41 protein-coding genes, 6 tRNA genes and 1 riboswitch are annotated in these 45810 nt (G+C 55.4%); of the genes, 6 read left to right on the forward strand and 41 right to left on the reverse strand.

Annotation, left to right across the window (positions count from 1 at the left end):
- Position 1: 1 nt before the first annotated feature.
- The 4 genes from E5C26_RS06005 to E5C26_RS06020 form a co-directional block, all read right to left on the reverse strand.
- Complete coding sequence (locus E5C26_RS06005) at positions 2 to 1195, reverse strand: multidrug effflux MFS transporter (RefSeq protein ID WP_135315490.1); 1194 nt, start codon at positions 1193 to 1195, stop codon at positions 2 to 4.
- A gap of 5 nt (positions 1196 to 1200) precedes the next feature.
- Positions 1201 to 1797 carry a TetR/AcrR family transcriptional regulator gene (locus E5C26_RS06010; protein WP_135315491.1) on the reverse strand — a complete coding sequence of 199 codons (597 nt, stop codon included), beginning with the start codon at positions 1795 to 1797 and terminating at the stop codon, positions 1201 to 1203.
- Positions 1798 to 2095: 298 nt separating this feature from the next.
- A complete protein-coding gene (gene crcB, locus E5C26_RS06015; protein ID WP_135315492.1) occupies positions 2096 to 2479 on the reverse strand; it encodes a fluoride efflux transporter CrcB in 384 nt (127 codons plus the stop codon).
- A 75-nt stretch (positions 2480 to 2554) separates the two neighbouring features.
- Positions 2555 to 2617: riboswitch (Fluoride riboswitch) on the reverse strand.
- A 96-nt stretch (positions 2618 to 2713) separates the two neighbouring features.
- A complete protein-coding gene (locus tag E5C26_RS06020; protein ID WP_135315493.1) occupies positions 2714 to 3775 on the reverse strand; it encodes a diguanylate cyclase in 1062 nt (353 codons plus the stop codon).
- Between the two features lie 219 nt (positions 3776 to 3994).
- Here E5C26_RS06020 and tatA point away from each other — a divergent pair, with 219 nt between their 5' ends.
- Positions 3995 to 4204 (forward strand): Sec-independent protein translocase subunit TatA, encoded by a 210-nt coding sequence (gene tatA / locus E5C26_RS06025; RefSeq protein ID WP_135315494.1) that lies wholly within the window; start codon positions 3995 to 3997, stop codon positions 4202 to 4204.
- A gap of 86 nt (positions 4205 to 4290) precedes the next feature.
- On the opposite strand, the gene lipA is transcribed toward tatA, so the two are convergent.
- From lipA to leuS, 13 genes are all read right to left on the reverse strand, one after another.
- Positions 4291 to 5256 carry a lipoyl synthase gene (gene lipA / locus E5C26_RS06030; RefSeq protein ID WP_012005634.1) on the reverse strand — a complete coding sequence of 322 codons (966 nt, stop codon included), beginning with the start codon at positions 5254 to 5256 and terminating at the stop codon, positions 4291 to 4293.
- The gene (lipB, locus tag E5C26_RS06035; RefSeq protein WP_167796620.1) at positions 5249 to 5917 is read right to left on the reverse strand and encodes a lipoyl(octanoyl) transferase LipB; all 669 of its coding nucleotides are present in this window, start codon (positions 5915 to 5917) and stop codon (positions 5249 to 5251) included. Before lipB ends, lipA begins: the two co-directional genes overlap by 8 nt.
- A gap of 134 nt (positions 5918 to 6051) precedes the next feature.
- Positions 6052 to 6315, reverse strand: coding sequence for a DUF493 family protein YbeD (gene ybeD, locus E5C26_RS06040; protein WP_009636895.1), 264 nt, complete (start codon positions 6313 to 6315; stop codon positions 6052 to 6054).
- 111 nt (positions 6316 to 6426) lie between these two features.
- Entirely contained in the window at positions 6427 to 7638 is a 1212-nt protein-coding gene (gene dacA / locus E5C26_RS06045) for a D-alanyl-D-alanine carboxypeptidase DacA (RefSeq protein ID WP_085115567.1), read from the reverse strand.
- 178 nt (positions 7639 to 7816) lie between these two features.
- Complete coding sequence (gene rlpA, locus E5C26_RS06050; protein ID WP_135315495.1) at positions 7817 to 8896, reverse strand: endolytic peptidoglycan transglycosylase RlpA; 1080 nt, start codon at positions 8894 to 8896, stop codon at positions 7817 to 7819.
- A 10-nt stretch (positions 8897 to 8906) separates the two neighbouring features.
- A complete protein-coding gene (gene mrdB, locus E5C26_RS06055) occupies positions 8907 to 10019 on the reverse strand; it encodes a peptidoglycan glycosyltransferase MrdB (protein ID WP_135315496.1) in 1113 nt (370 codons plus the stop codon).
- Positions 10020 to 10027: 8 nt separating this feature from the next.
- The gene (mrdA, locus tag E5C26_RS06060; RefSeq protein ID WP_135315497.1) at positions 10028 to 11923 is read right to left on the reverse strand and encodes a peptidoglycan DD-transpeptidase MrdA; all 1896 of its coding nucleotides are present in this window, start codon (positions 11921 to 11923) and stop codon (positions 10028 to 10030) included.
- Positions 11924 to 11961: 38 nt separating this feature from the next.
- On the reverse strand, positions 11962 to 12432 hold the full coding sequence (rlmH, locus tag E5C26_RS06065; RefSeq protein ID WP_004949595.1) for a 23S rRNA (pseudouridine(1915)-N(3))-methyltransferase RlmH: 471 nt from the start codon (positions 12430 to 12432) through the stop codon (positions 11962 to 11964).
- Positions 12433 to 12435: 3 nt separating this feature from the next.
- Positions 12436 to 12753, reverse strand: a complete 318-nt coding sequence (rsfS, locus tag E5C26_RS06070) for a ribosome silencing factor (RefSeq protein WP_012005640.1) — start codon at positions 12751 to 12753, stop codon at positions 12436 to 12438.
- A gap of 188 nt (positions 12754 to 12941) precedes the next feature.
- The gene (nadD, locus tag E5C26_RS06075; RefSeq protein ID WP_135315498.1) at positions 12942 to 13604 is read right to left on the reverse strand and encodes a nicotinate-nucleotide adenylyltransferase; all 663 of its coding nucleotides are present in this window, start codon (positions 13602 to 13604) and stop codon (positions 12942 to 12944) included.
- Entirely contained in the window at positions 13594 to 14628 is a 1035-nt protein-coding gene (holA, locus tag E5C26_RS06080; protein ID WP_012005642.1) for a DNA polymerase III subunit delta, read from the reverse strand. Before holA ends, nadD begins: the two co-directional genes overlap by 11 nt.
- Entirely contained in the window at positions 14625 to 15185 is a 561-nt protein-coding gene (gene lptE, locus E5C26_RS06085) for an LPS assembly lipoprotein LptE (protein ID WP_135315499.1), read from the reverse strand. Before lptE ends, holA begins: the two co-directional genes overlap by 4 nt.
- 14 nt (positions 15186 to 15199) lie before the next feature.
- Positions 15200 to 17782, reverse strand: a complete 2583-nt coding sequence (gene leuS / locus E5C26_RS06090) for a leucine--tRNA ligase (RefSeq protein WP_135315500.1) — start codon at positions 17780 to 17782, stop codon at positions 15200 to 15202.
- A gap of 266 nt (positions 17783 to 18048) precedes the next feature.
- On the opposite strand from leuS, the gene E5C26_RS06095 reads away from it, so the two are divergent.
- Positions 18049 to 18531: a zinc ribbon-containing protein gene (locus tag E5C26_RS06095; RefSeq protein WP_017891914.1), complete on the forward strand. Its 483-nt coding sequence runs from the start codon at positions 18049 to 18051 to the stop codon at positions 18529 to 18531.
- 58 nt (positions 18532 to 18589) lie between these two features.
- On the opposite strand, the gene E5C26_RS06100 is transcribed toward E5C26_RS06095, so the two are convergent.
- The 12 genes from E5C26_RS06100 to miaB form a co-directional block, all read right to left on the reverse strand.
- Positions 18590 to 19288, reverse strand: a complete 699-nt coding sequence (locus E5C26_RS06100; RefSeq protein WP_135315501.1) for an FMN-dependent NADH-azoreductase — start codon at positions 19286 to 19288, stop codon at positions 18590 to 18592.
- 147 nt (positions 19289 to 19435) lie between these two features.
- Positions 19436 to 20368, reverse strand: coding sequence for a pyrimidine-specific ribonucleoside hydrolase RihA (gene rihA / locus E5C26_RS06105; RefSeq protein ID WP_135315502.1), 933 nt, complete (start codon positions 20366 to 20368; stop codon positions 19436 to 19438).
- A gap of 255 nt (positions 20369 to 20623) precedes the next feature.
- On the reverse strand, positions 20624 to 21349 hold the full coding sequence (locus tag E5C26_RS06110) for an amino acid ABC transporter ATP-binding protein (protein WP_012005648.1): 726 nt from the start codon (positions 21347 to 21349) through the stop codon (positions 20624 to 20626).
- On the reverse strand, positions 21349 to 22023 hold the full coding sequence (gltK, locus tag E5C26_RS06115; RefSeq protein WP_135315503.1) for a glutamate/aspartate ABC transporter permease GltK: 675 nt from the start codon (positions 22021 to 22023) through the stop codon (positions 21349 to 21351). The genes E5C26_RS06110 and gltK overlap by 1 nt, the downstream gene beginning before the upstream one ends.
- Entirely contained in the window at positions 22023 to 22763 is a 741-nt protein-coding gene (locus tag E5C26_RS06120; RefSeq protein ID WP_135315504.1) for an amino acid ABC transporter permease, read from the reverse strand. Before E5C26_RS06120 ends, gltK begins: the two co-directional genes overlap by 1 nt.
- Before the next feature lie 197 nt (positions 22764 to 22960).
- Complete coding sequence (locus E5C26_RS06125; protein WP_135315505.1) at positions 22961 to 23857, reverse strand: amino acid ABC transporter substrate-binding protein; 897 nt, start codon at positions 23855 to 23857, stop codon at positions 22961 to 22963.
- A 383-nt stretch (positions 23858 to 24240) separates the two neighbouring features.
- Positions 24241 to 25770, reverse strand: coding sequence for an apolipoprotein N-acyltransferase (lnt, locus tag E5C26_RS06130; protein WP_135315506.1), 1530 nt, complete (start codon positions 25768 to 25770; stop codon positions 24241 to 24243).
- A gap of 7 nt (positions 25771 to 25777) precedes the next feature.
- A complete protein-coding gene (corC, locus tag E5C26_RS06135; protein WP_135315507.1) occupies positions 25778 to 26656 on the reverse strand; it encodes a CNNM family magnesium/cobalt transport protein CorC in 879 nt (292 codons plus the stop codon).
- 84 nt (positions 26657 to 26740) lie between these two features.
- Positions 26741 to 27214: an rRNA maturation RNase YbeY gene (ybeY, locus tag E5C26_RS06140; protein WP_135315508.1), complete on the reverse strand. Its 474-nt coding sequence runs from the start codon at positions 27212 to 27214 to the stop codon at positions 26741 to 26743.
- Positions 27211 to 28266: a PhoH family protein gene (locus E5C26_RS06145; RefSeq protein WP_012005655.1), complete on the reverse strand. Its 1056-nt coding sequence runs from the start codon at positions 28264 to 28266 to the stop codon at positions 27211 to 27213. The genes ybeY and E5C26_RS06145 overlap by 4 nt, the downstream gene beginning before the upstream one ends.
- Positions 28267 to 28480: 214 nt before the next feature.
- The gene (locus tag E5C26_RS06150) at positions 28481 to 28816 is read right to left on the reverse strand and encodes a zinc ribbon domain-containing protein YjdM (RefSeq protein WP_085115587.1); all 336 of its coding nucleotides are present in this window, start codon (positions 28814 to 28816) and stop codon (positions 28481 to 28483) included.
- A gap of 143 nt (positions 28817 to 28959) precedes the next feature.
- A complete protein-coding gene (miaB, locus tag E5C26_RS06155; RefSeq protein WP_135315509.1) occupies positions 28960 to 30384 on the reverse strand; it encodes a tRNA (N6-isopentenyl adenosine(37)-C2)-methylthiotransferase MiaB in 1425 nt (474 codons plus the stop codon).
- 107 nt (positions 30385 to 30491) lie between these two features.
- On the opposite strand from miaB, the gene E5C26_RS06160 reads away from it, so the two are divergent.
- Entirely contained in the window at positions 30492 to 31610 is a 1119-nt protein-coding gene (locus E5C26_RS06160) for an RNA-guided endonuclease InsQ/TnpB family protein (protein WP_206194242.1), read from the forward strand.
- A 260-nt stretch (positions 31611 to 31870) separates the two neighbouring features.
- Positions 31871 to 33052, forward strand: coding sequence for a 3-demethoxyubiquinol 3-hydroxylase (ubiF, locus tag E5C26_RS06165; RefSeq protein WP_135315511.1), 1182 nt, complete (start codon positions 31871 to 31873; stop codon positions 33050 to 33052).
- Positions 33053 to 33136: 84 nt separating this feature from the next.
- On the opposite strand, the gene E5C26_RS06170 is transcribed toward ubiF, so the two are convergent.
- From E5C26_RS06170 to nagB, 12 genes are all read right to left on the reverse strand, one after another.
- A tRNA-Gln gene (locus tag E5C26_RS06170) sits at positions 33137 to 33211 on the reverse strand.
- Between the two features lie 19 nt (positions 33212 to 33230).
- A tRNA-Met gene (locus E5C26_RS06175) sits at positions 33231 to 33307 on the reverse strand.
- Positions 33308 to 33344: 37 nt separating this feature from the next.
- A tRNA-Gln gene (locus E5C26_RS06180) sits at positions 33345 to 33419 on the reverse strand.
- 47 nt (positions 33420 to 33466) lie between these two features.
- Positions 33467 to 33541: transfer RNA gene (locus tag E5C26_RS06185), tRNA-Gln, on the reverse strand.
- 30 nt (positions 33542 to 33571) lie between these two features.
- Positions 33572 to 33656: transfer RNA gene (locus E5C26_RS06190), tRNA-Leu, on the reverse strand.
- Between the two features lie 10 nt (positions 33657 to 33666).
- A tRNA-Met gene (locus E5C26_RS06195) sits at positions 33667 to 33743 on the reverse strand.
- A 220-nt stretch (positions 33744 to 33963) separates the two neighbouring features.
- Positions 33964 to 35628, reverse strand: coding sequence for an asparagine synthase B (gene asnB, locus E5C26_RS06200; RefSeq protein WP_135315512.1), 1665 nt, complete (start codon positions 35626 to 35628; stop codon positions 33964 to 33966).
- A 289-nt stretch (positions 35629 to 35917) separates the two neighbouring features.
- Positions 35918 to 37372, reverse strand: a complete 1455-nt coding sequence (locus E5C26_RS06205; RefSeq protein ID WP_135315513.1) for a carbohydrate-binding protein — start codon at positions 37370 to 37372, stop codon at positions 35918 to 35920.
- Positions 37373 to 37550: 178 nt separating this feature from the next.
- A complete protein-coding gene (locus tag E5C26_RS06210; protein WP_012005661.1) occupies positions 37551 to 38303 on the reverse strand; it encodes an HAD-IIA family hydrolase in 753 nt (250 codons plus the stop codon).
- Between the two features lie 67 nt (positions 38304 to 38370).
- Positions 38371 to 39591 (reverse strand): DNA-binding transcriptional regulator NagC, encoded by a 1221-nt coding sequence (gene nagC / locus E5C26_RS06215; protein WP_135315514.1) that lies wholly within the window; start codon positions 39589 to 39591, stop codon positions 38371 to 38373.
- Positions 39592 to 39618: 27 nt separating this feature from the next.
- Complete coding sequence (nagA, locus tag E5C26_RS06220) at positions 39619 to 40758, reverse strand: N-acetylglucosamine-6-phosphate deacetylase (protein WP_135315515.1); 1140 nt, start codon at positions 40756 to 40758, stop codon at positions 39619 to 39621.
- An 18-nt stretch (positions 40759 to 40776) separates the two neighbouring features.
- Entirely contained in the window at positions 40777 to 41577 is an 801-nt protein-coding gene (gene nagB / locus E5C26_RS06225) for a glucosamine-6-phosphate deaminase (protein WP_012005664.1), read from the reverse strand.
- A gap of 334 nt (positions 41578 to 41911) precedes the next feature.
- Between nagB and nagE the strand changes: the two genes are divergently transcribed.
- Together nagE and glnS are read left to right on the forward strand one after the other, a co-directional pair.
- Positions 41912 to 43858: a PTS N-acetyl glucosamine transporter subunit IIABC gene (nagE, locus tag E5C26_RS06230; protein WP_135315516.1), complete on the forward strand. Its 1947-nt coding sequence runs from the start codon at positions 41912 to 41914 to the stop codon at positions 43856 to 43858.
- A 241-nt stretch (positions 43859 to 44099) separates the two neighbouring features.
- Positions 44100 to 45764 (forward strand): glutamine--tRNA ligase, encoded by a 1665-nt coding sequence (glnS, locus tag E5C26_RS06235; protein WP_135315517.1) that lies wholly within the window; start codon positions 44100 to 44102, stop codon positions 45762 to 45764.
- Positions 45765 to 45810: the final 46 nt, after the last annotated feature.

Raw genomic sequence — 45810 nt, forward strand, 5'->3', positions numbered from 1 at the left:
TTCAATCCTGCTGCTGCGCCAGCACCGCCAGTTTAAACAGCGTGATGGCGACGGCGTAACAGCCAACAATGGTCAGTGCCATTGATACGCTGGAAGTACCGCCCAGCCCCGTCAAGGGCACGCTGCAGGCACCGAGTGCGAACATGCTCACGCCAATCAGCGCAGAGGCGCTACCCGCTTTATCGCCCTGGCTTTGCATCGCCAATGAAGACGCAGTAGGGCCGACAATACCGATCACCGCCACCGAGAAGAACAGCGGTACCATCAGCAGTGCCAACGGCGCGTGCAGGCTGGCTGCCAACAGCAACAGCAGCGAAGAAATCGCCGCCAGGGTTAGTCCTCCTTTCAATACCTTCCTTTCACCAAAATGTATGCTCAGGCGGCTGGCGATTTGCGCGGAAATAATCAGCCCGACGCCGTTGATGGCGAAGCACAGGCTGAACATCTGCGGGCTGAGGCCATAAATCTGTTGCAGCACGAAAGGCGAGGCACCGATATAGGCGAACATGCCGGCCATTACAAAACCTTGCGTCAGGCACAGGCCCATAAACTGACGTTGGGTCAGCAATCCACCCAAGGATCGCAACATGGCAAAAATACCGCCCTGGCTGCGGCGTTCGGCAGGCAATGACTCATCTAACTTCAGGCTGGCGAGCGTGAACAACAGCACGGCAATGGCCGCCAGTACGCCAAAAATCCCGCGCCAGTCCATAAACTGCAGCATGGCACCGCCCAACACCGGCGCAATGATCGGTGCCAGGCCGTTGACCAACATCAGCAGGGCGAAGAACCGCGTCAGCTCATGCCCGGAATAGAGGTCACGGGCGATAGCGCGAGAAATGACGGCACCGCCGGCACCGGCCAGCCCTTGCAACAGACGGGCAATCAGCAACTGATCGATATTGGGGGCCAGTGCGCACCACAGCGAAGCAACCAGCAGTATCGTCAGCGACACCAGCAGCGGGCGCATACGGCCGAGCTTGTCGCTGTAGGGGCCGAAAATCAGCTGGCCGACACCCAAACCGAGCAGGCCGGCGGTCAGGCTGAGCTGCGCGGTAGCGGTAGAGGTGTTCAGGTCGCCGGCCAGTTCCGGCAGGGCGGGCAGGTAGAGGTCGATGCACAGCGGGCCCAGTGAGGCGAGCAGGCCAAGCACGAGCGCGTACACCAGACGTTGTCTGGCAAGTTGTCTGGTCATGGGGATTAAGGTTTCCTGAACAGGTGAGAGATAGCTTGTTGGTATAGGCCGTTCAGCAGGCTGATATCGGCTTTCTGTGTGGTCAGCATGCGGTAACCGGTGCCTTCGCTTAATACGGCGACAAACTCCACTCTGGCGGCGATCTCCTGCTCGCTGAAGTGCGGGTAAATTCGTTGCAGGTTTTGGCAAACATGGTGGAACAACCGCGTTTCGGCATCGCTGAGCATTTTGGCCACTATCGGGTTACGGGTAGCCTCGGCGGTGACTTCCAGCATCAGCATATGGTCGGTTTCGCTCTCACCCGGCTGTTGAAACAGGGTGCGCGCCGCCAGGGTACCGGCGATCAGGTTGATATGATCGCCAAGATCTTCCAGCCGCTGCATTTTACTGGCGATGATGCGGTTAACGATCTCTTCGATGATCGCATCTTTATTACTGAAGTAACGGTAGATCTGGCCGACGCTAAGCTGGGAGCTCTGTGCGATTTCCGCCATGCTGGCGGCGTGAAAACCGTGCTGACGAAAACAGAGTTTTGCGGCGTCGACAATCTGATCGCGGCGGGCCTGTGCTTTAGCCTGCCTACTGTCGCTGGTGGATATCATGTCCCGATCCTTTGCCAAGTGAAATGCGGTTCGCCTTCTGGGTGCGAACGTTCATTCTCAATTGTAATACAACAATGGCAATAGGCAAGAGCACAATGGTAAAGGGGGCAGGGTTAGCTTCAGGCGAACAGATAAACCTTGATGAAGGCAACCACAATCAGCAGGCATAACAGGGTGGCGGTCACTTCAGTGGGCGTTTTTGGCAGGCTAAACATCTGAGTTCTCATCCAGTGGGGGGGATACTGGATGAGATTATGCTCAGCGCAGATTAAGGAAACATTAAGACGCCGAAATTAAATTATTGCCCGTTAATCCAGACCACCAGCATAAACGCCAGCAGGGTCATCGCCAGTGAGCCCGCCAGATTAAGCAGCATATTGGCCAGCGCCCAGGCGAAACGGCCATCCTGCAGCAAATACACCACTTCCAGAGAGAAAGTGGAAAAGGTGGTCAAGCCACCGCAAAAACCGGTGGTGATCAGCAACTTCCAGGTGGGATCCAGGTGCGTCAGACGGGTGAAGATGGCGATAGCCAAACCGATAATAAAGCCGCCCAGCAGATTGACTGCCAGCGTCCCCAGCGGAATGTGCGCGTTAAGCGGGTTCATCTTCATACTTATGGCCCAGCGCAGAACGCTACCCATACCGCCGCCAATAAAAACTGCCAGTAAAGAACTCAACATGGTCGAAACTGCCTTTCATTAAATGGGGGACAAGCTCAGAAAGGTTCAGGCGCAATGCTACGCACCTCTCCGAGAGGTTACGTAGACATCATCAGCCCGTGAAGGCGGTTAAGGAGGAATGTCATCTCCGTCGTTTGGCGCCGCTGTTTGCCGTGCTGGCGGGATCTTACACCCGATGATGCCTGGTTTGTAGTATCAAAAGTGACGGGAAAGAGAAAATTGTCAGCCTTGGTATCAGTGGCCGTGTACGGCCAGCTCCAGGCGGTTGCGCCCCTTGTTCTTCGCCCGGTACAGCGCGTTGTCGGCGGCTTTTAACCAGTCCAGATAGCCTTTCATATCGCCGTGATAATCCGCAATACCGGCACTGATGTTCAGTCTTAACTGCGGTGCTTCGCGGAACACAATCTCGTTCAACCGTTCCTGAATACGCAACAGCGCTATGCTGGCCTGTTCGGCGCTGGTGTTTGGCAACACCGCCCCAAACTCGTCGCCACCGTAACGTCCGACAATATCCACGGCGCGCAGACCGATTAGCAACTCTTCCGCCAGTACCGCCAGTGCCTCGTCCCCCAGCGCATGGCCGAAGCTGTCGTTGATGGTTTTAAAACGATCGATATCCATCAGGATCAGGGTCGCGCTATGCTGATAGCGGCGGCAGCTGTCAAATTGGTGATGCAGTAAATGTTCCCAATGGCGGCGATTGTACAGCCCGGTCAGGCCGTCACGCATGCTGATGCGCAGCAACTCCTGCTTTTTCTCCGCCAGTCGTTTGGCGGTGCGGTAGGTCACTAGCCCCAGTAGCGTCGGGTAAAGGTAGATCATCGGCAGGCACAGATAGATTTGCAGCGCTGTACTTTGTGGCTGAAAAGGGAAACCGAGCAAGGCGCCGATCGCCAGTGCGCTGAGCACTTGCACCGCGAGGCCTTTAAAAAACAGAGATTTGCCGGCAGAAGCCATGTTGTTCATACCCATCATCGACAGGATGACTACCGACGGCAATGCATTGAAGGCCATTACCGCCACCCACAGCCCTCCGAAAAACGAATCGATCAGCAGGTTGCGGATTTCGGCTTTGAAGGGCATGACGGAGCGGCGTGCCCATTGGTAAGCCAGGTGTGGCCAGATAAAACCGTGGAAAACCAGCAGACCCCAGACCCAGAGGGAAGTCTGCTGGGTATAAAGCACAGAGAACACGCAGATAAAACCGACCCCCAGGCCGACGATGCGTGGCAGGTAGGTGCGTCTGGCGAAGCTGAGGCCGGAACGTCGGGTATCAATCACTGATGGCGTATACATCCGGCAACTCCATGATGAGCAAGAGGACAGCGTACCATGCGGCTTATAAACTCAGAATAGTCTGAAACACGGCTAACCTATTTAAAGTTGCATATTGGCGCGGGATCTCACTCTGTTACATGTTGCTGTTGTTTTGGCTTACAGAAAGTAGGTAAATATCCTCAGGCAAGCTTTGTTTTCTCGCTGCGGCCGCAGCGCTATATGAATAAGAAGGTGAGTATGGAAGGGATCAGTATTACCAAACTTCTGGTGATTGCGGTGTTGATCATCTTGCTGTTCGGTACCAGCAAACTGCGTACTTTGGGCGCGGATTTGGGCGCTGCGCTGAAGGGTTTCAAAAAGGCGGTGGGCGATGATACGACTCCGCCACCGGCAAATACGGTAGAAAGTCAGTCCAACCCGCAGAGCGTAGAAAAGAAAGACGTTTAATGGTGCTTTCTGCCGGGCAATAAAAAACGGATGCCGCAGGGACATCCGTTTTTTGCCGTTTCCGCCGTTGGAAAGGTAACAAATAATTACTTCACTTCCATCCCTTTTGCCTGCAAATCGGCATGGTAGGACGAACGGACAAACGGACCGCAAGCGGCATGGGTAAAGCCCATCGCCATCGCTTCTTCTTTCATTTCATCGAACTCGGCCGGGCTGACGTAACGCTGAACCGGCAGGTGATGACGGCTTGGCTGCAGGTACTGGCCCAGAGTCAGCATGGTCACGCCATGGCGACGCAGGTCACGCATCACTTCAACGATTTCCGCATTGGTTTCACCCAGGCCGACCATCAGGCCAGACTTGGTCGGGATGTGCGGATGCGCTTCTTTAAACCGCTCCAGCAGCTTCAATGACCACTCGTAGTTAGCGCCTGGACGCACCTGACGGTAGACGCGCGGTACGTTTTCCAGGTTGTGGTTGAACACGTCCGGTGGCGTTTCGGTCAGGATTTCCAATGCGCGATCCATACGGCCGCGGAAGTCCGGCACCAGCGTTTCAATCTTGATGGTCGGGTTCTTGGCGCGGATAGCGGCGATGCAGTCGGCAAAGTGCTGGGCACCCCCGTCACGCAAGTCGTCGCGGTCAACCGAAGTGATTACTACGTAACGCAGACCCATATCGGCGATGGTCTGAGCCAGTTTTTCCGGCTCGTTGGCATCGGGTGCTACCGGGCGACCGTGCGCCACGTCGCAGAACGGGCAGCGACGGGTACAGATGGCACCGAGGATCATAAAGGTGGCGGTACCGTGGTTGAAGCACTCAGACAGGTTCGGACAGGAAGCTTCTTCGCACACCGAATGCAGACCGTTTTTACGCATTGCGGCTTTAATACCCTGGATGCGCGTAGAGTCGGCAGGAAGTTTGATTTTCATCCACTCGGGTTTACGTAACAGCTCCTGCCGTTCAGTGACCACCGTTTTTACCGGGATCAACGCCATTTTGTCTGCATCACGGTATTTGACGCCGCGTTCCATCTGAATTGGTTTACTCATAATCGTGCAGGTTCCAGTTACGAAGCTCGACCTTCGGGTAGCCGAGTAAATGAACAAATTCCTGTACCAGGACTGGGTGTACGTCTTCTATGCCAACGCCGGGTGCCAGCGCGCTGACCTGCGCCATCTGCATACCGGCGTAACCGCAAGGGTTGATACGCTGGAAGGGGCTGAGATCCATGGCCACATTCAGGGCCAGGCCGTGGAATGAACTGCCTTTACGGATCCGCAAACCCAACGAACAGATTTTTTGCTCCCCCACGTAAACACCGGGCGCATCCGGACGGGCGCGCGATTCAATGTGAAAGTGGGCGAGGGTATTAATAACGGTATCTTCGATAGCCGTGACCAGTTGGCGAACGCCAACCTTGTTGCGTTTCAGATCGATCATCACGTACATCACCTGCTGCCCCGGCCCATGATAGGTTACCTGGCCGCCGCGATCGCTCTGGACAACCGGAATGTCACCCGGCATTAACAGATGCTCCGCTTTACCGGCCTGGCCCTGGGTAAATACGGGCTGATGCTGAACCAGCCACAGCTCATCGGGCGTGGTTTCGGTTCGGCTGTCGGTGAAGTTGTGCATGGCTTGGGATACAGGCTCATAGGGCTGCAACCCCAGCTGACGCAAAATGATCTTGTCTGGTTGCAAAAGAGTCATCGTCAGGTTACAGAAGTGGTGTCGCCATTATACCGGGCGCTCTGGCCCGCGACCAGCATTTAGCTGACCAAAAATGCGCAACCCGGGCAGAGGATGCTCTGGCCCGGGCTGAAATGCAGGGGTTTGTGCTGGAATTACAGCACCATGCGGACAATTTCAATGTTGCCCAGCTCATCATACAAGGTTTCCACCTGGTCGATATGGGTGGCGGTGATGGTGATGGACACGGAGTGGTAATTGCCTTTGCTGCTAGGTTTAACCTGTGGGTTGTAATCCCCGGGAGCATGGCGCTGCACCACTTCAACCACCTGGTCCACCAGCTCGGGTTGTGCCAGGCCCATTACTTTGTAGGTAAATGAGCAAGGGAATTCGAGCAGTTCGTTCAGTTTAGTTTTCATGTGCGCTCCAGAGTGCGGCTATCGGTATAGCGATTCTATAAATTATAACTCCCGCCGGAGCGGGAGTTAATGTTAATCAGTATATGGGGGCGATTTCGCCCATTTCAACTGTTAACCGAACCAGTGGTGGAACATCAGTTTGATGTAATCCACGATACGGCTGAAGAAACCGCCTTCTTTCACTTCGTTCATCACCACCAGTGGACGCTGATCGATGGTTTTGCCATCGAGCTGGAAGTTGATGCTGCCGACAACCTGGTTTTTCGCCAGTGGCGCATGAATTTCCGGGGTGTTCAGCACGTAGCTGGCTTTGAGATCTTTCATCCGGCCGCGTGGGATGGTCAGGTAAACGTCTTTGTCTACGCCCAACTCAACGCGATCCGCATCGCCGAACCAGACGGGTTCAGACGCAAACTCTTTGCCCACTTTCAGTGGCGCAACGGTTTCGAAGAAGCGGAAGCCCCAGGTCAGCAGTTTCTTGCTCTCGGTTTCACGGCCTTTATAAGTCCGACCGCCCAGCACCGCAGAGATCAGACGCATCTGACCTTCGGTTGCAGAAGCGACCAGGTTGTAACCTGCCGCATCGGTATGACCGGTTTTGATGCCGTCCACGTTCAGGCTGGTATCCCACAGCAGACCGTTACGGTTCATCTGGCGGATATTGTTGAAGGTGAACTCTTTTTCTTTATAAATCGCGTATTCGTCCGGCACGTCGCGGATCAGCGCCTGGCCGATCAACGCCATATCGCGCGCCGAACTGTACTGACCCTGTGCATCCAGGCCGTGTACCGTCTGGAAGTGGGTGTTTTGCAGGCCCAGCTTGCTGACGTAGGTGTTCATCAGGTTAACGAACGCGTCCTGGCTGCCGGCTACGTAGTCGGCCATCGCCACGCAGGCGTCGTTACCGGACTGCAGGTTGATGCCGCGGGTCAGCTTGGAGACCGGTACGCGGTCGCCAGGTTTCAGGAACATCAGCGAAGAACCCTTGAATACCGGGTTGCCGGTAGCCCAGGCGTCTTGCCCTACGGTAACCATATCTTCCTGGCCGATTTTACCCGCTTTCAGCGCCTGGCCGATGACGTAACTGGTCATCATTTTGGTCAGACTGGCAGGGTCACGACGGGCATCGGCGTTCATTTCCGCCAAAACTTTACCGGAGTTGTAATCAATCAGGACGTAGGCTTCCGCATCGATCTGCGGTACTCCTGGGATCATGGTCTTGATATTAACGTCATCGGCATGCGCAACGGAGGTTGCACTCATCGCGATAACGGTGCCGAGCGCTATGCTCTTGATTAAGCGAAAAGAAGTTACTTGTTTCATGATCGAGACTACAACATCCATGAGGGTAAAATTAAAAACGAGCCACACTATAACAGATGAGATCCCGGCAGGCATTAGCCAATCCTCTGACTAAACGCGCTTTACAGGCTTTAGCTGAAAGAAAATGTTTCAGCTAAAGAAACGCTAATCAGTCGCGTTCGCCTGCCGGACAGTTGTTTTAAGGTGCGGCAGTGACAAAAGATTGTTGCTGCGCTTCGCTGGCCAGACGCTGCTGCAGTTCGACCGCTTGCTGACGGCTGCTGAACGGACCGAGCTGTACGCGATAGACGCTGCCGTTGGCGGCCACTTTGCCCGGTACGCCAAACTTTTGGCTCAGGCTTTGTTGCCAGCTCTGCGCACGTTCGGCACTGCTCAGCGCGCCGACCTGCACCACATAGCTACCACCAGCAGAAGCATTGGCGGCAACGGCGGCGGTGGCCGCGACCGGTGCGGCAATGGCACTGACGGCAGGTTCAGGCTCTGAGCTTTCCAGTACGCCGGCCGGTACGGCGCTAGGCGCACCCAGGAAACCGCTGCGGCTATTGCCGGTGGTGGTTACCGGGGCGTTGTCGCCGGTGTTCAGGCTGCTGTTGTCAATCGGACGTACTGCGGCGCCGTTAGGAACCGGGACATCCTGTTGCATTGGGGTTCCCATGCTGCTGGAGCCGAGTTCCGGGCGAGCGGGCAGGGCATAGCTTTGTTTGGCAACGGTAGTACCGATGGTGCCTGGGCCGCTCAGAGTGCCGTCCGGGGCCACGTTGATGAAATCAACCTTGACCTTGGTGTTGTTGGACAGGTTCAGGCGGTCGGCGACGGCTTTCGACAAATCGATAATGCGGCCCTGGGTGTAAGGCCCGCGATCGTTAACCCGCACCACCAGTTGGCGGCCATTGGCCAGGTTGGTCACGCGTACGTAACTTGGGATCGGCAGCGTTGGGTGTGCGGCGGTTAATCCATTAGGATCGAACTGTTCCCCCAGCGCGGTGGTATTGCCCCGGGCTTCTTCACCGTAGGAGCTGGCCAGACCGGTCTGTGAGAAGTTCTGCGGATCCTTGACGATGCGGTAAGTGTCGCCATTAACCTTATAATCCTGCATGTTATTAGGGTTATAGGGTTCATATTGAGGCTCAACGCCACCGATCTCCACCACCGGGCCGTTATACGGCTGCTGCGGTGGTGCTTGCTGTTCCGTGGTCGGGGCGGTACAGGCGGAAAGTAATACCGCGACAACGCCGACCCAAAGCCATTCCTTACGCATTACTCACCCCTTATAAACTCTTGGACATCATTTTTCGATGCGTGTGGATCGACATGATAATGCCGAACCCAGCCATAAGCACAATCAGCGCCGAACCCCCGTAACTGACCAGAGGCAAAGGTACGCCAACTACCGGCAAAATGCCACTGACCATACCAATGTTAACAAACACATAAACGAACAAAATCAGCATCAGGCCACCGACCATTACCCGGCCGAAGGTGGTTTGCGCCTTGGCGGCGATCATCAAGCCACGAATGATGACCAGCAGGTATAACGCCAGCAACACCAACACCCCAACCAGCCCCAGTTCTTCGGCCAGGACCGCGAAGATAAAGTCCGTATGGCGTTCCGGCAGGAATTCCAGCTGTGACTGGGTGCCGTGCAGCCAGCCCTTGCCGGACAGGCCGCCTGAGCCGATGGCGATTTTCGACTGAATAATATGGTAACCAGCGCCGAGTGGGTCGGTTTCCGGATCCAGCAGCATCATCACGCGGTCGCGCTGATAGCCGTGCATCAGGAAGAACCACAGCACCGGGATAAAGGCCGCCAGCAGCACGGCGGCGACGGCGATCAGCTTCCAGCTCATGCCGGACAGGAACAGCACGAACAGGCCGGAGGCTGCAATCAGAATTGAAGTTCCCAAATCGGGCTGCGCGGCGACCAGCAGGGTCGGCAGGAAAATCAGCACCAGTGCAATCGCGGTATTCTTTAGCGAAGGTGGGCAGACGTCACGGTTCATAAAGCGCGCCACCATCAGCGGCACGGCGATTTTAGCGATCTCGGACGGCTGGAAACGCACAAAGCCAAGATCCAGCCAGCGTTGCGCCCCTTTACTGATCTGGCCGAAAGCGTCTACCAGTATCAGCAGGATCACGCAGAAAATGTATAAATACGGCGCCCAGCTTTCATAGACCCGCGGCGGGATTTGCGCCATGACGGCCATCACTATCAGCCCCATGACAATCTGGCCGATCTTGCGCTCCATCATGCCCATATCCTGGCCGCTGGCGCTCCACATCACGAACGCGCTGTAGACCAGCAGGGCCAGAATTAATAGCAGGAATGTGGGGTCGATATGGATTTTGGTCCAGATCGAGCCCTTTTGTTGGCTTTCAGTCATGTTCTACCTTAATCACCCTCTACGCCTGGTGGCAGTGGGGCTTCAGATGGTAATTGCGTATTGTTGTCGCCCAGCAAAATATGGTCGAGGATCTGACGGGTGATTGTCCCGACCGCCGGACCGGAGCCGCCGTTTTCCAGAATGATGGCCACCGATACCGTTGGATTGTTGTACGGTGCAAAGGCGGTCATCAACTTATGGTCACGCAGGTGTTCCGCCAGTTTGTGGGCGTTGTAGGTTTCGTAGCCGAATACCTGTGCGGTACCCGATTTCGCCGCGGCTTTGTAAGGTGCATCCGAGAAGTACTTACGCGCCGTCCCGTTCGGACGGTTGGCTACACCATACATGCCGTCTTTGGCAATTTCCCAGAAGCCTGAATGAATATCGCCGATCTGCTTGCTCTCTTCCTGGGTGAAGGGCACCAGCGCACCATTGATTCGGGTGCTTTGCAGCAGGTGCGGCGTTTTGACGTTGCCGTCGTTAATCAGCGTGGTCAGCGCCTTGGCCATCTGGATCGGCGTTGCCGTCCAGTAGCCCTGGCCGATACCTACCGGAATGGTGTCACCCTGATACCAGGGTTTTTTGTAGCGTTTGAATTTCCAGTCGCGGGTCGGCATCAGGCCGGAACGTTCTTCGGACAGATCGATGCCGGTATAATCGCCGTAACCGAACCGGGTCAGCCAGGTCGACAGGCGATCGATACCCATGTCGTAGGCGACCTGATAGAAGAAGGTATCCGCTGATTCTTCCAGCGCTTTGGTAACGTTCAGGCGGCCGTGGCCCCACTTTTTCCAGTCGCGGAAGCGTTTTTCCGAGCCGGGCAATTGCCACCAGCCAGGATCGAACAGACTGGTGTTTTTGGTGATCACCCCGGCACTGAGCGCCGAGACGGCAATGTACGGTTTAACCGTAGAAGCCGGTGGATATAGCCCCTGCGTGGCGCGGTTAATCAACGGCCGGTTCGGATCGTTGAGCAGCCCCTGATAGTCTTTACTGGAGATGCCATCAACGAACAGGTTCGGATCATAGCTGGGGTTTGAGACCATCGCCAGAATGCCGCCGGTGCGCGGATCGCTTACCACCACTGCCGCGCGGCTGCCGACCAGCAACTGCTCGATATAGCGTTGCAGGTTGAGATCCAGCGTCAGGTAAACGTCTTGACCGGCGGAAGGGGGTTGTTCATGCAGTTGGCGGATCACCCGGCCGCGGTTGTTGACTTCAACCTCTTCGTAGCCGGTTTTGCCATGCAGGGTTTCTTCGTAATAGCGTTCGATACCCAGCTTGCCGATATCGTGGGTGGCGGCGTAGTTGGCCAGTTTGCCGTCTTTATCCAGCCGTTCGACATCGCGGTCGTTGATTTTCGATACGTAGCCGATGACATGGGTCAGAGCGGAGCCATAAGGATAGTAGCGACGCTGGTAGCCTTTGACCTCGACGCCGGGGAAGCGGAACTGGTTAACCGCAAAACGCGCTACCTGGACTTCGTTCAGGGCGGTTTTCACCGGAATGGAGACGAAGCGGCGTGAGCGTTTACGCTCTTTCTCGAAGTTGGTGATGTCGTCATCGGTCAGATCGACCACCGGACGCAGTGCCTGTAGCGTGGCCTTCAGGTCATCGACCTTTTCCGGCATCAGCTCCAGTTGATAAATGGTGCGATTGAGCGCCAGCGGGGTGCCGTTGCGATCATAGATAATGCCGCGACTGGGCGCGATCGGCACCAGTTTGATGCGGTTTTCGTTGGAACGGGTACGGTAATCCTCAAAGCGGACGATTTGCAGATTATACAGATTGGCGATAAGGGTGCCGGTCAGCACCAGGATGACCAGGAACGCCACCAGGGCGCGGCGTACAAACAGGGCGGATTCAGCCGTATAGTCGCGAAAAGGGTTACGTTCTATTTTCATCCCGCTGCTTTATTTCACTCTGTCACGGTTACCACCGGTTATTCCCGGTGGTAAGGATGATTTGTTGTAATACTCCAGGCGCGATAGAGGCTTTCAGCCACCAGGACGCGCACTAAAGGATGCGGCAATGTCAACGGTGAGAGCGACCAACTTTGTTCGGCTGCGGCCTTGCACGCCGGGGCCAGCCCTTCCGGGCCGCCAATCAGCAGGCTGACGTTGCGGCCGTCCTGCTTCCAGCGTTCGAGCTGCTGCGCCAACTGCGGCGTTTCCCACGGCGTACCGGGGATATCCAGCGTGACAATGCGATTGCCTTTGCCTACCGCCGCCAGCATCTGTTCGCCTTCCTTTTCCAGAATGCGTTTGATATCGGCATTCTTGCCGCGCTTGCCCGCCGGGATTTCGGTCAGCTCAAACGGCATGTCTTTCGGAAAGCGGTGCAGATAATCCATAAAGCCGGTCTGCACCCAGTCTGGCATTTTAGTGCCGACAGCGACCAGTTGCAGTTTCACCGCTTAGCTCCAGAGTTTTTCCAGCTCATACAAACGACGGCTTTCTTCTTGCATCACGTGGACGATCACTTCGCCCAAATCAACCACTATCCAGTCGGAAGCTTCCTGGCCTTTCATGCCATAGAGTTCCATGCCCGCAGAACGGGATTCTTGCACCACGTGGTTGGCGATCGACATCACGTGACGGGTAGAGGTACCGGTGCAGATGATCATGCAATCGGTGATGCTGGATTTACCCTGGACATCCAGAGCGATAATGTCTTGGCCTTTCAGGTCATCAATTTTATCGATGACGAAATCTTGGAGCGCTTTACCTTGCAAAGGTTCCCCCTCGGGAGTGTTCTGTTCATTCGACTGCGGCGGGCAAGTGCCCGTTTTGCGGCCTGAATCAATGATAAGTCGGCAGGATGCCACCGTGCGCCTTCTGGCGACTGCCCGGCCAGCTAAGGTTTCCGGGGTTTTCAGCGAATACCTGAAAAATAGCGGCGCAGTATATCATGCGGCTCTCGCTAGCGATATAAACCCTGTAACTCGATATAGCGCTGTACCGAACGCGGCAACAGGTCGTCACAGTTGAGGCCCTGATGGCGACGCTGGCGGATTTCCGTCGCTGAAATTTCCAGCTGTGGCGTATCGGCCAGGTAGATATAGCCCTGTGGCTGCCGGCTGAGCAGCGCGGCATCGGTCACCTGATGCTGTTCCAGCCACTGTTGCAGTTCCGGCGTGTCCATTCGGTCATTGTAGCCCGGACGGGCCAGCACCAGCAGGTGGCAGGTATCCAGCAGCGCCTGCCAGCGGTGCCACTTGTGCAGCGTGAGCAGCGAGTCCTGGCCAATGATAAACGCCAGCGGCAATGCAGCGCCACGTTCTTTACGAATGGCTTCCAGCGTCTCTATGGTATAGGAGGGCGTGGTGCGGTGCAGTTCGCGATCGTCAACCGCAAACAGCGGATTGCCGGCGATCGCCAGCTCAACCATCTTCAACCGTTGCTGAGCGTTGGCCTCGGGCTGAGGGCGGTGTGGCGGCACATGATTCGGCAACAGCGTCACCCGATTCAACCCCACTTCTGCTGCCAGCGCTTCCACCGGGCGCAGATGGCCGTAATGGATGGGGTCAAAGGTGCCGCCAAACAGGGCGTGCAGTACGGGGGTGTCTTGCGAATTAGTGGGCATCGGAAAAACTCGTGGCCAGAGGTTTGCCGCACAGCAGCATCGACAGGGTTTCCAGTTCCGACCAGACCGACTGGCCATAATCCTGCTTAAGGGTGATTTCAATCTGCGTCAGCAGATGAACCGCTTGTCGCAACTGGGCACCGGATAACCGCTGCAATGCCTGGGTGACCAGGTTACGGCGGTTTTGCCAGACCTTGTACTGGTCGAACAGCGTACGCAGCGGTACTGACGCCATGCGCCGTTGCAGGTTCAGCAATTGCAGCAATTCGCGCTGTAAGGTGCGCAGCAGGATCACCGGCTCGACATCTTCCTGCTGCATCTGTTGCAGGATATGCCAGGCCCGTTTGCTTTTACCCGCCAGCAGGGCGTCCAGCCAATGGAATGGCGTGAAGTGTGCGGCGTCATTGACCGCCAGCTCAACGCGCGGCAGCGTGAGCTTGCCATCCGGATGCAGCAACGACAGTCGTTCCAGCGCCTGCGACAGCGCCAGCAGATTGCCTTCGTAGCAGTAACACAGCAACTGATTGGCCGCGTCGTCCAGTTCCAGCTTCATGGTTTTGGCGCGTTGGGCTACCCAGCGGGGTAACTGTGCCTGTTCCGGTGTCTGGCAACTGACGTAAGCGCCATGCGGGCTGAGCGCCTTGAACCAGGCGCTGTTTTCCTGCGCTTTGGTCAGACGTGGCCCACGCAGCATCAGCAAAATATCGTCATGCAGCAGCGCAGCCAGCTTGATCAGCTGTTCGCCTATCGGGGCGGTCGGCCCATTTTCAGGGAAGATCAGTAACAGCGTCTGACGGCTGGCGAACAGACTCATCGCCTGACAGATGCTGAAAATGGCGTCCCAGTCGGTATGGGCATCCAGCGAGATGCTGTAGTGCTCGGTGAACTGGTGCTGCTGTGCCGTTTGGCGGATCAGATCCTGGCTTTCCTGCAGCAGCAGCGGCTCATTGCCACTCAATAAATAACAAGCGCGCAGCCCCTCTCGGAGCTGCGCGGCAAGTTGTTCAGGGTAAATACGGATCATTGATCTACGCGACTGGCCGCTTTTTCACCGGCCGCAGCGGCTTTCTGCTGCGTTTCTTCTTCCGCCGCGTGCACCGTCAGCAGTTTACGCACCAGTTGCTGGGCGGCCTGATCACGCATTTCCTGGCGAATAATGTCCTGTTCGGAATCTTTTGCCAGCGCGGTCAGTGGGTTATCGAAGAACGAACGGAAGACTTTCACGTTCAGCGGATACAGATCGTGACCCGGGATCAACACCTGTGCCTGGACCGTCAGCACCATTTGGTACTCAGCGGTTTTACCGTCCTGGAAGATAGAGGCGGTATCCTGGCTTTCAGTGGCGCCAATGATGCGCAGGGAAGGGAGATCCTTACGTTTTGCATCTTTGACAATGGTCACGTCGCTCAGACGTAATTGCTCACGCACCGAACGGGTCAGCGGACCATAAGGGTCGGAGCTGTCCAGAATCAGCGTTTTCATTTCCGGGGGTACCTGCGTGGTGCCACGCAGGTGAAAACCGCAGCCGGCGGTGACCAGCACCGCCAACCCCAGCAACAGCGTCAGAATACGTTGTCGCACAATTCCTCCTTGTGTTAACCCACAACCAGGTTAAGCAATTTGCCCGGAACATAGATCACTTTACGAACCGTAACCCCGTCCAGATATTTAGCGACCAGATGTTCCTCAGCGGCGCGCGCACGCACCTGTTCTTCGGTTGCATCGGCTGCCACAGTAATTTTAGCGCGGACCTTGCCGTTGACCTGGACTACCACCAGCTTGGAGTCTTCGACCATCGCCTGCTCGTCGGCTTGCGGCCAGGCTGCGGTGTCCACATCGCCTTCACCGCCCAACGCCTGCCACAGTGAGAAGCACACGTGCGGGGTGAACGGATACAGCATGCGGACCACAGCCAGCAGCGCTTCCTGCAGCAGAGCGCGATCCTGCTCGCTTTCCTGCGGAGCACGGGCCAGCTTGTTCATCAGCTCCATCACGGCGGCAATGGCGGTGTTGAAGGTCTGACGACGGCCGATATCATCGGTCACTTTGGCGATGGTTTTGTGCAGATCGCGACGCAGCGCTTTCTGGTCTTCCGTCAGCGTTGCTACGTTCAGCGGCTGTACGGCCCCTTTTTCCAGGTGTTCGTAGGCCAGTTTCCAGACGCGTTTCAGGAAGCGGTTTGCTCCTTCCACGCCGGATTCTTGCCATTCCAGCGTCATTTCTGCCGGTGAGGCGAACATCATGAACAGACGCACGGTATCAGCACCGTATTTCTCAACCATTACCTGTGGGTCGATGCCGTTGTTTTTCGACTTCGACATTTTGCTCATGCCAGCATAGACCAGTTCACGACCTTGTGGATCGGTGGCTTTAATAATGCGGCCTTTGTCATCGCGCTCTACGGTGGCGTCGACTGGGGAAACCCAGACGCGTTCGCCGCTGTTGCCGCTGTAGTAGAAGGCGTCTGCCAATACCATGCCCTGACACAGCAGGCGTTTTGCCGGCTCGTCGGAATCGACCAGGCCTGCGTCACGCAGCAGCTTGTGGAAGAAACGGAAGTACATCAGGTGCATGATGGCGTGTTCGATACCACCGACATACTGATCCACCGGCAGCCAGTAGTTGGCGGCGGCCGGATCCAGCATGCCCTGGTCGTACTGCGGGCAGGTGTAGCGCGCGTAGTACCAGGAGGACTCCATAAAGGTGTCGAAGGTGTCGGTTTCACGCAGCGCCGGCTGGCCGTTAACGGTGGTTTTCGCCCACTCGGGATCGGCCTTGATCGGGCTGGTGATGCCGTCCATCACTACGTCTTCCGGCAGGATCACCGGCAGTTGGTCTTCCGGGGTCGGCATTACGGTGCCGTCTTCCAGAGTGACCATTGGGATTGGTGCGCCCCAGTAACGTTGACGGGAAACCCCCCAGTCGCGCAGACGGTAGTTAACCTTGCGCTGGCCGACGCCTTTGGCGACCAGTTTGTCGGCAATGGCGTTGAAACCGTCCTGGTGGTCCAGACCGTCAAACTCGCCGGAGTTGAACAGCGTGCCTTTCTCGGTCATCGCTTCTGCCTGGACATTCGGTTGGCTGCCATCGAGCGCCAGCACGACCGGTTTGATCGGCAAACCGTATTTGGTGGCGAATTCCCAGTCACGTTGGTCGTGAGCCGGAACGGCCATCACCGCGCCGGTGCCGTATTCCATCAGTACGAAGTTGGCGACCCAAACCGGCACTTGCTCGCCGGACAGCGGATGGATGGCGAACAGGCCGGTCGGCATGCCTTTCTTCTCCATCGTTGCCATTTCGGCTTCGGCCACTTTGGTGTTGCGGCATTCTTCGATAAATTCAGCCAACGCCGGGTTGTTCACCGCGCCAAGCTGGGCCAATGGGTGACCCGCCGCAACGGCGACGTAGGTGGCACCCATAAAGGTGTCCGGACGGGTGGTGTAAACGGTCAGTTTCTCGTCGCTGCCCGCCACGTCAAAGGTGATATCCACCCCTTCGGAACGGCCAATCCAGTTACGCTGCATGGTTTTCACCTGCTCTGGCCAGCTTTCCAGCGTATCGAGATCGTTAAGCAGTTGGTCGGCGTAGTCGGTGATTTTGATAAACCACTGTGGGATCTCTTTACGCTCCACCTTGGTGTCACAGCGCCAGCAGCAGCCGTCGATAACCTGTTCGTTGGCCAGCACGGTCAGATCGTGTGGGCACCAGTTGACCGCAGAGGTCTTCTTGTAGACCAGGCCTTTTTCGTACAGCTTGGTGAAGAACCACTGTTCCCAACGGTAGTAATCCGGATCGCAGGTGGCGATCTCGCGATCCCAGTCGTAGCCGAAGCCCAGCAGTTTTAGCTGGTTCTTCATGTATTCGATGTTGTCGTAGGTCCACGGGGCCGGCGCGGTGTTGTTTTTAACCGCGGCGCCTTCCGCCGGCAGGCCGAACGCATCCCAGCCGATCGGCTGCAGTACGTTCTTGCCTAGCATGCGCTGATAGCGCGAGATCACGTCGCCGATAGTGTAGTTACGAACGTGCCCCATGTGCAGACGGCCTGATGGGTATGGCAGCATGGATAGGCAGTAATACTTTTCCTTGCTCGCGTCTTCGGTAACCTTGAAAGTCTGCTTCTCTTGCCAGTGAAGCTGTACGTTCGATTCTATGTCTTCTGGACGGTATTGCTCTTGCATGGCGGCTGGTGGTCCTGTAGGTGTAAAACAGCTACATCCGTAGCATTCTGTTGAGTACTTATAGATCCGCATAGCATAGCTGATAAGACCTCTCGGCAACAACACCAAGCGCCCGACTCGGCGTATTTAAAAAATCGCCGCCATGATATGACTCACATCTTGAGGATCCCGTGCCTTGCCAAGTGACATCAGCAATTTACCGCTAAAATGATAAGAGCTACTTTGAAGAGGTAAGCCCTGTCACGTAAGTTCATCGAGGAGAGATTATGAACAAGGTTGCTCAGTACTACCGCGAATTGGTGGCATCTCTGACCGAACGCCTGAAAAATGGCGAACGTGATATTGATTCACTGGTGGCGAGCGCTGAAAAACGGCTGAACGAAGCCGGTGAGCTGACGCGCGATGAAGTGGAGCAGGTGACTCTGGCGGTACGGCGCGATCTGGAAGAGTTCGCACGCAGTTACCAGGAAAGCCGGGAAGAATTTACCGACAGCGTTTTTATGCGGGTGATTAAAGAGAGCCTGTGGCAGGAGCTGGCGGACATTACCGACAAAACCCAGTTGGAATGGCGCGAAGTTTTCAAGGACGTCAGCCACCATGGCGTTTACCACAGCGGTGAGGTGGTCGGGTTGGGCAATCTGGTGTGCGAGCAGTGTCACCATCATTTGGCGTTTTACACGCCGGAAGTGTTGCCGCTATGCCCGAAATGCGGCCATGACCAGTTTCAGCGTCGGCCTTTCGAACCCTGAGTTTTTCCGCACCCTGGCCTTCTCCCGAGTGGAAAGGGCCGGGGCAGGGAGCTAGCCATTAACCGAACAGTTTTTTCATCAGGTTACTGAGAAAACCGCCGCCAGCCGGGGCTGTGGCCAGTTCAGGCTGGCTTGCGAGGGCGGTGTAGACTGTTGCAGGCACTTTCTGCGCTACCGCGATGCGGCTGTCCTGCGTTGCTTTTTCTGCCGCTTCCGGCCCGTAAGCAAAACCTTCCGCCAACACGAATTCCACGTCAGTAATACCGATAAACCCTAAGAACAGCTTCAGGTAAGGCGTGATCAGGTCGGTTGGTGTATCGGCATGGATACCGCCGCGGCTGGAGATCACAATCGCTTTTTTACCGGTGACCAGGCCTTCGGAACCCTCAGAGGTGTAACGGAAGGTTTGGCCGGCACGCGCGACCAGGTCGAAATAGATTTTCAACTGGGTCGGGATATTGAAGTTGTACATCGGGGCGCTGATGATAATGGTGTCGTGCGATTTCAGCTCGGCAATCAGCTCATCGGACAGCGCCAGCGTTTTTTGTTGATGTGGCGTTAAGGGCTTATCGCCGGCGCTAAAGCCGCCAATCACTTCACCATCGAGCTCCGGCAGGGTCGGGTTGGCCAGATCGCGGAAGGTAAAGCTGTCGCTTGGGTGTGCTTCTTGCCACTGTTGAACAAAAAAATCGACTAATTTTCCAGACTGGGAGTAATCGCCCAGGATACTTGATTTCAGGACCAGTATACGACTCATGCGGATATCTCCAGGCTTGCTCTAAGGTTGTCAGCGTTTGCTGTGCGTTTAAAGCATCTTAGAGGCAAGCCTGGGCCAGTGATAGCGTAAAAATTCGCTGAGTTAAATCAAAAAAACTGAACGTTTGCTGTGTTCGCGTGCTGGCTGTCAGTAGCGCGCGATGCGTTCGGCCAGCAGATTGATAAACCCTTCACGATCGATATCGGTCAACACTTCCACGTTGGGCGCTTTGCCGTTTTGCCCGAAGATATCCACCACCGTCATCCCCTGGGTGTATTCTCCTTGGGTTTCTACACCGACCCAGCGTTCGATACTGCCAAACAGCTGTGGTGCCAGCAGCCAGGCGATGGTGCAGGGGTCATGCATTGCGGCACCGGGCAACCCGCGCGGGTGGCTGAGATACAGCGGCAGGTAGAAGTCGAGCATTTCGGCCACCGCCTGCGCCACCGGGTTGGCGATTTGGCGGATCCGTTCGATATCCTGCGGCAGCACCAGCGCCTGATGGGTGACGTTCAGACCTGCCATGGTCAGTGGCACGCCGGATTTGAGCACCATCTCGGCGGCTTCCGGGTCGACGAAAATATTAAATTCCGCCACCGGGGTGGTGTTGCCGGCGTTCATGCCGCCGCCCATAAAGACGATACGCTCGATGTTGCCTTTCAGCTCAGGGTGTTGAGCCAGCAGCAGGGCGATATTGGTCATCGGGCCGGTAACCACCAGGGTAATCGGTTCCGGGCTGCTGCGCAGCAGGCTGGCGATCAGTTCGACGGCGGTTTGTTTGACCGGCTTGAGGGTGGGCGTTGGCAGATGGGTATTGCCCATGCCGGTTTTGCCATGCACATAGTCGGCAATCACCAGCTCACGCATTAGCGGGCCCGCAGCACCGGCGGCGACCGGAATATCTTCGCGTTTCATCAGCGTCAGCAGGCCGAGCGCATTATGCAGGGTTTTCTCCGGTGTCTGGTTACCGGCAGAGGTGGTGATGGCTTTCACTTCAAGTTCCGGTGAACTCAGTGCCATGGCAAGGGCAATGGCGTCGTCGAGGCCGGGGTCGCAATCGATAATGATAGGGCGAGGCATAGAGATCTCCTTTTTACCCGTCGTCTTTCAAGCTGCAGCGTTGTTACCTGCACTGATATTGTAGGGGGCGAATACATTCGCCCCGATTAAAGTGGGCGCAGCATGCAGCGCCCCTACCCTACCTGGGGATGAGCAGCAACTTGAAAGCCATAGGGTAGAGTTGTGTTCCGAGCATCGGATCAAAACCAGGGAGAAACAAGCGCTTTTAGTGCCGGGATAGGGGAGATGCGCCCCGAATGGAGCGCATCAGTTAAATCAGTGCAGGATTTTTGCCAGGAAGTCTTTGGCACGTTCAGATTCTGGGTTGTTGAAGAAGTCGTCTTTATTGCGGTCTTCGACAATTTTGCCTTCGTCCATAAAGATCACCCGGTTGGCCACTTTGCGGGCAAAGCCCATTTCGTGGGTCACCACCATCATGGTCATGCCTTCATTCGCCAGTTCGACCATCACGTCGAGCACTTCGTTGATCATTTCCGGATCGAGCGCAGAGGTGGGTTCATCGAACAGCATGGCGATAGGATCCATGCACAGCGCACGGGCGATAGCCACACGCTGCTGCTGGCCACCGGAAAGCTGCCCGGGGAATTTGTTGGCGTGGGCGGTCAGGCCGACGCGCTCCAGCAACTTCAGGCCTTTCTCGCGGGAGGCGGCTTTATCGCGCTTGAGCACTTTTACCTGTGCCAGCGTCAGGTTGTCGATGATCGACAGATGCGGGAACAGCTCAAAGTGCTGGAACACCATGCCGACCTTGGAACGCAGCTGCGCCAGGTTGGTTTTCTTGTTGTTAACCGGGGTACCGTTCACCAGGATATCGCCCTGCTGGATCGGCTCCAGGCCGTTGACGGTTTTGATCAGGGTAGATTTGCCCGAGCCTGAAGGACCGCAGACCACCACCACCTCACCTTTTTTGACTTCGGTGGTGCAATCGGTCAGAACCTGAAAGTGACCGTACCACTTAGAAACATTTTTCAGGGATATCATCAAACAGTCCTTTTCTTCAAATAGCTTACCAGCGCCGAGGCGGCGAGACTGATAACAAAGTAGACAAAGCCGGCGAACAGGATCATTTCAACCTGGGTGCCGTCGCGCTCGCCGATGGTTGAGGCGGTACGGAAGAAGTCAGCCAGGCTCAGTACGTACACCAGAGAGGTATCCTGGAACAGTACGATGCCCTGAGTCAGCAGCAGTGGCACCATGGCGCGGAACGCCTGCGGCAAAATAACCAGCTTCATTGACTGCCAGTGGCTCATGCCCAGCGCCAGCGCAGCGGAAGACTGGCCGCGCGAGATGCTGATAATACCGGCGCGGATGATTTCCGAGTAATAGGCCGCTTCAAACAGGGAAAAGGCTACCATAGCCGAGATCAGGCGAATATCGGTTTTCGGCGACAGTCCCAGAACCTTTTGCAATAAGCTTGGAACCACCAGGTAGAACCACAGCAGGACCATTACCAGCGGCACCGAACGGAACAGGTTGACGTACAGCGCGGCAAACCAACTGATGGGCTTGAACGGCGACAGACGCATGACGGCCAGAATGGTGCCCCACAGGATACCGAAAACAATGGCGGTCACGGTGATCTTCAGCGTGATCAACATGCCCTGTAGCAGATAAGGGAAGCTTGGGACAATCGATGCCCAGTCAAATTCGTACATTATTTACTCCCCATATTGCCGGGCAACTGCACTTTTCGCTCTACCAGTCGCATAAACAACATGATCACGGCGTTGATGGCGATATAGGCCAGCGTAATCGCGGTAAAGGATTCATAGGCGTGCGCCGAGTAATCCAGCAGTTTGCCGGCCTGCGCAGCCATGTCGACCAGCCCGATGGTGGAAGCGATGGCGGAGTTTTTAACCAGGTTAAGCATTTCCGAGGTCATCGGCGGCACAATCACCCGGTAGGCATTTGGCAACAGCACATAGCGATAGGTTTGCGGCAGTGTCAGGCCCATCGCCAGTCCGGCGGCTCTCTGACCACGTGGCAGTGACTGAATGGCAGCGCGCACCTGTTCGCATACGCGAGCGGCGGTAAACAGCCCGAGGCACAGCATGGAGGAAACGAAGAACTGCACGTTGGGATCGAGTTCGGTTTTGAACCACATGCCGATATTGGCCGGCAGCAGTTCCGGGATCACCAGATACCAGGTAAAGAATTGTACGATCAGCGGCACGTTACGGAACAGTTCGACGTAGCAGGTGCCGAGGGTGGAAAGAAAGCGGTTGGGTACGGTACGCAAAATACCGAATAGCGAACCGACAAAGAAAGCGATAATCCATGCACAGACGGAGAGGGCGACCGTGACCTGAAAGCCGGACCAAATCCAGCCGAGGTAGGTGGTATTCCCAAACGGGGCCTGCTGCAGGAAGATACCCCAGTTCCAATCTATTGACATAACAAACTCCGTTAAGCGGGCGCAGAGCGCCTAAAGATTGATGACTATTCACGCCGAAAGTACCGCGGCCAGTCGGGCTGACCTATTTGTGCGGCATCGGTGGTGCGTTAAGGGGAAAATGCGGGAGGGGAACGGCCTCCCGCATTCCTGTCTGTCCCAGCCATCAACAGAGCCAGGTTGGCCTGGCTCTTATTCTATTAGTTCAGTGCTTTGTCGTTAGGCTCTTTGAACAGTTGCTTCATGTCGTCTGACAGTTCGAAGTTCATGTTGAGGTTCTTCGGTGGGATGGGCTGTTTGAACCACTTATCAAACCATTTTGCCGCTTCACCTGAAGTCTGGGCCTGAGCGATGGTGTCATCGACCAGTTTTTTGAACTCAGGATCCTCTTTACGCAGCATACAGCCGTAGGCTTCTTTCGACTGCGGTGTGCCGAGGATTTCCCATTGGTCCGGCTTCTTGGCTTTCGCGCGTTCACCGGCCAGCAGGGCGTCATCCATCATAAAGGCCACTGCGCGGCCACTTTCCAGGGTGCGGAATGAATCACCGTGGTCTTTGGCGCTGATGATGCGCATGTTCATTTTGCCGCTGTCATTGAGTTTATTGAGCAGCACTTCCGAAGTGGTGCCGGAGGTGACTACCACCGGTTTACCGGCCAGATCTTTGAAATCTTTAACGTCAGAGCCTTTTTTCACCAGCAGACGGGTGCCGACCACGAAGATGGTGTCGGAGAAGGCGGCCTGTTTCTGGCGCTCAAGGTTGTTGGTGGTCGAGCCGCACTCGAAGTCAAAGGTGCCGTTTTGCAGCAGTGGAATACGGTTCTGCGAGGTGATCGGCAGCATTTTAACCTGCAGATCCGGGGCGTTCAGTTTTTTCTTAACCGCGTCAACGATTTGGTTGGAGTAGTCCTGGGAGTAACCCACCACTTTCTGCTGATTGTCGTAGTAGGAGAACGGCACTGACGATTCGCGGTGGCCGACAACGATCACGCCGTTGTCTTTGATTTTCTTCAGCGTACCGGTCAGTTCTTCCGCATGGGCTACGTTAGCCGCCGTCCCGATCAGCAGTAACGATAACGCCAATTTACGCATTTGCATGGTCCAACTCCTTTGCTGTTGTGGTGGCTCAAATACAAAGAGCATCAGATTCTAAATGGAGATTTATTGCTCAAGTATAAAGATAGTCTTAGAACGGATAACCGTTAGAAAATAGCCGATTGTGAACAGATTGAAACTAAAATGTTTCTTTTTTTGAGACGCCGCGCGCACCAAATTAATGCAAAAAAACCCCAGCGCACCCTTATGGTGCCAGTGATGCTCTCGAGTTGTGCACAGATACGACGAAACGTCAGCAAAAGTAAATCGGTTCTAAATCACGGAGTAACTAAAGCAAGGAGTGTGCCAGAAACATTGATTTTCTAACGATTTATGGCAGGAGGGGAATAATACGGGGCGCACCGCGATGGCAGCGCCCCGGGGGATTATTTGCGACGCAGGCCGAGAACCAGCGCCAGACCGCCGAGCAGTAAAGTGATTATCCACAATGGCGTGGCGCCAAAGCGGGCATAAGGCGTAATACCGGTGGTGGGGGTCATTTTCACCTCCAGCACCTTGCGAGTGAACTGCGGGATCTCTGCAATCACTTCACCGTTGGCGTCCACTGCGGCCGTCACGCCGTTGTTGGTGCTGCGCAACAGGGGTCTGCCCAACTCCAGTGCACGCATGCGCGCCATCTGGAAGTGCTGCCACGGGCCGATGGAATGACCGAACCAGGCATCGTTGGAGATGGTCAGCAGGAAGTTGGTGTCCGGGCGGAAGTTATCGCGTACCTGCTGGCCGAGGACAATTTCATAACAAATCGCCGCCGTCAGGTTATAGCCCTTCACGCTGAGCTGTGGCTGGACGTAATCGCCGCGGCTGAATGAGGACATCGGCAGGTCGAAGAACGGGGCCAGGGGGCGCAGCAAGGTTTCCAACGGTACAAACTCGCCGAACGGCACCAGATGGTGCTTGTTGTAGCGGTCTTTGGCCGGATAAACATACGGCGTCTCTTCACCCAACACGATGGCGCTGTTGTAGATTTGCTGGCCCTGCGGGGTGGCACGGACGTCAACAATACCGGTGATCAGGCTGCTGTTTTTGGCGCGCATCAGGTCGTCCATCATGGTCAGGAAACCGTTCTGGCTGGCTTCATAATCCGGGATGGCGGACTCCGGCCAAATGATGATCGGCGCTTTGCCCATATAAGGACGGGTTTCATCCAGATAGGTTTGCAGCGTACTGACCAGCGCTTTCGGATCCCACTTCATCGACTGAGCGATGTTGCCCTGCACCATAGCGACGTTGACCGCCTTGTCCGGCTGCGGGGTATACCAGTGCAACTGGCGCAGTGGCCACGGCAACAGCAGCAGCGCGACTGCCACCACCGCCGGCGTGATGCGGCGTTGATTGACGGCGTACACCAGCAACCCGGCAATCGCCATCAGCATAAAGGTGATGGTATCCACCCCCAGCAGCGGCGCCACGCCTTTCAGCGGGCCGTTGATTTGGCTGTAGCCAAACTGCAGCCAGGGGAAGCCGGTCAGCACCCAGCCGCGTAAAAACTCGGTGACCTGCCACAGTACCGGTGCGGCAATGGCCAGGCGATACCAGCTGGTGGTTGGCCAAAGGCGTGCCAGCAAGCCGGCGAACAGCCCGGTATACAGCGACAGATAGGCGGCGAGCAGTGCCACCAGGAAGATATTGACGGAGAACGGCATGCCACCGAAGTCGGCGATACTGACGTAAACCCAGTTGATCCCGGTACCAAACAGGCCAAAGCCCCAGCAGAAGCCGAGCAGGGCAGATTGCCTGGTGGTGCGGTTCAGGGTAACGGCCAGCAGGCCAAACAGGGAGACAATGGCCGCCGGCCAGATGTCGTAAGGGGAAAATGCCAGCGTGCCACTGGCACCCGTCAACAGCGCCAGCAGGGCGCGAACCCACTGGCAGTCAAGGTAAGAGGCTTTAGCCATGTTCGATTTATTCTTCCAGTTTCGGTTGCGGAGAATCGTCCGGAATTTTTACATGAACCTGGATGATACGTCGACTGTCGGCCATCGCAACTTTAAATAGGTAACCTTCGATTTCAATGGTTTCCCCACGTGCAGGCAGGTGGCCGAAGGCTTGCATCACCAGGCCACCGATGGTGTCGACCTCGTCGTCGCTGAAGTGGGTGCCGAAGGCTTCGTTGAAGTCTTCAATCGGCGCCAGTGCGCGCACGGTATACATATGACGGCTGAGCTGGCGGATGTCCAGGTCGTCCTCGTCGTCATACTCGTCTTCAATTTCGCCGACAATCAGTTCCAGAATGTCTTCGATAGTCACCAGGCCGGACACGCCGCCGAATTCGTCAATGACAATCGCCATGTGATAACGCTGGGAGCGGAACTCCTTCAGCATCCGGTCGACCCGCTTGCTTTCCGGCACCACCACCGCGGTGCGCAGCACCTTGTCGATGCTGAATTCCTCGGACTCTGCGCGCATAAACGGCAGCAGATCCTTGGCCATCAGAATGCCTTCGATGTGATCTTTATCTTCGCTGATCACCGGGAAGCGCGAGTGGGCGGATTCGATAATCACGTCCAGGCACTCTTCAAGCCGTTGGTTACGCTTGAGCGTCACCATCTGGGAGCGCGGGATCATGATGTCGCGCACGCGCTGCTCGGCGATATCCATCACGCCTTCCAGCATGTCTCGGGTATCGGGATCGATCAGGTCGTTTTGCTCGGAATCACGGATCAGCTCTACCAGATCGCCACGGTTTTTAGGTTCGCCGTGGAACAGCTGGTTAAGGATAAGAGTAAAGAACCCCTTCTTGGGACTGGGGCTGTCATTGCTTTGTGAATGGTCGTCGCTCATGGCGTTTTAGTTAATATCACTCATGTCAGAGTTAGGGGAGTCAGCGACAGCCCCATACAGGGGCTGTGGGGAAATCAGCTGACGTCAGAGGGGGTCTTTTTCCGCCAGGTACGGGTCCGGGTAACCCAGTCCGTGCATGATTTCGGTTTCCAAAGACTCCATTTCTTCGGCTTCATCGTCTTCGATGTGGTCATACCCTAGCAGATGAAGGCTGCCATGAACAACCATATGCGCCCAGTGGGCCTCCAGCGCCTTGTCTTGCTCAGCGGCTTCCCGTTCAACCACCTGACGACAGATGATCAGATCGCCCAGCAGCGGCAGCTCGATACCCGGGGGAGCTTCGAACGGGAATGACAACACGTTGGTCGGTTTGTCCATGCCACGATAGGTCAGGTTCAGTTCATTGCTTTCGGCTTCATCCACCAGGCGAATGGTGACCTCCGCTTCTTCCTGAAACTGCGGCAGCACACCTTCCAGCCAGCGCTGGAAGGTGGCTTCGTCCGGCAGGCCACTGTTGTCTGCACAGGCCTGCTGCAGATCCAAAATCACCTGACTCATGGTGTCTCCTGCTCGGAGGCGAGGGTCGCCTCGCGTTTACGTTGTTCGGCAATGGCGTCTTTGCGCTTTTGTTCGGCGGCTTCCCATGCTTCATAGGCGATGACCACGCGGGCCACCACCGGATGGCGTACCACGTCTTCGCTATGGAAGAAGTTGAAGCTCAGTTCTTCGACGTCCGACAGCACCTCCACGGCATGGCGCAGGCCGGATTTCTGGTTGCGCGGCAGGTCTATCTGCGTCACGTCACCGGTAATCACCGCCTTTGAATTGAAGCCAATGCGCGTCAGGAACATCTTCATCTGTTCGATGGTGGTGTTCTGGCTCTCATCAAGAATGATAAACGCATCGTTCAGGGTGCGACCGCGCATATAAGCCAGTGGCGCCACTTCAATCACGTTACGTTCAATCAGTTTCTCCACGCGCTCGAAGCCCAGCATTTCGAACAGGGCGTCGTACAGCGGGCGCAGGTAAGGATCGACCTTTTGGCTCAGATCCCCCGGCAGGAAGCCCAGTTTCTCACCGGCCTCGACCGCAGGGCGGGTCAGCATAATGCGACGAATTTCCTGGCGCTCCAGCGCGTCTACCGCAGCGGCAACCGCCAGATAGGTTTTACCGGTACCGGCCGGGCCAATACCGAAGGTAATATCATGGTCGAGAATATTGGCGATGTACTGCGCCTGGTTCGGCGTGCGGGGTTTCACCATGCCGCGTTTGGTTTTGATGGTGACCGCTTTGCCGTAATCCGGCACGCTGTCGGCAACCTGTTCCAACACCCGGCTTTCTTTGATCGCCAGATGGATCTGTTCCGGATCGATATCCGGGATCACACCGCGGATCGGCGAGGTGTCCACATACAGGTGGCGCAGGATATCGGCGGCGGCAACCACGCACAGGTTTTTGCCAACCAGCTTGAAACGGTTATCACGGCGGTTGATTTCAATGCCCAACCGGCGTTCGAGTTGTTTGATATTGTCATCAAACGGGCCGCACAGGCTGAGCAATCGCTGATTGTCTGCCGGCTCTAACAAAATTTCTTGTGTTGCGACGTTCAAACTATTCCTCAAGGCTCATATCGGGCCTGGTTGATTTTCGGTACGCGCATTCAGGGCAAACCCTGAGGTTCTCTACCCTGAATTATTCATGGTGCAACGCATGGGCGCAAGTTTACCCATGATCTATCTGTGCGTCGGCGGTGAATTTCAAGGGCAGGCGGAGGAAAAACGCGGCCAAAACAGCCGCGTAATGACTTGAGAATGGAAGCTGGGATCAGTTCTTTTTCACGAACTCGGACTTCAGTTTCATTTGACCAAAGCCATCAATTTTGCAGTCGATGTTGTGATCGCCTTCCACCAGGCGAATGTTCTTCACCTTGGTACCAATTTTCAGCATCGAAGAGCTGCCTTTGACCTTCAGATCTTTTACCACGGTCACCGCGTCGCCGTCGGCCAGCAGGTTGCCGTTGGCATCTTTGACAATCAGCGCATCGTTGTCTTCCGCCGGGGCACTGTCGCTCCACTCATGGGCGCACTCAGGGCAGATAAACAGATTGTTGTCCTGATAGGTGTATTCGGAATTGCACTTCGGGCAGTGTGGGAGTTGCATGCTATGTCGCCTCTTTAAACAATCAAAAAAATAAAAAAAAGAAAATTGCCGGGCGCATGGCCCGACAGAGAAATAATAAGGATAACCGTTATCGTGGCGGCGGGAAGCACGGCCGCCACGTTTAGCGCCAGGCGGAAACAGCGTCAGGGTTGGTAAATGCCGACACCCAGCGCGTTTTCTTTGCGGGTACGGGCGATCACCGACTGCGGGGATTCATGTACGCGCAGATCCATCTGCTGTTCGGTACGCACCACTGCGCCACGCAGTGAGTTGGTCAGGACTTCGGTGATTTCCACATCCACGAACTGGCCAATCATATCCGGCGTGCCTTCAAAGTTTACCATGCGGTTGCAGGCGGTACGGCCCGCCAGCTCCATCACGCTTTTACGTGAGGTGCCTTCCACCAGAATGCGCTGCACGGTGCCGAGCATCCGGCGGCTGAACTGCAGCACCTGCTGGTTGATGCGATCCTGCAGGATATACAGGCGCTGTTTCTTTTCGTCTTCGCTGACGTCGTCCACCATATCGGCCGCCGGGGTGCCTGGGCGTGACGAGTAGATAAAGCTGAAACTGGTGTCGAAGTTAATCTCGGCAATCAGGTTCATGGTCTGTTCGAAGTCAGCCTGGGTCTCCCCCGGGAAGCCGATAATAAAATCGGAACTGAGCTGGATGTCCGGCCGCGCTTTGCGCAGTTTGCGAATGATCGCTTTGTATTCCAGAGCAGTGTGCGCGCGCTTCATCATGGTCAGTATGCGGTCTGAGCCGCTCTGTACCGGCAAATGCAGGAAGCTGACCAACTCCGGCGTGTCTTCATACACCGCGACAATATCGTCGGTGAATTCAATCGGATGGCTGGTGGTGAAACGAATGCGGTCGATACCGTCGATGGCCGCCACCAGGCGCAGCAGTTCGGCAAAGGAGCAGATGCCGCCGTCGTAAGTAGCACCGCGATAGGCATTGACGTTCTGGCCGAGCAGGTTGACTTCACGCACGCCTTGCGCCGCCAGTTGGGCGACTTCAAACAGCACGTCGTCGCTTGGGCGGCTGACTTCTTCTCCGCGGGTGTAAGGCACCACGCAGAAGGTACAGTATTTGTTGCAGCCTTCCATGATGGAGACAAAGGCGGTCGGGCCTTCGGCACGGGGTTCCGGCAGGCGGTCGAACTTTTCGATCTCCGGGAAGCTGATGTCGACGATTGGGCTGCGGGTGCCCTGCACGTGATTGAGCATTTCCGGCAGGCGGTGCAGGGTTTGCGGCCCAAATACTACGTCGACGCAGGGCGCACGGCTGCGGATGTGTTCACCTTCCTGCGAGGCCACACAGCCACCCACGCCGATGATCAGCGCCGGGTTCTTTTCTTTCAGCAGCTTCCAGCGGCCCAACATGGCGAAAACTTTTTCCTGCGCTTTCTCGCGGATTGAGCAGGTATTGAGCAGCAGCACGTCCGCTTCTTCAGCGTTGTCGGTCCATTGATAACCGTGCGTGCTTCCCAGTAAGTCCGCCATTTTTGATGAATCATATTCATTCATCTGGCAGCCCCAGGTTTTGATATGTAGTTTTTTGGTCATCAGAATGCCTCCGGGAAACCTCGGCCTTCAGGCCGGAGAGGAAAGGAGACGTTTTTCGCGCTGATTCCTTTTTGTACTTTCACGATGACTCCTGTAAATATCTAATGATGAAACGTGCCTATAAATACCGGTTCTATCCCACTCCCGAGCAGGTTGAGCTTTTGGCTCAAACATTCGGTTGTGTCCGTTTTGTCTACAATGCCGTGCTGCACTGGCGCGGTGAAGCTTTTCGGCAGAGTCTGGAAAAAATCGGCTATTCCGCTGCTTCGGCTCACTTAACTGAACTGAAGAAAAATGCGGAGTATGCCTGGCTAAACGACGTGTCCTGCGTCCCTTTGCAGCAGGCGCTGCGCCATCAACAGACGGCATTTAAAAACTTCTTCGCAGGCCGCGCCAGTTATCCAGCATTTAAATCCAAACGTCACAAACAGGCTGCAGAGTTTACTAAAAGCGCCTTTAAATATGTTGATAACCAACTCTATATCGCCAAAAGCAAAATACCTCTGGCGTTACGCTGGTCACGTTTACTGCCGTCAGCGCCATCGACGATAACTATCACCAGAGATGCGGCTGGCCGGTACTTTGTTTCCTGCCTGTGCGAATTTGAGCCTGAATCACTGCCTGTCAGTCCGAAAATGGTTGGCATTGATGTAGGTTTAAACGATTTGTTCGTCACTGACAGCGGTTTTAAAACCGGCAATCTGCGCCATACTGCGAAATACGCGGCACGGTTGGCGCTACTCCAGCGCCGATTAAGCAAAAAGCGCAAGGGTTCGAAAAATCGCACTAAAGCTCGCTTAAAGGTCGCCCGTCTGCATACGAAAATCGCCGATTGCCGTCTGGATAACTTGCATAAACTGTCCCGCGCACTAATAAACGAAAACCAAGTGGTGTGCGTTGAATCGCTGAAAGTGAAGAACATGCTCCGCAATCCTCAGTTGGCTAAACATATTGCTGATGCAAGCTGGTCCGAGTTTGTCAGGCAGCTTCGGTACAAAGGAGAGTGGGCTTGCCGCAGCGTGGTGGCTATTGACCCCTACTTTCCCTCTTCCAAACGTTGCTCGTGTTGTGGTTTTACCCTGAAACATCTTCCGCTTAATGTCCGTAGCTGGGTTTGTCCTGAGTGCAACATCAGCCATGACCGCGACATTAATGCTGCCCGTAATATCAAAGCTGCCGGGCTGGCAGTGTTAGCCCACGGAGAGTTTGTAAAACCCGCAGCGTAAATTGCGCTGAAGGTAGAACTCGATGAAGTGGGAATCCTCGCGCTTTAGGGCGAGGAGCAGTCAATGACTTGCCATTACTCAGTGCGGCGCGAAAGTTGCGATACGCGACATGCAGGGCGCTATTGTAAACATTTGACGCCGTTGTGACCAGCGCGGGGAAAACGGCATGCGACCTGAAGCCAAATTAAAAATCCGTTACACTGATGCCAAACGCCATGCCGGTGGGGATGGCGATAATTAACCAAGAAAATTTAGCCAATATGAACACTTCTCAAAAACGGTATGACGCGGTGGTGGTAGGCGGTGGCATGGTTGGCGCGGCCGCCGCGCTGGGGCTGGCGCAGGCCGGTTGGTCGGTGGCATTGCTGGAACATCAGGCGCCGCAAGCGTTCGATGCGCAAAGCCCGCCGGACTTGCGTATTTCCGCGATTGGCTGCACCTCGGTAGGGTTGCTCAAACAGCTCGGCGCCTGGCCGGCGGTGCAAGCGATGCGCACCGCGCCGTACCGCCGGTTGGAAACCTGGGAGTGGGCGTCGGCGCGGGTGGCGTTTGACGCCGCTTCACTCGGCCTGCCGGAACTGGGCTTTATGGTGGAAAACCGCATTTTGCAACTGGCGCTGTGGCAGCAACTCGAGCAGTGCGACAATCTGACGCTCTATTGCCCCGCCAGGCTGCGTTCGCTGCAACAGGGCGATGACCATTGGCAAGTGACACTGGACTCTTCTGAGACGCTACAGGCGCGTTTGGTGGTCGGGGCTGACGGTGCCAACTCGCAGGTGCGTAATCTGGCGGCCATCGGCACCAGCGGCTGGCAGTACCGTCAGTCCTGCATGCTGATCACCGTCGAGACCGGCGCGCCGCAGCAGGATGTGACCTGGCAGCAGTTTTTCCCTTCCGGCCCACGCGCTTTCCTGCCGCTGTATGATCAATGGGCTTCACTGGTGTGGTACGACAGCCCGCAGCGTATCCGTCAGTTGCAGGCGATGCCGCCAGCGCAGCTTGAGCGCGAAATCGCTGAGGCGTTTCCCGCACGTTTGGGGACGGTGAAAGTGCATGCTGCCGGATCTTTCCCGCTGGCGCGCCGCCATGCACAGCGCTATGTGTTACCGGGGCTGGCGTTGCTCGGCGACGCGGCGCACACCATTAATCCGTTAGCCGGGCAGGGTGTGAACCTGGGTTATCGCGATGTGGACGCCTTGCTGGCGGTTTTGAGTGAGGCGCGGGAGCAAGGTGAGGACTGGAGCAGTGAAGCGGTGCTGATGCGTTATCAGCGTCGTCGCCGTACCGATAATTTACTGATGCAAAGCGGCATGGATCTGTTTTACACCGCCTTTAGCAATAATTTGGCACCCTTAAGCGTGGCACGCAATCTTGCGTTGATGGCGGCCCAGCGGGCGGGCAAGTTAAAGGAAAATGCGTTGAAGTACGCGTTGGGTTTATAACTCCAATGGGTTCAGCTTGCTGGACCCGGTCGTTTGCCGAATGACAGACAGCAAAAAGCCCGCCGAAGCGGGCTTTTCTAAATGTGGCTGGGGTGCCAGGATTCGAACCTGGGTATGCTGGTATCAGAAACCAGAGCCTTACCGCTTGGCGACACCCCAATTGTGAAACAGTAAAATATGGTGGCTACGACGGGATTTGAACCTGTGACCCCATCATTATGAGTGATGTGCTCTAACCAGCTGAGCTACGTAGCCATTTTTGATATTTTACTTTAAAAGTCAAGGATGTTGATGGCTGGGGTACCTGGATTCGAACCAGGGAATGCTGGTATCAAAAACCAGTGCCTTACCGCTTGGCGATACCCCATCAACAAATTTTCAACTTCTTCTTACTGCATCGAACCATTTAAAAAATGGCTGGGGTACCTGGATTCGAACCAGGGAATGCTGGTATCAAAAACCAGTGCCTTACCGCTTGGCGATACCCCATCTGATGCCTTACAACCCGATGATAAGAAATGGTGCGGGAGGCGAGACTTGAACTCGCACACCTTGCGGCGCTAGAACCTAAATCTAGTGCGTCTACCAATTTCGCCACTCCCGCAAAAAAAAGATGGTGGCTACGACGGGATTTGAACCTGTGACCCCATCATTATGAGTGATGTGCTCTAACCAGCTGAGCTACGTAGCCATCTTTTTTCGCGCAACCTTCATCGGCGTTGCGGGGCGCATTATGCGTATATGGCCGTTTTGCGTCAACAAGTTTTTTCCCGAAAAAGCGACCGGATGTGTTGTTTGTCTGGGTTGTGAACAGTATGGCGATAAAATCACCAATTCCGACAATTAATGGTTGAAAACATCAACAAAAAGGCGGACCCGAAGGTCCGCCCAGGGAAGAAAACGCCCGGCGATTATTTGTAGGCGGACTGGTGAACGCCGACTGCACGACCAGAAGGATCGTCCATCTTTTTGAACGACTCATCCCATTCGATGGCTTTCGCTGAAGAACAGGCCACTGACGGGCCGCCAGGCACGCACTCGGCCGCGCTTGGCAATGGGAACAACTCTTCGAAAATTTCGCGATACAGGTAGCCTTCCTTGGAGCTCGGCGTGTTGTACGGGAAGCGGAAACGTGCGGTTTCGAGCTGTTGATCGCTGATCTGCTTGGCAGCGACTTCTTTCAAGGTGTCGATCCAGCTGTAGCCCACACCGTCGGAGAACTGCTCTTTCTGGCGCCAGGCCACGCTGGCCGGCAGATAGGACTCAAAACATTCACGCAGGATATGTTTTTCCATTTTGCCATTGCCGCACATTTTGTCTTTCGGGTTGATGCGCATTGCCACGTCGAGGAATTTTTTATCCAGGAACGGCACGCGGGCTTCCACACCCCAGGCGGACATCGCCTTGTTGGCGCGCGCGCAGTCAAACATATGCAGGGCCAGCAGTTTACGCACGGTTTCGTCGTGGAACTCACGAGCATCCGGTGCCTTATGGAAGTACAGGTAGCCGCCGAACACTTCGTCCGCACCTTCACCAGACAGCACCATTTTGATCCCCATCGCCTTGATCTTGCGTGACATCAGGTACATCGGGGTGGAGGCGCGAATGGTGGTGACGTCATAGGTTTCGATGTGATAAATCACGTCGCGAATGGCGTCCAGGCCTTCCTGCACGGTGAAATGAATTTCGTGGTGTACGGTGCCCAGGTGGTTAGCCACTTCCTGCGCAGCGCGCAGATCCGGTGAACCTTCCAGGCCGACTGCGAAGGAGTGCAACTGCGGCCACCAGGCTTCGCTGCGCTCTTGATCTTCCACGCGGCGTGCGGCGTACTTTTTGGTAATGGCGGAAATCACCGAAGAGTCCAGGCCGCCAGACAGCAGCACGCCGTATGGCACGTCGGACATCAGGTGGCTTTTCACCGAGTCTTCCAGCGCGTTGCGCAGGGCGTTGGCGTCGGTGACATTGTCTTTAACCGCGTCGTAATCGAACCAGTCACGCTGGTAGTACTCGCGGATCTCACCGTCCTGGCTCCACAGGTAGCTGCCCGCCGGGAATTCTTTGATGGTACGGCAAACCGGCACCAGCGCTTTCATTTCAGAAGCGACATACAGGTTGCCGAATTCATCATGTCCCATATATAGCGGGATAATGCCCAGATGGTCGCGGCCAATCAGGTAGGCGTCTTTCTCGGAGTCGTACAGGGCAAAGGCGAACATCCCTTGCAGATCGTCGAGGAAGTCGGTGCCTTTTTCCTGATACAGCGCCAGGATCACTTCACAGTCGGAAGCGGTCTGGAACTCATATTGTTCACCCAGCTGCTGGCGCAGCGCCTGGTGGTTGTAAATTTCACCGTTAACCGCCAGAACGTGGGTGTGCGCAGCGTTGTACAGCGGTTGGGCGCCATTGTTAACGTCGACAATCGACAGGCGCTCATGCACCAGAATGGCTTTATCGCTGGCGTAAACGCCGGACCAGTCCGGGCCGCGATGGCGCATCAGACGGGACAGTTCCAGCGCTTTCTTACGCAGTTCAACGGGATCGGACTTCAGATCGAGCACACCGAAAATAGAACACATATACCGACTCTCCTAACGACTTTTTTAGACTGTGATGTTGTTTATGCTGTTATAGGGCAGGTGGCCGGCACATCAGCGATGGCGCGGTTTTGCTGCGTTGTGCTTATGAAAATGCGTCAAAAGCGGCAGGGGATGCAAGCGTTTTAGCGCTGCACTGAAAAATAGTTGTTTGGGGAAGCTCGAATATTAGTGGATGTTCAGTTAATGGCGGTAAAAATTGTTGAATATGTAATTTTTCACTGAATAGATGAGTTGCCGGAGAATTTTACCGGCAACTCATTGCCGACTATCAGGCGGTCAACTGCCACAGAGTGAAGGCCGCATCCGGCGTCCATCCTGCGTTAGAAGTATGTGCCTGAAGGCAGGTGTATTTCTTGCCTTTATAGGTCACCACATCGCCGACCTTATAACTGTGGTTGTTCTGCCATTCGCCAGTGCCCGGACCCGGAGGTGTGTCGCCATCTGCCGTTTTCACTGCCAGCGCGCTGCTCGGCAGTGAGGTACTACCCTGGTTATCGGTGGCGGTAACGAAGTAGCTGTATTGCGTTGCCGGAGTCAGGCCGCTGTCTTGCAATGACAGGCCGCCGGTCTGGCCGATAGCGTTGCCATTACGGTAAACCGTATATTGGCTCACTGGATTGACGCTGCTGGCAGCCGCCCACTTCAACGTCAACGACGTTGCGGCGATCGCGGTGGCGTTCAACGCGGTTGGCGCATCAGGCTTTCCCGGTGGTGGGGTGATCCCTCCCTGGATCAGCGCGGCATAACGAGTTTTGAATTCCCAGTTGTAAGCCACGCCAGCCTTGCTCCGGCCGTTGTCCCAGTTTACCGACCAGGTCATCAGGCCCTTGATCGACAAACCTTTGGCATCAAGACGTGCGAAAGCGTTATACACCGCCATTTTGTCGACCACATAACCGGTGGCGGCGGCATCATTGTTGGTTGGCAGACCGATAACGAATTTGGCTGCCGGGATTTTGGTATAACCACGAGTACCGGTAACCAGACTTTCGGTCAGGTAATACAGAAAGTCTTCTTTCATGGCGTCGTTATTCTGGGTGATCCAGGCCCCTTTACCGCCGTTGGCTTCATCAACCCAAATACCATCACCGCCCTGATTATAATATTGTGGCGCGATAAAATCGTAATAGCCTTCGAGCGCGGTAATATAATCCAGATAGGTCCCGTTGGTGCGTAAATAAGGGAATTCTGGTGCCATGCTGACAATAAAGTTTTTACCTTCGGCCGAATAGTGTGATTTTACTTTTTTCAGTGCGACCGGCAGAACGGTTTTATTATTGGCTGCGCCAATGGCGGCCTGTTCCAGATCGATATCCAGGCCATCGAAGCCATAAGTTTCCACCAGGCGGATAATCTCATTGGCCAGCTTGTCTTCGTCGCCGGTTTTCAATTCGATATGCGCGTCTGCACCACCCAGGGAAATCAGCACTGCGCGGCCCTGGCTATTGAGCACGCCAACCTGACGGCGGAACTCGGCATCAGACAGGTTGTAAGGCTTGAAGGTGGGGATGCCTTCGCCTTTCATAAAGGCTACGGCGACCACGTTATATTCGGCCGGAATGTCGGTCAGATTCATATTGGCGAATTGGCCTTGCTGATAACCGTCACTGGCACCGGCGGCCCAGTTGTGCCAAAAACCCATCATGATTTTTTTATTGGTCATATCCGGCATGATAGCGGCGTTATCTGCCAGTGGTGCATTGATAATATTATTGGTGCTCATGGTAACCTCGTTATTTTAAGTAAGATTATTTCCGCACGACGTCAATATCAGTGATTGGCGGGGCGTAAATATAGAGTGCGCTTTTTTAACGAGGCTGGAGTGAAACCTTTGGTGGGCAATAATAAATTTAATTCAAGCTGGTTAAATTAAAAGGTGGCCGTAATGGCCACCTCAGGGATTAGAAAATATTGATATCGGCAACGGACGGGAAGATATAGCTCGGGCGGAACGGCATGGTTTCGACATCGTTCAGCGTCGAGACGCCGGACAGCACCAATACGGTTTCCAGACCGGCCTGGAAGCCTGCCAGGATATCGGTACGCAGGTTATCACCGACGATCACTGTTTCTTCCGAATGCCCCTGCATCTTGTTCAGTGCGGCGCGGATGATCCACGGGCTTGGCTTGCCAACGTAAAACGGTTTGCGGCCGGTGATTTTCTCGATGGGGGCGCACAGGGCACCGCAGGCGGGCACAAAACCATGGCCGTGGGTATCCGGGTTGGTGGCAATAAAGCGCGCGCCGTTATTCACGAAGTAGGCGGCCTTGTGCATCATGTCCCAGTTGTAAGAACGGGTTTCACCGACGATCACGAAGTCCGGGTTGATGTCGGTAATAGTGAAACCGGCTTTATACAGTTCATGAATCAGCGCGCCTTCACCGACCACATAGGCTTTTTTGCCTTCCTGACGGCGCAGGAAATCGGCGGTGGCCATGGCGGAGGTATAAAATGCGCTTTCCGGCACTTCCAGCCCGGCGGCGGCGAAGCGGTTCGCCAGATCCTGCGCGGTCTGCGACGGATAGTTGGTCAGCACTACCAGTGGCATGCCCTGTTCCTGAATGCGTGCCAGGAAAAGATCGGCACCGGGAACCGGCGTGTTGTCATGCAGCAGCACGCCGTCGATATCACATATAACGTTCTTGATTGTCATTGTTGCTGTTTCTCATGATTGGCGGCAGGCAAAACGCGAAGATAGCACACCTGCCTGAAGCGGCGGATCAGCTTTCCAGCAATCGCTGCAATAGCACGCCGTTGAGCATCGCCCGCTTGGCCAGGGCAAATGCGCCAATCGCCGAGCGATGATTGAGTTCGGAGGTGACCACCGGCAGATTTTTGCGGAAGTCTTTCAGCACCTGAGTATTGATGCAGCTTTGGATCGCCGGCAGCAGCACTTTTTCCGCCTCGGTAATTTCACCGGCGATCACCACTTTCTGCGGATTAAACAGGTTGATGGCGATAGCCACGGCTTTGCCGAGGTAGCGGCCGACGTGCTCGATCACTTCGCTGGCCAGCAGGTCACCGCGGTTGGCGGCCTTGCAGATGGCGGCAATGTTGCAGTCGTCGAGGGTCAGTTTGCTGGGGTAACCCTGGGTCAGTAAGTGGCGAACACGATGTTCAATCGCGGCGTTGGCGGCGACGGTTTCCAGACAGCCGAAGTTGCCGCAGTGGCAGCGTTCGCCCAGTGGGTCAATTTGAATATGGCCAATCTCACCGACGTTACCGTTGTTGCCCAGGAATATCTGGCCGTTGACGATAATACCGGCGCCGGTGCCACGGTGCAGGCGCACCAGAATAGAGTCTTCGCAGTCGCGGGTGGCGCCAAAGTAATGCTCTGCCAATGCCAGGCTGCGGATGTCGTGGCCAACAAAGCTGGTGACGTTAAAACGTTGCTGCAGGTTATCGACCAGCGCCCAATTGTTGACGCTGATGTGCGGCATGTAACGCACCACGCCCAGTGCCGGGTCAACCAGGCCGGGCAGGATCACCGAGATGGCGATCAGCTCACGCAGCTTGCGCTGGTAGTTTTCGATAAACTGGGCAATAGCGATAAACAGCGCGTTTTCCAGTGTCTCCTGGGTGCGTTCCGGCAACGGGTAGTGTTCTTCACCGAGCGATTTGCCGCTCATGTCGTACAGGGTGATGGTCGCGTCGTGACGACCGAGGCGCACGGCCACGGTGTGGAAATGCCGGGTTTCGGAGACAATGGAAATGGCGCGGCGGCCGCCGGTGGAGGCTTGCTGATCGACTTCTTTGATCAGCCCGCGCTCCAACAGCTGGCGAGTAATTTTAGTGACGCTGGCGGGCGCTAGCTGGCTCAGTTCGGCTATTTGAATGCGCGAAATCGGACCTTGCTGGTCGATCAGGCGGTAAACCGCTGCGCCGTTGAGTTGCTTGACTAAGTCAACGTTCCCTATCTGTGCCTGTCCGCCAGTACTCATCAATAATTTTACTCGCTGTTCATTAAATTAAACCTCGTTACCGTTAACGAGCGTTTTGGTGACTTTAAAATCACGGGTAAAGGCAGTCAGGTTCGCTACTTTACCAGGCTCGATAGTGCCTAAACGGTGGTCCACGCCGATAGCGCGCGCCGGATACAGCGTCGCCATGCGCAGGGCTTCGTCCAATGCAATACCGACGTGCTCAACGCTGTTTTTTAACGCGTCAATCATGGTCAGCGCTGAGCCGCTCAGGGTGCCGTTTTCGTCCACGCACAGCCCATCACGATAGTATATTGTTTTACCGGCAAAAATAAATTGGTCGATATCGGCACCGGCCGGCGCGGTGGCGTCGGTGACCAGCACCAATTTATCACCTTTCATGCGTTTGGCGTTACGGATACTCGCCCAGGCCACGTGATGGCCGTCGGCGATAATGCCGGTATAGACCTCAGGCGTGTCGAAAATCGCCCCCATCAGCCCAGGTTCACGCCCGGTGATATACGGCATGGCGTTATACAGGTGAGTGGCGAAGGTGATACCGGCGGCAAAACCGATACGGGCCTGATCGTAGGTGGCATTCGAGTGACCGGCGGACACTACAATGCCTGCTTCGGTCAATTGCTTGATAAAGTGCGGCTCCACCATTTCCGGTGCCAGCGTGACTTTGGTTATCACATCGGCATTGGCGCACAGATAGTCGATCATCTCGCTGGTCGGTTTGCGGATAAACGCCGGGTTATGGGTGCCTTTTTTGAGCGGGCTAAGGTACGGCCCTTCCAGATGCAGGCCAAGCGCCTGATTGGGGTGTTTCTTCAGATAAGCGCGCATCACGTCGATGCTGTGCTTCATAAATTCGTCGCTGCTGGTGATCAGCGTCGGCAGATAGCTGGTACAGCCGGATTTTTCGTTGGCACGCTGCATAATTTCCAGCGTCTGTTCCGAAATGGCCTCCAGCGAGTCGTTAAATTGCACGCCGCCACAGCCGTTAAGCTGCACGTCGATCAAACCGGGGGCCAGGATAGCGCCACCCAGATCGCGCGTTTCAATGCCGGCCGGCAGTTCAGCCAGCGGGCAGACTCGTTCAATCAGCCCATCAGCGATAATAACTGCGTGGTCGTCAAGTACGTCGTGGCCGGTATAAATACGGCCGTGGGTTAAAGCGAACATCGTAGCCCCCTGCAAGAATTAAAGACTCTTAACGCTTTCCGCTTCTAACTCGCGGAAATATTTAACGGTTTTGACTTTCAGTTCCATGGTGGATGGCTCATCACACACCACAACGGCCTTGGCATGCAACTGCAGGCAACTGATGGTCCACATGTGGTTGATATTGCCTTCCACTGCGGCTTCCAGCGCCTGTGCCTTGGCGTGGCCGGTCACCAGGATCATCACTTCTTCTGCATCAAGCAGCGTGCCTACGCCCACGGTCAGGGCAAATTTAGGCACCAGGCTGACATCACCGCCGAAGAAGCGGGAGTTGGCGATGCGAGTATCTTCGGTCAGGGTTTTGATACGAGTACGAGAGGCCAGCGATGAAGCCGGTTCGTTAAACGCGATATGACCGTCGATGCCAACGCCACCCATGAACAGGTTGATCTTGCCGTAGGATTTGATTTTCGCTTCGTACTGGCGGCACTCGGCGTCAACGTCCGGCGCATTACCATTCAGCAGGTTGATATTTTCACTCGGGATATCAACGTGATCAAAGAAATTACGGTACATGAAGGTATGATAGCTTTCCGGGTGTTCCTGCGGCAGGCCAACGTATTCGTCCATGTTGAAAGTCACCACATGCTTAAAGCTTACTTCACCTGCTTTGTGCATCGCAATCAGATGTTTGTAGGCTTCCAGCGGGGTACCGCCGGTTGGCAGGCCGAGCACAAACGGACGCTCCGCTGTAGGCTTGAATGCGTTGATGCGCTGGACGATATGGCGGGCGGCCCATTTGCCGACTTGTGCAGTATCTTTCAGTGGGATAAGTCTCATCTAACACCTCTTGGGGTAAGTAAACTAAAGCTATACTGGTTCGAGCCTGAACGAGAGTCTTAAGCCTAACCCAGCTTTATGATTCTCACGTGATGCCTCAGGTTCAATGATTTTTTTAATGATAAAATAAGTTTTGTGTGATGGCTAGCAATGTGGCAGCTTAAGACTGCTTTTTGGTGATGTAAATCACAAAAAAGGAGGTTTTAATTTGCGATACGAAATAATTTTTTTACACTCCACGTGTTGTCGTTCGTCCAGAGTTAATCGCAGTGTGTGATGGCGCTTGCGTAAAATATGATAAAGCTCATAAAAGGGCATTAGGGGGAATATTAAGGTGAACATACTCGGCTTTTTCCAAAGATTGGGCAGGTCGTTGCAACTGCCAATCGCAGTACTGCCCGTGGCGGCGCTTTTGCTACGCTTCGGCCAACCTGATTTACTGAATATTTCATTCATCGCACAGGCCGGTGGATCAATCTTCGATAACCTGGCGTTAATCTTTGCTATCGGTGTGGCGGCAACCTGGTCGAAAGACAATGCCGGTTCAGCCGCATTGGCGGGCGCGGTGGGTTACTTCATTCTGACCAAGGCGATGGTCACCATTAACCCGGCGATCAATATGGGTGTGCTGGCGGGTATCATTACCGGCCTGGTGGGCGGTGCGGTCTATAACCGCTGGTCCGGCATCAAGCTGCCCGAGTTCCTCTCCTTCTTCGGCGGTAAGCGTTTCGTTCCAATCGCTACCGGCTTTTTCTGTTTAATCCTTGCTGCCATCTTTGGTTATATCTGGCCACCGGTACAGAATGCGATCCACGCAGGCGGTGAATGGATTGTTTCGATGGGCGCTATCGGTTCCGGCATTTTCGGTTTCGTTAACCGTCTGCTGATCCCAACCGGCCTGCATCAGGTTCTGAACACCATTGCCTGGTTCCAGATTGGTGAGTTTACCAATGCTGCCGGTACCATCTTCCACGGCGACATCAACCGCTTCTACGCGGGTGACGGTACTGCCGGGATGTTCATGTCCGGCTTCTTCCCGATCATGATGTTCGGTTTGCCGGGTGCGGCACTGGCGATGTATTTCGCTGCGCCGAAAGAACGTCGCCCAATGGTTGGCGGTATGTTGCTGTCCGTTGCCCTGACTGCCTTCCTGACCGGTGTGACCGAACCGCTTGAATTCCTGTTCATGTTCCTGGCTCCGCTGCTGTATCTGGTCCATGCCATTTTGACCGGTATCAGCCTGTTTGTAGCCACCTTGCTGGGTATTCACGCCGGGTTCTCCTTCTCTGCAGGGGCCATCGACTATGTGTTGATGTACAACTTGCCGGCTGCCAGCAAGAACGTCTGGATGCTTGTGCTGATGGGCCTGGTCGCCTTCGCGGTGTACTTCGTCCTGTTCTCTATCATTATCCGTGCGTTCAACCTGAAAACTCCGGGTCGTGAAGATGCGTCTGACGATGTCGTCGCACCTGAAGCCAACAGCAATACCGATGAAGGCCTGCGTGCACTGTCTCGCAGCTATATTGGTGCCATCGGCGGTTCTGATAACCTGACCGGCATTGATGCCTGTATCACCCGTTTGCGCCTGACCGTTAAAGATTCTTCCAAAGTGCTGGATGCCAGCTGTAAGCGCCTGGGTGCTTCCGGCGTAGTGAAACTGAACAAACAAACCGTTCAGGTTATCGTGGGTTCCAAAGCCGAGGCCATTGCTGACGGCATGCGTGCGGTGATTGCTACCGGCCCGGTGCCTGCGGCAGAAGTGGCGCCGGCTCCTGGCGTGAATACCGTTAAATCACAGGCCGTGCCTAATGCGCCGAAGGTGGCCTTCGAGTCGCTGGTGGCTCCGGTGACCGGTGAAGTCGTGGCCCTGGATCAGGTTCCTGACGAAGCCTTTGCCAGCAAAGCGGTAGGCGACGGCCTGGCGATCCGCCCGACCGACAAAACCGTAGTTGCTCCGGCAGATGGCACCATCGTGAAAATCTTCAACACCAACCACGCTTTCTGTCTGGAAACCGACAAGGGCGCGGAGATTGTGGTGCACATGGGGATCGACACCGTGGCATTGAATGGTCAGGGCTTCAAACGTCTGGTTGAAGAGGGTGCTGAGGTGAAAGCCGGCCAGCCAATCCTTGAATTGGATCTGGAGTTCCTGAACGCCAATGCCCGCTCGATGATCAGCCCGGTAGTGGTCAGCAACTCTGACGATTACGCCGGCCTGACGGCGCTGGCGACCGGTTCTGTGGTCGCCGGCCAGACCAAACTGTTCGAGATCCAGAAATAAACCGTTTTACCTGAGTAGTACCCAGGGTGTTTAACGAGTCATGACGGAACGCACCCTACCTTTGGCGGGAAGAGAGCAATCTCTTCCCGCTTTTTTATGGGCAGCGGTTGTCCCGTAATAGCGCCTTGACCTGTTGTGGTGCAATGCTCCGCATTTTTCGTGAAACAAACGGTTGTTTCCGGGCGTGGCTTGTTGGAACATAGGCGGTTATGAGTAGCGCTTTGCATTGAGGAATAGTGAAATGAGTGAGGCTGAAGCCCGCCCAACCAATTTTATCCGTCAGATCGTTGATGAAGATCTGGCGTCCGGGAAACACACGTCAGTTCATACCCGTTTCCCGCCGGAGCCAAATGGCTATCTGCATATCGGCCATGCGAAATCCATCTGCCTGAATTTCGGCATCGCTCGCGATTACCAGGGCCAATGCAACCTGCGTTTTGATGACACCAACCCGGTAAAAGAAGACATCGAGTTCGTTGAGTCAATCAAACATGACGTCGAGTGGCTGGGCTTTGAGTGGAGCGGCAACGTCCGTTATTCCTCGGATTACTTCGATCAACTGCACAACTATGCGGTGGAGCTGATCAACAAGGGTCTGGCTTACGTCGACGAACTGTCGCCTGAGCAAATCCGTGAATATCGCGGCAGCCTGACTGCACCGGGTAAAGACAGCCCGTACCGTGGCCGCAGCGTGGAAGAGAACCTGGCGCTGTTTGAAAAAATGCGCAACGGCGAATTCGCCGAAGGTAGCGCTTGCCTGCGTGCCAAGATTGACATGGCTTCCTCGTTTATCGTGATGCGCGATCCGGTGTTGTACCGTATCAAATTTGCTGAACACCATCAGACCGGCAACAAATGGTGCATCTACCCGATGTACGATTTCACCCACTGCATTTCCGATGCGCTGGAAGGGATCACCCATTCGCTGTGTACGCTGGAGTTCCAGGACAACCGTCGTCTGTATGACTGGGTGCTGGATAACATCACCATCCCTTGTCATCCGCGTCAGTACGAGTTCTCGCGCCTGAATCTTGAGTACGCCATCATGTCGAAGCGCAAGCTGAACCTGTTGGTGACCGAGAAAATCGTTGAAGGCTGGGATGACCCACGTATGCCGACCGTTTCCGGTCTGCGTCGCCGTGGTTATACCGCTGCGTCAATCCGCGAATTCTGCCAGCGTATCGGTGTGACCAAGCAGGATAACAACGTCGAAATGATGGCGCTTGAGGCCTGTATTCGTGAAGAGCTGAACGAGAACGCACCGCGTGCGATGGCCGTGCTGGATCCGGTGAAGGTAGTCATTGAAAACCTGACCAGCGGCGTGGAAATGGTAAGCATGCCTAACCACCCGAGCAAGCCGGAAATGGGCAGCCGTGAAGTGCCGTTCAGCCGTGATATTTATATCGATCGCGCCGACTTCCGTGAAGAAGCCAACAAGCAATACAAGCGCCTGGTGCTGGGTAAAGAAGTTCGCCTGCGCAATGCCTACGTGATCAAGGCGGAACGCATTGAGAAAGACGCTGAAGGTGAAATCACCACTATTTTCTGCAGCTACGATCCTGAGACGTTGAGCAAGGATCCTGCCGATGGCCGCAAGGTGAAAGGCGTGATCCACTGGGTATCTGCCGAGCATGCGTTGCCGGCGGAGATTCGCGTGTATGACCGTCTGTTCAGTGTGCCAAACCCGGCGGCGGCAGAGGACTTCCTCACCACCATTAACCCGGAGTCATTGGTCATCAAGCACGGCTTTGTTGAGCCAAGCCTGGCGGCCGCACAGCCGGAAAAAGCCTACCAGTTCGAACGTGAAGGCTATTTCTGTGCTGACAGCCGTGACTCTTCGGCCGAGCACCTGGTGTTTAACCGCACCGTGGGCCTGCGCGATACCTGGGCTAAAATTGGCGCCTGAGTGCTGATCAAAAGCTAACGCGATAAAGCGCAACTTCGGTTGCGCT

This window comes from Serratia proteamaculans (assembly GCF_004684015.1).
Taxonomy (GTDB): domain Bacteria; phylum Pseudomonadota; class Gammaproteobacteria; order Enterobacterales; family Enterobacteriaceae; genus Serratia; species Serratia proteamaculans_F.

What these genes read in the sequence shown, in the direction of transcription:
- holA (WP_012005642.1), bottom strand. Translation starts at nt 14,628, where the DNA reads ATGATCCGTATTTACCCTGAACAACTTGCCGCGCAGCTCCGAGAGGGG.
- E5C26_RS06120 (WP_135315504.1), bottom strand. Translation starts at nt 22,763, where the DNA reads ATGTCAATAGATTGGAACTGGGGTATCTTCCTGCAGCAGGCCCCGTTT.
- ubiF (WP_135315511.1), top strand. Translation starts at nt 31,871, where the DNA reads ATGAACACTTCTCAAAAACGGTATGACGCGGTGGTGGTAGGCGGTGGC.
- nagB (WP_012005664.1), bottom strand. Translation starts at nt 41,577, where the DNA reads ATGAGACTTATCCCACTGAAAGATACTGCACAAGTCGGCAAATGGGCC.
- lipA (WP_012005634.1), bottom strand. Translation starts at nt 5,256, where the DNA reads ATGAGTAAACCAATTCAGATGGAACGCGGCGTCAAATACCGTGATGCA.
- E5C26_RS06005 (WP_135315490.1), bottom strand. Translation starts at nt 1,195, where the DNA reads ATGACCAGACAACTTGCCAGACAACGTCTGGTGTACGCGCTCGTGCTT.
- crcB (WP_135315492.1), bottom strand. Translation starts at nt 2,479, where the DNA reads ATGTTGAGTTCTTTACTGGCAGTTTTTATTGGCGGCGGTATGGGTAGC.
- ybeY (WP_135315508.1), bottom strand. Translation starts at nt 27,214, where the DNA reads ATGAGTCAGGTGATTTTGGATCTGCAGCAGGCCTGTGCAGACAACAGT.
- lipB (WP_167796620.1), bottom strand. Translation starts at nt 5,917, where the DNA reads ATGACTCTTTTGCAACCAGACAAGATCATTTTGCGTCAGCTGGGGTTG.
- ybeD (WP_009636895.1), bottom strand. Translation starts at nt 6,315, where the DNA reads ATGAAAACTAAACTGAACGAACTGCTCGAATTCCCTTGCTCATTTACC.
- tatA (WP_135315494.1), top strand. Translation starts at nt 3,995, where the DNA reads ATGGAAGGGATCAGTATTACCAAACTTCTGGTGATTGCGGTGTTGATC.
- dacA (WP_085115567.1), bottom strand. Translation starts at nt 7,638, where the DNA reads ATGAAACAAGTAACTTCTTTTCGCTTAATCAAGAGCATAGCGCTCGGC.
- E5C26_RS06150 (WP_085115587.1), bottom strand. Translation starts at nt 28,816, where the DNA reads ATGCAACTCCCACACTGCCCGAAGTGCAATTCCGAATACACCTATCAG.
- mrdA (WP_135315497.1), bottom strand. Translation starts at nt 11,923, where the DNA reads ATGAAAATAGAACGTAACCCTTTTCGCGACTATACGGCTGAATCCGCC.
- gltK (WP_135315503.1), bottom strand. Translation starts at nt 22,023, where the DNA reads ATGTACGAATTTGACTGGGCATCGATTGTCCCAAGCTTCCCTTATCTG.
- E5C26_RS06110 (WP_012005648.1), bottom strand. Translation starts at nt 21,349, where the DNA reads ATGATATCCCTGAAAAATGTTTCTAAGTGGTACGGTCACTTTCAGGTT.
- mrdB (WP_135315496.1), bottom strand. Translation starts at nt 10,019, where the DNA reads ATGACTGAAAGCCAACAAAAGGGCTCGATCTGGACCAAAATCCATATC.
- nagC (WP_135315514.1), bottom strand. Translation starts at nt 39,591, where the DNA reads ATGAGTACTGGCGGACAGGCACAGATAGGGAACGTTGACTTAGTCAAG.
- E5C26_RS06160 (WP_206194242.1), top strand. Translation starts at nt 30,492, where the DNA reads ATGAAACGTGCCTATAAATACCGGTTCTATCCCACTCCCGAGCAGGTT.
- nadD (WP_135315498.1), bottom strand. Translation starts at nt 13,604, where the DNA reads ATGCCCACTAATTCGCAAGACACCCCCGTACTGCACGCCCTGTTTGGC.
- E5C26_RS06125 (WP_135315505.1), bottom strand. Translation starts at nt 23,857, where the DNA reads ATGCAAATGCGTAAATTGGCGTTATCGTTACTGCTGATCGGGACGGCG.
- rlpA (WP_135315495.1), bottom strand. Translation starts at nt 8,896, where the DNA reads ATGCGTAAGGAATGGCTTTGGGTCGGCGTTGTCGCGGTATTACTTTCC.
- E5C26_RS06010 (WP_135315491.1), bottom strand. Translation starts at nt 1,797, where the DNA reads ATGATATCCACCAGCGACAGTAGGCAGGCTAAAGCACAGGCCCGCCGC.
- E5C26_RS06210 (WP_012005661.1), bottom strand. Translation starts at nt 38,303, where the DNA reads ATGACAATCAAGAACGTTATATGTGATATCGACGGCGTGCTGCTGCAT.
- corC (WP_135315507.1), bottom strand. Translation starts at nt 26,656, where the DNA reads ATGAGCGACGACCATTCACAAAGCAATGACAGCCCCAGTCCCAAGAAG.
- miaB (WP_135315509.1), bottom strand. Translation starts at nt 30,384, where the DNA reads ATGACCAAAAAACTACATATCAAAACCTGGGGCTGCCAGATGAATGAA.
- E5C26_RS06095 (WP_017891914.1), top strand. Translation starts at nt 18,049, where the DNA reads ATGAACAAGGTTGCTCAGTACTACCGCGAATTGGTGGCATCTCTGACC.
- rihA (WP_135315502.1), bottom strand. Translation starts at nt 20,368, where the DNA reads ATGCCTCGCCCTATCATTATCGATTGCGACCCCGGCCTCGACGACGCC.
- leuS (WP_135315500.1), bottom strand. Translation starts at nt 17,782, where the DNA reads ATGCAAGAGCAATACCGTCCAGAAGACATAGAATCGAACGTACAGCTT.
- E5C26_RS06020 (WP_135315493.1), bottom strand. Translation starts at nt 3,775, where the DNA reads ATGTATACGCCATCAGTGATTGATACCCGACGTTCCGGCCTCAGCTTC.
- E5C26_RS06100 (WP_135315501.1), bottom strand. Translation starts at nt 19,288, where the DNA reads ATGAGTCGTATACTGGTCCTGAAATCAAGTATCCTGGGCGATTACTCC.
- nagA (WP_135315515.1), bottom strand. Translation starts at nt 40,758, where the DNA reads ATGTTCGCTTTAACCCACGGCCGTATTTATACCGGCCACGACGTACTT.
- asnB (WP_135315512.1), bottom strand. Translation starts at nt 35,628, where the DNA reads ATGTGTTCTATTTTCGGTGTGCTCGATCTGAAGTCCGATCCCGTTGAA.
- glnS (WP_135315517.1), top strand. Translation starts at nt 44,100, where the DNA reads ATGAGTGAGGCTGAAGCCCGCCCAACCAATTTTATCCGTCAGATCGTT.
- lnt (WP_135315506.1), bottom strand. Translation starts at nt 25,770, where the DNA reads ATGGCTAAAGCCTCTTACCTTGACTGCCAGTGGGTTCGCGCCCTGCTG.
- E5C26_RS06205 (WP_135315513.1), bottom strand. Translation starts at nt 37,372, where the DNA reads ATGAGCACCAATAATATTATCAATGCACCACTGGCAGATAACGCCGCT.